General features: G+C 62.8%; 50 protein-coding genes (1 of these 50 running past the window's edge). 24 read left to right on the top strand and 26 right to left on the bottom strand.

Features of this window, described 5'->3' with window-relative positions; translation table 11 throughout:
- The 6 genes from G7Y31_RS09380 to G7Y31_RS09355 form a co-directional block, all read right to left on the bottom strand.
- Window positions 1–1,932, bottom strand: partial view of an NADP-dependent isocitrate dehydrogenase gene (locus G7Y31_RS09380; protein WP_165009828.1) — the 5' portion only. The gene continues 240 nt to the left of window position 1, outside the view; only the first 1,932 of its 2,172 coding nucleotides appear in the window; it begins with the start codon at window positions 1,930–1,932; its stop codon lies beyond the left edge, outside the window.
- Between the two features lie 107 nt (window positions 1,933–2,039).
- Window positions 2,040–2,996 (bottom strand): siderophore-interacting protein, encoded by a 957-nt coding sequence (locus G7Y31_RS09375; protein WP_165009826.1) that lies wholly within the window; start codon window positions 2,994–2,996, stop codon window positions 2,040–2,042.
- Window positions 2,997–3,057: 61 nt separating this feature from the next.
- Complete coding sequence (locus tag G7Y31_RS09370) at window positions 3,058–3,948, bottom strand: ABC transporter ATP-binding protein (protein ID WP_165009824.1); 891 nt, start codon at window positions 3,946–3,948, stop codon at window positions 3,058–3,060.
- Window positions 3,949–4,051: 103 nt separating this feature from the next.
- Window positions 4,052–5,122, bottom strand: coding sequence for a FecCD family ABC transporter permease (locus G7Y31_RS09365; protein ID WP_165009821.1), 1,071 nt, complete (start codon window positions 5,120–5,122; stop codon window positions 4,052–4,054).
- A complete protein-coding gene (locus G7Y31_RS09360; protein ID WP_165009819.1) occupies window positions 5,119–6,243 on the bottom strand; it encodes a FecCD family ABC transporter permease in 1,125 nt (374 codons plus the stop codon). The genes G7Y31_RS09365 and G7Y31_RS09360 overlap by 4 nt, the downstream gene beginning before the upstream one ends.
- Window positions 6,244–6,246: 3 nt before the next feature.
- A complete protein-coding gene (locus G7Y31_RS09355) occupies window positions 6,247–7,296 on the bottom strand; it encodes an iron-siderophore ABC transporter substrate-binding protein (RefSeq protein ID WP_244977474.1) in 1,050 nt (349 codons plus the stop codon).
- Window positions 7,297–7,873: 577 nt separating this feature from the next.
- Here G7Y31_RS09355 and G7Y31_RS09350 point away from each other — a divergent pair.
- The 8 genes from G7Y31_RS09350 (at window position 7,874) to G7Y31_RS09315 (ending at window position 16,243) form a co-directional block, all read left to right on the top strand.
- Window positions 7,874–9,043, top strand: coding sequence for an MFS transporter (locus G7Y31_RS09350; RefSeq protein WP_165009851.1), 1,170 nt, complete (start codon window positions 7,874–7,876; stop codon window positions 9,041–9,043).
- Window positions 9,044–9,068: 25 nt separating this feature from the next.
- The gene (locus G7Y31_RS09345; RefSeq protein WP_165009815.1) at window positions 9,069–9,977 is read left to right on the top strand and encodes an exodeoxyribonuclease III; all 909 of its coding nucleotides are present in this window, start codon (window positions 9,069–9,071) and stop codon (window positions 9,975–9,977) included.
- A gap of 94 nt (window positions 9,978–10,071) precedes the next feature.
- On the top strand, window positions 10,072–10,899 hold the full coding sequence (locus tag G7Y31_RS09340) for a trimeric intracellular cation channel family protein (protein ID WP_165009813.1): 828 nt from the start codon (window positions 10,072–10,074) through the stop codon (window positions 10,897–10,899).
- A gap of 71 nt (window positions 10,900–10,970) precedes the next feature.
- Window positions 10,971–11,162 (top strand): hypothetical protein, encoded by a 192-nt coding sequence (locus tag G7Y31_RS09335; RefSeq protein ID WP_165009811.1) that lies wholly within the window; start codon window positions 10,971–10,973, stop codon window positions 11,160–11,162.
- A 467-nt stretch (window positions 11,163–11,629) separates the two neighbouring features.
- Window positions 11,630–12,781, top strand: a complete 1,152-nt coding sequence (locus G7Y31_RS09330) for an HNH endonuclease signature motif containing protein (RefSeq protein ID WP_165009809.1) — start codon at window positions 11,630–11,632, stop codon at window positions 12,779–12,781.
- 200 nt (window positions 12,782–12,981) lie between these two features.
- Window positions 12,982–14,001: a tryptophan--tRNA ligase gene (gene trpS, locus G7Y31_RS09325; protein ID WP_165009807.1), complete on the top strand. Its 1,020-nt coding sequence runs from the start codon at window positions 12,982–12,984 to the stop codon at window positions 13,999–14,001.
- A 130-nt stretch (window positions 14,002–14,131) separates the two neighbouring features.
- Window positions 14,132–15,220, top strand: coding sequence for a YhjD/YihY/BrkB family envelope integrity protein (locus G7Y31_RS09320; protein WP_165009805.1), 1,089 nt, complete (start codon window positions 14,132–14,134; stop codon window positions 15,218–15,220).
- Between the two features lie 102 nt (window positions 15,221–15,322).
- A complete protein-coding gene (locus G7Y31_RS09315; protein ID WP_165009803.1) occupies window positions 15,323–16,243 on the top strand; it encodes an RDD family protein in 921 nt (306 codons plus the stop codon).
- A gap of 56 nt (window positions 16,244–16,299) precedes the next feature.
- On the opposite strand, the gene G7Y31_RS09310 is transcribed toward G7Y31_RS09315, so the two are convergent.
- Window positions 16,300–17,529, bottom strand: coding sequence for a D-alanyl-D-alanine carboxypeptidase family protein (locus G7Y31_RS09310; RefSeq protein ID WP_165009801.1), 1,230 nt, complete (start codon window positions 17,527–17,529; stop codon window positions 16,300–16,302).
- A gap of 39 nt (window positions 17,530–17,568) precedes the next feature.
- Here G7Y31_RS09310 and G7Y31_RS09305 point away from each other — a divergent pair, with 39 nt between their 5' ends.
- Entirely contained in the window at window positions 17,569–18,438 is an 870-nt protein-coding gene (locus G7Y31_RS09305; RefSeq protein WP_165009799.1) for an amidohydrolase family protein, read from the top strand.
- Between the two features lies 1 nt (window position 18,439).
- The gene (locus tag G7Y31_RS09300; RefSeq protein ID WP_165009797.1) at window positions 18,440–19,492 is read left to right on the top strand and encodes an alpha/beta hydrolase; all 1,053 of its coding nucleotides are present in this window, start codon (window positions 18,440–18,442) and stop codon (window positions 19,490–19,492) included.
- Here the strand turns inward: G7Y31_RS09300 and G7Y31_RS09295 are convergent.
- The 3 genes from G7Y31_RS09295 to G7Y31_RS09285 are packed head-to-tail and all read right to left on the bottom strand — an operon-like array spanning window position 19,489 to window position 21,939.
- On the bottom strand, window positions 19,489–20,727 hold the full coding sequence (locus tag G7Y31_RS09295) for a hypothetical protein (RefSeq protein WP_165009795.1): 1,239 nt from the start codon (window positions 20,725–20,727) through the stop codon (window positions 19,489–19,491). The two genes, G7Y31_RS09300 and G7Y31_RS09295, sit on opposite strands and share 4 nt — an antisense overlap.
- Window positions 20,728–20,759: 32 nt before the next feature.
- On the bottom strand, window positions 20,760–21,653 hold the full coding sequence (locus G7Y31_RS09290; RefSeq protein ID WP_165009793.1) for a C40 family peptidase: 894 nt from the start codon (window positions 21,651–21,653) through the stop codon (window positions 20,760–20,762).
- Between the two features lies 1 nt (window position 21,654).
- Entirely contained in the window at window positions 21,655–21,939 is a 285-nt protein-coding gene (locus tag G7Y31_RS09285) for a transducer protein Htr23 (RefSeq protein WP_165009791.1), read from the bottom strand.
- An 86-nt stretch (window positions 21,940–22,025) separates the two neighbouring features.
- Between G7Y31_RS09285 and upp the strand changes: the two genes are divergently transcribed.
- The 4 genes from upp (at window position 22,026) to G7Y31_RS09265 (ending at window position 26,154) form a co-directional block, all read left to right on the top strand.
- Window positions 22,026–22,661, top strand: a complete 636-nt coding sequence (upp, locus tag G7Y31_RS09280; RefSeq protein WP_165009789.1) for a uracil phosphoribosyltransferase — start codon at window positions 22,026–22,028, stop codon at window positions 22,659–22,661.
- Between the two features lie 124 nt (window positions 22,662–22,785).
- A complete protein-coding gene (locus G7Y31_RS09275) occupies window positions 22,786–23,232 on the top strand; it encodes a helix-turn-helix domain-containing protein (protein WP_165009787.1) in 447 nt (148 codons plus the stop codon).
- A 110-nt stretch (window positions 23,233–23,342) separates the two neighbouring features.
- Entirely contained in the window at window positions 23,343–24,563 is a 1,221-nt protein-coding gene (locus tag G7Y31_RS09270) for an amidohydrolase (protein WP_425321639.1), read from the top strand.
- A 142-nt stretch (window positions 24,564–24,705) separates the two neighbouring features.
- Window positions 24,706–26,154, top strand: a complete 1,449-nt coding sequence (locus tag G7Y31_RS09265; RefSeq protein ID WP_196823561.1) for an NAD(P)H-quinone dehydrogenase — start codon at window positions 24,706–24,708, stop codon at window positions 26,152–26,154.
- Between the two features lie 16 nt (window positions 26,155–26,170).
- Here G7Y31_RS09265 and G7Y31_RS09260 read toward each other — a convergent pair whose 3' ends face one another.
- Window positions 26,171–27,484 carry a short-chain fatty acyl-CoA regulator family protein gene (locus G7Y31_RS09260; RefSeq protein WP_165009785.1) on the bottom strand — a complete coding sequence of 438 codons (1,314 nt, stop codon included), beginning with the start codon at window positions 27,482–27,484 and terminating at the stop codon, window positions 26,171–26,173.
- A gap of 189 nt (window positions 27,485–27,673) precedes the next feature.
- Here G7Y31_RS09260 and prpD point away from each other — a divergent pair, with 189 nt between their 5' ends.
- The 4 genes from prpD to G7Y31_RS09240 all read left to right on the top strand — a co-directional run bounded on the left by prpD (window position 27,674) and on the right by G7Y31_RS09240 (window position 35,150).
- Window positions 27,674–29,197 (top strand): 2-methylcitrate dehydratase PrpD, encoded by a 1,524-nt coding sequence (prpD, locus tag G7Y31_RS09255; RefSeq protein ID WP_165009783.1) that lies wholly within the window; start codon window positions 27,674–27,676, stop codon window positions 29,195–29,197.
- Window positions 29,198–30,130, top strand: coding sequence for a methylisocitrate lyase (gene prpB, locus G7Y31_RS09250; RefSeq protein WP_165009781.1), 933 nt, complete (start codon window positions 29,198–29,200; stop codon window positions 30,128–30,130).
- A 139-nt stretch (window positions 30,131–30,269) separates the two neighbouring features.
- Window positions 30,270–31,421 (top strand): bifunctional 2-methylcitrate synthase/citrate synthase, encoded by a 1,152-nt coding sequence (locus G7Y31_RS09245; RefSeq protein ID WP_165009779.1) that lies wholly within the window; start codon window positions 30,270–30,272, stop codon window positions 31,419–31,421.
- Window positions 31,422–31,718: 297 nt separating this feature from the next.
- Complete coding sequence (locus G7Y31_RS09240; RefSeq protein ID WP_165009777.1) at window positions 31,719–35,150, top strand: pyruvate carboxylase; 3,432 nt, start codon at window positions 31,719–31,721, stop codon at window positions 35,148–35,150.
- Window positions 35,151–35,276: 126 nt separating this feature from the next.
- Here G7Y31_RS09240 and G7Y31_RS09235 read toward each other — a convergent pair whose 3' ends face one another.
- Both G7Y31_RS09235 and G7Y31_RS09230 read right to left on the bottom strand, forming a co-directional pair.
- Complete coding sequence (locus G7Y31_RS09235) at window positions 35,277–37,049, bottom strand: acetyl/propionyl/methylcrotonyl-CoA carboxylase subunit alpha (protein ID WP_165009774.1); 1,773 nt, start codon at window positions 37,047–37,049, stop codon at window positions 35,277–35,279.
- Window positions 37,050–37,278: 229 nt separating this feature from the next.
- Window positions 37,279–38,139: a sulfurtransferase gene (locus G7Y31_RS09230; protein WP_165009772.1), complete on the bottom strand. Its 861-nt coding sequence runs from the start codon at window positions 38,137–38,139 to the stop codon at window positions 37,279–37,281.
- Between the two features lie 281 nt (window positions 38,140–38,420).
- On the opposite strand from G7Y31_RS09230, the gene G7Y31_RS09225 reads away from it, so the two are divergent.
- Window positions 38,421–39,476, top strand: a complete 1,056-nt coding sequence (locus G7Y31_RS09225) for a Cj0069 family protein (RefSeq protein ID WP_165009770.1) — start codon at window positions 38,421–38,423, stop codon at window positions 39,474–39,476.
- A gap of 62 nt (window positions 39,477–39,538) precedes the next feature.
- Here the strand turns inward: G7Y31_RS09225 and G7Y31_RS09220 are convergent, their stop codons facing one another.
- From G7Y31_RS09220 to G7Y31_RS09165, 12 genes are all read right to left on the bottom strand, one after another.
- Window positions 39,539–39,961 (bottom strand): DUF3151 domain-containing protein, encoded by a 423-nt coding sequence (locus tag G7Y31_RS09220; RefSeq protein WP_165009768.1) that lies wholly within the window; start codon window positions 39,959–39,961, stop codon window positions 39,539–39,541.
- Between the two features lie 18 nt (window positions 39,962–39,979).
- On the bottom strand, window positions 39,980–40,573 hold the full coding sequence (locus G7Y31_RS09215) for a Maf family protein (protein WP_165009766.1): 594 nt from the start codon (window positions 40,571–40,573) through the stop codon (window positions 39,980–39,982).
- A gap of 12 nt (window positions 40,574–40,585) precedes the next feature.
- Entirely contained in the window at window positions 40,586–40,756 is a 171-nt protein-coding gene (locus tag G7Y31_RS09210; RefSeq protein ID WP_244977370.1) for an acyl-CoA carboxylase subunit epsilon, read from the bottom strand.
- 39 nt (window positions 40,757–40,795) lie between these two features.
- On the bottom strand, window positions 40,796–42,136 hold the full coding sequence (locus G7Y31_RS09205) for a carboxyl transferase domain-containing protein (protein WP_165009764.1): 1,341 nt from the start codon (window positions 42,134–42,136) through the stop codon (window positions 40,796–40,798).
- 669 nt (window positions 42,137–42,805) lie between these two features.
- Window positions 42,806–42,970, bottom strand: coding sequence for an acyl-CoA carboxylase subunit epsilon (locus tag G7Y31_RS09200; protein ID WP_165009762.1), 165 nt, complete (start codon window positions 42,968–42,970; stop codon window positions 42,806–42,808).
- Window positions 42,971–43,057: 87 nt separating this feature from the next.
- On the bottom strand, window positions 43,058–44,650 hold the full coding sequence (locus G7Y31_RS09195; RefSeq protein ID WP_165009760.1) for an acyl-CoA carboxylase subunit beta: 1,593 nt from the start codon (window positions 44,648–44,650) through the stop codon (window positions 43,058–43,060).
- Window positions 44,651–44,766: 116 nt separating this feature from the next.
- Window positions 44,767–46,302 carry a 6-phospho-beta-glucosidase gene (locus G7Y31_RS09190; protein ID WP_165009758.1) on the bottom strand — a complete coding sequence of 512 codons (1,536 nt, stop codon included), beginning with the start codon at window positions 46,300–46,302 and terminating at the stop codon, window positions 44,767–44,769.
- Window positions 46,303–46,305: 3 nt separating this feature from the next.
- Window positions 46,306–47,829: a maltose alpha-D-glucosyltransferase gene (gene treS, locus G7Y31_RS09185; protein WP_165009756.1), complete on the bottom strand. Its 1,524-nt coding sequence runs from the start codon at window positions 47,827–47,829 to the stop codon at window positions 46,306–46,308.
- Window positions 47,826–48,011, bottom strand: coding sequence for a hypothetical protein (locus G7Y31_RS09180; protein ID WP_165009754.1), 186 nt, complete (start codon window positions 48,009–48,011; stop codon window positions 47,826–47,828). The genes treS and G7Y31_RS09180 overlap by 4 nt, the downstream gene beginning before the upstream one ends.
- Window positions 48,012–48,017: 6 nt before the next feature.
- The gene (locus G7Y31_RS09175) at window positions 48,018–48,839 is read right to left on the bottom strand and encodes a carbohydrate ABC transporter permease (protein WP_165009752.1); all 822 of its coding nucleotides are present in this window, start codon (window positions 48,837–48,839) and stop codon (window positions 48,018–48,020) included.
- A gap of 2 nt (window positions 48,840–48,841) precedes the next feature.
- Window positions 48,842–49,837 carry a carbohydrate ABC transporter permease gene (locus G7Y31_RS09170; RefSeq protein WP_244977369.1) on the bottom strand — a complete coding sequence of 332 codons (996 nt, stop codon included), beginning with the start codon at window positions 49,835–49,837 and terminating at the stop codon, window positions 48,842–48,844.
- A 156-nt stretch (window positions 49,838–49,993) separates the two neighbouring features.
- Complete coding sequence (locus G7Y31_RS09165) at window positions 49,994–51,232, bottom strand: ABC transporter substrate-binding protein (protein WP_165009750.1); 1,239 nt, start codon at window positions 51,230–51,232, stop codon at window positions 49,994–49,996.
- A 130-nt stretch (window positions 51,233–51,362) separates the two neighbouring features.
- On the opposite strand from G7Y31_RS09165, the gene G7Y31_RS09160 reads away from it, so the two are divergent.
- From G7Y31_RS09160 to G7Y31_RS09140, 5 genes are all read left to right on the top strand, one after another.
- Window positions 51,363–52,226, top strand: a complete 864-nt coding sequence (locus tag G7Y31_RS09160) for a biotin--[acetyl-CoA-carboxylase] ligase (protein WP_165009748.1) — start codon at window positions 51,363–51,365, stop codon at window positions 52,224–52,226.
- 108 nt (window positions 52,227–52,334) lie between these two features.
- Complete coding sequence (locus G7Y31_RS09155) at window positions 52,335–52,784, top strand: hypothetical protein (protein WP_165009746.1); 450 nt, start codon at window positions 52,335–52,337, stop codon at window positions 52,782–52,784.
- Between the two features lie 42 nt (window positions 52,785–52,826).
- Window positions 52,827–53,987 (top strand): 5-(carboxyamino)imidazole ribonucleotide synthase, encoded by a 1,161-nt coding sequence (locus G7Y31_RS09150; RefSeq protein ID WP_165009841.1) that lies wholly within the window; start codon window positions 52,827–52,829, stop codon window positions 53,985–53,987.
- Between the two features lie 175 nt (window positions 53,988–54,162).
- The gene (purE, locus tag G7Y31_RS09145; RefSeq protein ID WP_165009744.1) at window positions 54,163–54,663 is read left to right on the top strand and encodes a 5-(carboxyamino)imidazole ribonucleotide mutase; all 501 of its coding nucleotides are present in this window, start codon (window positions 54,163–54,165) and stop codon (window positions 54,661–54,663) included.
- Window positions 54,664–54,669: 6 nt separating this feature from the next.
- Complete coding sequence (locus G7Y31_RS09140) at window positions 54,670–55,131, top strand: YdcF family protein (RefSeq protein WP_165009742.1); 462 nt, start codon at window positions 54,670–54,672, stop codon at window positions 55,129–55,131.
- Window positions 55,132–55,477: 346 nt separating this feature from the next.
- On the opposite strand, the gene G7Y31_RS09135 is transcribed toward G7Y31_RS09140, so the two are convergent.
- Complete coding sequence (locus G7Y31_RS09135; protein ID WP_165009740.1) at window positions 55,478–56,587, bottom strand: HNH endonuclease signature motif containing protein; 1,110 nt, start codon at window positions 56,585–56,587, stop codon at window positions 55,478–55,480.
- Window positions 56,588–57,016 lie beyond the last annotated feature (429 nt).

The raw sequence follows: 57,016 nt of genomic DNA, 5'->3' as shown, positions 1-57,016 counted from the left end.
CAAGAAGAAGTGGGAGCCGCGGTTGTCAATCTCTCCAACCTTGCGGGAGGGGGACTTGCCAGCGTCGAGGAGGGTTTCGGTGGCCTTATCCAGGGCATCGGCCAGCACGCCGGCCTTGGTGTTGCCATTGGAGTTGAGCTCGTGGCGGAAGGACTCGGCCAGGGCCAGGAACTCACCCAGGGAGTCCCAGCGCAGGTGGTTTTCTTCCTCCACCTGCTGGACGTGCTTAGGCGCGGAGCCGCCGGCGCCGGTCTCAAACAGGCCACCGCCAGCCATCAGCGGCACCACGGAGAGCATCTTGGCAGAAGTGCCCAGCTCCAGGATGGGGAAGAGGTCAGTGTTGTAATCGCGCAGCACGTTGCCAGTCACGGAGATGGTGTCCTCGCCGCGGCGGATGCGCTCCACGGAGATCTTGGTGGCCTCTACCGGGGAGGCGATGGAGATGTCCAGGCCTTCGGTGTCGTGGTCCTTGAGGTACTTCTCCACCAAGGTGATCAGGTTGGCGTCGTGGCCGCGCTCCGGGTCTAGCCAGAAGATGGTCTTCATGCCGGACAGGCGCGCGCGGTTGACGGCCAGCTTGACCCAGTCCTGGATGGGGGCGTCCTTGGTCTGGCAGGCGCGCCAGATGTCGCCGGCCTCCACGTCGTGCTCAATGAGCACCTCGCCAGCAGAGTTTTCCACGGTGACCTTGCCGGCCTCGGCGATCTTGAAGGTCTTGTTGTGGGAGCCGTACTCCTCGGCCTTCTGCGCCATCAGGCCCACGTTCGGCACGGTGCCCATGGTGGACGGGTCGAAGGCGCCGTTGGCCTTGCAGTCCTCGATCACGGCCTGGTATACACCGGCGTAGGAGGAGTCCGGAATGACGGCCAGGGTGTCCTGCTCCTGGTCGTCCTTGTTCCACATGTGGCCGGAGGTGCGGATCATGGCCGGCATGGAGGCGTCGATGATCACATCAGAGGGCACGTGCAGGTTGGTAATGCCCTTGGCGGAGTTCACCATGGCCAGGTCGGGGCCGTTTTCCAGGGCGGCTTCGAAGGCGGCCTTGATCTCGGCGCCGCCCTCCAGGGACTCCAGGCCGGTGTAGATAGCACCCAGGCCGTTTTCGCCGTTGAGGCCGGCAGCCAGTAGCTCCTCGCCGTACTTGTCGTAGACGTCTGCAAAGAAGGCGCGCACCACGTGGCCGAAGATGATGGGGTCAGAGACCTTCATCATGGTTGCCTTCAGGTGTGCAGAAAACAGCACGCCCTCTTCCTTGGCGCGGGCCACCTGGGCCTTGAGGAACTCGTCCAGCGCGGCGGCGGACAGGAAGGTGCCGTCAATGACTTCGCCCTCTTCGACCTTGAGGCCATCTAGCAGCACGGTGTCGTTGTTCTTGATGGTTAGGGTGTCTGCGGCGGGCATGATGACAGACTTCTCATTGTGGCGGAAGTCGTTGGCGTCCATGGTGGCCACGTTGGTCTTGGAGTCCGCGCTCCAGGCACCCATCTTGTGGGGGTACTTCTTGGCAAAGTTCTTCACGGCAATCGGCGCGCGGCGGTCCGAGTTGCCCTCACGCAGCACCGGGTTGACGGCAGAGCCGGTGACCACGGCGTAGGCGTCCACGGCATCCTCATAATCTGGGACGTCGTAGCCGGCTGCCTGCAGTTCAGCGATGGCCTTCTTTAGCTGCACCAGGGAGGCGGAAATGTTCGGCAGCTTGATGATGTTGGCCTCAGGGGTCTTAGCCAGCTCACCCAGCTGGGCCAGGGCGTCTTCAACCTTCTTGTCGCCCAGACGCTCCGGGAACTGGGCCAGGATACGCCCTGCCAGCGAGATGTCGCGGGTCTCGACCTCAATGCCAGCGGTGGAGGCAAATGCCTCTACCACAGGCTTGAAGGAGTAGGTGGCCAGCAAGGGGGCCTCATCGGTACGAGTCCAGATGATCTTAGACATGTTTCTCCTCTAGAATGTGAAAACGTTTCGAGGTTTCACCATACCCGCTTATCCCTAGAATCGTGGCCTCTTTTGCCCCCTTTTGTAGGGAGTCAGCGCCCCCGGGGTTAGTTCTCTGCTACTCCGCGCTTCCAATATCCCATGAAGGAGACCTGGGAGCGCGAAATTTCTGCCTCGCGCACTAGCAGGCGGCGCATAGCTTTGACTGCGGAGGCCTCGCCTGCAATCCACCAGTAGTCCGCGTGAGGGTCTTGCGTGCCTAGTTCCTCGCCGCTGGCAGAGTAGCTGGGCGTTTCCCACAGTACTTCCCGAGGCCCTGAGCTTGCCGATGCCCCCGCAGCCTCCCCGTCTGCCCCTGCCGGGCCTTCGGGGGTGGCACCAGCAAGTGGATTGGCAAATGGGCGGCCGAGTTGGGCAGTCAGGTGGGTGGCTAGGGCATCGGCAAGCAAAGCCCCGTGCGCCTGGTCTTGGCGCACGTGGTACGTCACGGTGAGGCCATCCACGGTGGGAAGCTCCTGCTGGTCGGCGGCGTCGGGGATTTCAATGTCCACGGTGCCGCGCAGGCCCTGGGGCCAATCGCAGACAATGCGGGCCAGGGCCGGCAGTGCGGTCTCATCCCCATAGAGGTGGGCCTGCGGGCAGCCGCCGGGGTTGAACTCGATGCCCAAGCCCTCTGGGTCCTGGGCCTGCGGGGCGATGACGTAGATCTGATCACCCGGCTGAGCGCCGATAGCCCACGTGGAGGCCGGGCCGCTAAGCCCCGGGGCGGTGTGCACCACGAAGTCGATGTCCAGCTCGCCGGCGTTGCGGTCAAACTCGCGTACCGAGTAGGTGCGAATGGCTCCCCGGGTGTTGTGGTCCAGGCTCTGCCAGACGGGGAACCACTCCGGGGTGCACGGGACCTCCGGCAGGCCGGCCTCTCCGGGGATGATGAGCTTGATGCGAATATCTAGCGCCGGGCCCTGCGGCCCCATGGCGTCTAGGCCGCTAAAGCGTACGCGCTGGAAGTTGGGGGAGATGCGCTCAGAGCTGACAACAGTGGCAAGGTGGGGTTGATAAGGCATGATGGTCCTTTCGTGTAGAGGTGGTCAAGGGGTGGTTAGCAACGCGCCAGGGGCGCTGGATTCAGATGGCGCCGATGGGCATCACGGCGGGCAGCCCAGAGACGGGGTCGTCGATAACGATGGAGTCGATGCCAAAGACATCGCGCACCGTCTGCGGAGTCAGCGTGTCTACCGGCGGGCCCTGGGCCACGATGTGGCCATCGGCCACCGCGATGAGCTCATCGGAGTAGCGCGCTGCCAGATTCAAGTCGTGGATCACCATGACAATGGTGGTGCTGCGCTCGCGATTGAGCGCGCGCAGCAGCTCTAAGACTTCTAACTGGTGGCGAATGTCGAGGTAGGTGGTGGGCTCATCGAGCAATAAGATGTCGGTGTCTTGAGCCAGCGCCATGGCGATCCAGACGCGCTGGCGTTGGCCGCCAGAAAGCTCATCTAAGCTTCGCTGGGCTAGCTGCGCCGTTCCGGTGGACTCCATGGCTTGGGCCACGATGTCGTAGTCACGCTGACTCCACCGGCCCAGTAGTCCTTGGTAGGGGGTGCGTCCGCGGCCGACGAGGTCGGCGACCACAATGCCATCGGGGGCTGCCGGGGACTGAGGTAGCAGGCCCAATTGTTGGGCCAGCGCCTTGGTGGGCAGGCGGGAAATATCTGCGCCATCGAGCACAATGCTGCCCGCCGTCGGGGCCAGTAGGCGCGATAATGATCGCAGCAGCGTGGATTTTCCACAGCCATTGGGTCCGATGATGGAGGTGACCTTGCCTGGGCGAATATCCACGCTCAAGCCCTCGATGATGGTGCGCTGCCCATAGGCCAGACTGACTTCCACGGCGCTGAGCTGGTGCGCGCCGACTTGCGTGCCAGCAGTCGCCGCAGTCGCCGCAGTCGTCGCGGCTGGCGCGCCGGGATTATCGCCGGCAGTCTCGCCGGGGAATGTGGGGCGGTGGTGGTCCATGTGCGAGGCGTTCTCCTTTCTAGTAGTTCTTCTTGCGGTAGTTGTTCATGCAGTAGTCGTTCGTGCAGTAGTCGTTCGTGCAGTAGTCGCTAGAGCGTTAGACCTAGCGCCGCGAGCGGATCAGCAGGTAGATAAGGAAGGGCGCGCCCAAGGCGCCAGTAATTACGCCCACTGGGTAGCGGGTGCCAAAAAGGTATTGGCCTGCCAAGTCGGCAACCAGCATCAATAGTGCGCCCACCAGGGCCGAAGGCAGCAATAATGCGGTGGTGTTGCTAAAGACTCGGCTGGCAATCGGCCCGGCCATAAACGCTACGAAGGACACCGGCCCGGCGGTAGCGGTAGCTACCGCCACCAGCACCACCGCACACCCGATCAGGTTGGCGCGCACTACAGTCAGGTGCAGGCCCAGGCCGATGGCCAGGGCATCGCCAAGCTGTAGCACTGCCAGGCGGTTATTGAGCGCCACCATCACTGGGGCCAGGACCACTATGCATACCAGCAGCGGTGCGCCGCGCTCCCAGCTCATGGTATTAAGCGAGCCAGTAAGCCAGCGCGTGGCTGCGTGCAAGTCCCACTGGGGGGCTTGGGAGATGACAAATTGCGTCCAGGCCTGCAACACAGCAGATAGTCCAATGCCAATGAGAATGAGCCGGGTGCCGGAGAAGCCAGATTTGAGCGAGAGCACATAAATGACCGCGGCCACCACCAAGGAGGCCACTAAGGACATTGCAGAAACCGCCACTTGGGAAAAGTGGAACAACACCAAGCCAGTAACTCCCGCAGCAGAGGCCGCCGCAGAAATGCCAATGATGTCCGGGGAGGCCAACTGGTTGCGCAGCATGGTTTGGAAGGTGTTGCCAGCTAGGCCAAAGGCCAGGCCCGCTGCCACGGCGATGGTGGCGCGCGGCAGGCGCAAATCCCCGATGGTAAACTCTGTGCCCGGGGCGGGGTTGCCCACGAGCACCGACCACACTTCGGCGGGGCTAAACCACGCCTGGCCAGCCATGAGGCTTAGCCACCAGATGGCTACCACCGCCACTAGCAGTGCGCCTAGGCGCCAGCGATAGGTCCGGGCGCGTACCCGGCGCTGTTGGCGCAGCTGGGTAGCTAGCGCCGGATGGGCTGCGGCAGGAGTGGAGGCCGCAGCCGAAGTAGTAGAAGTGTGGGTACTCATAGTTCACGCACCTTGCTGCGCCGGACAATCCAAATAAACAGTGGCGCACCAATGAGTGGGGTAATAATGCCCACGGCCACCTCCGTCGGTGGGGCGACCACGCGGCCCAGGGTGTCGGCAGCCACCAGCAACACCGCCCCGCCCAGCGCTGTGGCGGGCAGCAGTACGCGGTGGTCGGTGCCGAGCACCAGGCGCAACACATGGGGAACAATCAGGCCCACAAAACCAATGGGCCCAGCGATCGCGGTGGCAGTACCGCAAAGAATCACCGCCCCGCAGGTGGCCACCAGGCGCGTGCGGGTGACGTGGATGCCTAGGCCGGTGGCGGTGTCATCGCCTAGTGCCAGGGCGTTGAGCCCACCGGCGCTGAGCACAATGATTGCCACACCCAGCACAAATAGTGGGGCGGCGAGTCCCAGTAGGTCCCACTTGGCCCCGCCTACCGAACCAATTTGCCAGAAGCGGAATTGGTCCATGACATCGGTGCGCGGCAGCAAAATGGCGCTGACCAGGCTAGAACACGCCGCTGCGGTGGCGGCACCGGCTAGCGCCAGAGCCAGTGGCGTGGCTTTGCCTGTGCCCAGAGTGCCAATGAAGTAGACAAAGGCAGCCGCGGCAAAGGCGCCGGTAATGGCAATGAGCATCATTGGCACTGGCCGTGATACAGAGAAAAACGCAATGCCCACAACCACCGCCAGTGATGCGCCCGAGAGCACCCCGAAGATGCCCGGATCTGCCAGCGGATTGCGGGTTATCGCCTGGAAAGTCGTGCCCGATAGTGCGAGCGCGGCCCCGACGGCAATCGCTAGCACGGTGCGCGGAACCCGCAGGTAGGCCGCGGCCTGGCTGGCGGTATCGGTGGCTCCGCCTAGGGCTGCCCAGGCATCGGCCACGGTGATGTCACGCACGCCAAACATCACCGATGCCAAGGTGGCCGCCACCAGAGCTAGCGCCAGCCCGGCCAGCACTGCGGCTTTGATGCTCCTGTGCTTGCCGATGCCGCCAGTACCTGCGGGCCCGAAACCTGCCGAGCCGGAGCTTGCGGGGGCATCGGCAGTGTGGGTATCGGCAGTGTGGGCGTCGGCAGTGTAGGCGGAGACAGTGGGGTGCTTAGCAGACATGGACTAGGACTGCAGGCCTGCTTCGAGTGCGGCGAAGTACTTGTCCAAGCTCCACGGGATAGACAGCGGCGAGGGGTTGGCAGAAGCACCCAGCGGGCCGTTGTCGATGAAGGCGACGTTGCCGTTCTTAATAGCTGGAATCTTGGACTTGAGCGGATCCTTTTGCAGGTCAGCTAGCAGCTTAGCGTCGTCCTCAGACTTACCGGAAGAGTAGGCGATGATGAGCTCAACGTCCTCGAACTGCTCCGGGTTCTCCGCAGAGACCTCCACCCAGAACTTCTCCGCGTCGCGGGAGTTTTCTTCCACAATGGCCGGCACGCCAAAGCCGTGGTCAGCCAAGAAGCCCATGCGCGGATCAACGGTGGGGTAGAACCCCAGCTTGGAGGCATCCGTGGTGCCGCCAAAGGCGGTAAAGAGTACCTTGGTGCCCTTGAGCTTGGGGTGCTTGTCCAAGGCGGCAGCGACCTGGGAGTCCAAGTCCTTGACCAGCTGGGCGCCTTCTTCCTGCTTGCCCAGGGCGGTGGAGTTGAGGTCAATCATCTGTTCCAGGGAGGTGGACCAGGCTACATCCGGGTAGGCGACCACTGGGGCAATTTTGCTCAAGGTGTCGTAGTCTTCCTGGGTCAGGCCGGAGTAGGCAGCCAGGATGACGTCCGGCTTGGTGGCGGCGACCTGCTCGAAGGGGATGCCGTCGGTCTCGTCGAAGAGCTCTGGGGTCTCGGCGCCGAGCTCTGCGAGCTTTTCTTCCACCCACGGCAACAGGCCGTTGTTGTCATCATCGCCCCAGGTGGCCTTGGAAATGCCCACCGGGACAATGCCTAGTGCCAACGGGACCTCGTGGTTGGCCCAGCCCACGGTGGCCACGCGGGTGGGCGCCTTGTCGATGGTGGTGGTGCCGAAGTGGTGGGTAATGCTCACCGGGAAAGCGGCCTGGCTGTCTGCCTGGCTGGCCGATGCCGTGGCCGAGTCTGCGGCCGAACCAGCAGACGAGGCGCTGCCGGACTGGTTGGCATCTTGGTTGGAGCAAGCGGCCAGGGTCAGCGCCAGGGCGATGCCGCAGGCGGCAGCGGTGGCCTTGCGGGCGGGAGCCTTTCGGGCAGCGGCAGAGGGTGCGTTAAGCAAGGGGTTCTCCTTGTGAAGGTGGTACAAGCGTTTCGCAGGCAACGGGCCGGGACCGGGGCAGAAACCGGACCGGGGATCGGACCGAGGATCAGACCGGGGTTTGGGCGATGAGTGCGCGACCGTGTGGAAAGCGCACCACATCTGCCGGGTACCCGCGAAACGCAGTGCATATGCGAGATATGCGATGGATAAACGTCAGGGGAAGCCGATTGCAGGATTAGGTAAGGCTCGACTAACGGTACACCGGTTTGGCTGCGCAGGGCACATGCGGTGATCAGATTCACTAAACCAGTGTGGTTGTTGGCTTCGCCCGCTGGCTTACGAGCACCCCTCCCGCCGGACTAACGTGTGCCCAGTGATTGACCCGCAAACTAACTCCCGAACTGAGCCCACCCAGCCTATAACCGCGCGCGCTGCTGCGCGGCCCAGTACCGTCACTGGGGTGCGGTTTACCCGCCGGCCCTTGCCGCAGCAAGCCGACATCACCCCCGCGCGACGGCGCCTGGTGATGCTGGCCATGGCCCTGGGGGCATTTGCCATTGGTACCACGGAGTTTGTCTCCATGGGTTTGCTGCCGCTTATCGCGGGCGACTTTGGCATCACGGAAGACGCCGCCTCCACGGTGATCACCGTCTACGCACTGGGCGTGGTGGTAGGCGCGCCCGTTATTGCCGCACTTACTGGCAAGCTGCCGCGCCGGCGGCTGATTCTATTGCTGATCGCCTTTTTGTTGCTGGGCAATCTACTCACCGCACTGGCACCGAACTATGGGGTGCTGCTGGTGGCACGATTCATTGCCGGCCTGCCACATGGCGCGTACTTCTCCGTAGCCAACCTTTCGGCGGCATCCATGGCTCCAGCCGGCGAGCGCGGTAAGGCCATGGCCTTTGTGGGGATGGGCTTGGCGGTGGCCACGGTCATCGGCGTGCCCGCCGCCCAGGCGCTGGGCCAGGCACTGGGGTGGAACGCTGCCTACTACCTGGTCGTGGGGATTGCCGCAGCCACCATGGTGCTGCTCTACCTGCTCATGCCGCACATGACCCAGATGCAACAAACCGACATCTCCACCGAGTTCGGGGCCTTCCGCAACTCCCAAGTGTGGCTCACCGTCATCATGGGAACCGTGGGCTTTGGTGGCATGTTCGCCGTCTACACGTACATCACCTGGACCATGACAGAAGTCGCGGGAATGGAACCCCGGTGGACCTGGGCGGTGCTGATGGTCTACGGCATCGGCATGACAGCAGGCAACGCAGTGGGAGGGGTACTAGCAGACCGCAACCTGGAACTGGGCATCGTCGGGGCGCTAGGGGCCATGGTGGCCGTCTCGGTGGTTTTCTACTTTGCGGCGCACAGCGTCATCGCCGGGGCGCTCAGCTTTGGCCTGCTGGCATTCTTCGGTGCCACCCTGGTGCCGTCGCTGCAGCTGCGCCTGGTCGAAGTCGCCGGGGACGCCCAAACCCTGGCCGCCGCCCTGAACCAATCGGCGTTGAACATCGCTAATGCCGCCGGGGCCAGCATTGCCGGTGTCGTAGTCGGCGCGGGCTATAGCTATAACTCCACCGCCTTGGCCGGCGCGGGCCTGGCTGCCGCAGGTGTGCTGACCTGGATAATCACCATGTGGGACGCACGGCGCCGCGGCCAGCGCCCGCGCGTGAAGGTGGTCGCGCAGGGCTAGCCGGGCGCCGGGTAGGGTATGGCGCATGACTTTTACCATCGCTTCTGTCAACGTCAATGGCATTCGCGCCGCCTGCAAGCAGCGCAACGAGGACAACCCCGGCATGAACGCCTGGTTGGAGACCACTCCCGCTGACGTGGTGTTGCTGCAAGAAGTCCGCGCCACCCCGGCGCAGACCCGCAAGGCCCTCGCGCCCGCCCTGGAGGCCGGCTGGCACCTGGCGCAAGCAGACGCCCAGACCCCCGGGGCCAAGGGGCGCGCCGGGGTGGGCATCCTCTCGCGCACTGAGCTTGCCGATGTCTCCGTGGGCTTCGGTTCCTTCACCGACTCTGGGCGCTGGATTGAGGCCACCGTGGGGCAGGTGCGCGTGGCCTCGCTCTACCTGCCCAGCGGCGAGGCGGACTCGCCAAAGTTGGATGAGAAGTACACGTTCCTGGACCAGCTCGCGGCCGTGCTGCGTGACCGGGCGGCGCAGTACTCGCAGATGGTCATTGGTGGGGATTGGAACATTTGCCACCGCGCCCAGGACTTGAAGAATAACAAGGCTAATGAGAAGAAGGCTGGCCACCTGCCGGAAGAACGCGCCTTCATGGACCACGTCTTTGGGGCGTTTCCGGATCCCCAGCCGCAGGACAAGCCGGGCCTTGGCCAGTGGCGCGGGGTGGTGGACTACTCCCCGCACCAGCCTTGGGAGCCTGCCGATGCCCCCCAATGGTTCGACGTCGCCCGCCGCCTGGCCCCCGACGCCGAGGGCCCCTATACCTGGTGGACTTACCGCGGTCAGGCCTTTAACAACGATGCCGGGTGGCGCATCGACTACCAGGCGGCCACTGCGGCCATGCTGGAGCGCGCGCAGCGCAGCTGGGTAGAAAAGGCCCCCAGTGTCGAACAACGCTGGTCTGACCACTCTCCGCTGCTAGTGGAATACAGCTAGTACAAGCGGCAGTGCAAGCCCAGCTAGCCCCAAGTAGCACGGTACCGCGGGGCACATACTGCTAGAAAGAAAACAGGAAGCAAACGGGGACGGGATGTTTACGGCGCTGTATATCGTGGGGATTACCGCAGAGGCGATGACGGCTGCGCTGTCAGCCGGGCGGCAAAAGATGGACCTTTTTGGGGTAATGCTCATCGCGGCAATTACCGCCCTGGGTGGCGGCTCGGTGCGCGATATCGTGCTAGGGGACTACCCCTTGACCTGGGTCGAACACCCGCACTACCTGGTAATTGTCCTGGTTGCCGCAGTGGTCACGGTGTGGATGGCCTTCCTTATGCACTACTTCCGCCATCTCTTCTTAATCCTGGATGCCCTGGGCCTGGCCGTGTTCGCGGTCCTGGGCACCCAGGTAGCGTTACACCTGGGGCATGGTTTTGTCATCGCGGCGGTGTGCGCCATCATTACCGGCGTTTTTGGGGGAATCCTGCGCGATCTGCTTTGCGACAGAGTCCCGCTGGTGCTTTCCAATGAGCTTTATGCCTCAATCGCGGTCTTTGCCACGGCCGTGTACATGGCCCTGGTGCACTTTGAGGTCGCGGCTGAAGCTGCGGCGTTGACCACCGTGGTGGTGGCCCTGGTGGCGCGTCTGTGGGCTATCTATTCGCATACCAACCTGCCGGTGTTCGAGTATCGCGGGGCGGAGCAGCCGATCGATCCGCGCTTGCGTCTTTCGGCGCGCCTGGTGCGCGATGGGGCCCGGGCCGCCAAGCGCAAGACCGCCGCAGTGGCGCGTTTAGCTACCCCCGCGCACTTTCCGCTCAAACGACAATCGCCGCAGCGTTGGGACTATAACCAGGACCGGAACCAGGTGGATGGCTCTCGATTTGGTGATGGCGAGGCCAACAGGGATCCAAAAAAATAGGCCCCCGCGTGGCTGGGGTGTTAAGCTGACAGGCAGTTTAACCGTTCAACTGCAGATGTTTGGAGCAACGCATGGCACGCGCAGCAATTGAATTCGTCCTGGGCGCAGTGGTTTTGGCCCTGGCTATCTGGTGGTACACCCTGGTTGGCCCGTCCTTCGCCTTCCTGGGCCCGATTATCCTCATGGGCGTCGGTGGCGCCCTGATGGTCGTAGGCTTTTCTAACTTCCTCAACACCATAAGCCCCACCTCCCGCAAGCTCTAAGCCTGCCTACCATTTCTAGCCCGTCACCGTTGTGGCGGGCTTTTGTATGCCTAGCTTGCCGATGCCCCACGCGGCCAGGCACCAGCCCCTGCTCGCCTTGGCCATGGCCTGTCGCCAGCTCCCGGCCCGCTTCCAGGGCACGGGCGCCTACGCGTGGCCCGTGCCCGCGACCGGCCGCCGCCATCCTGGCTGCCATCGCTACCGCCTGCTGCCGACACCCCGACTGCCACCGCTACCGCCTGTCGTCTACGCGTGGCCCGACTCTACTCCCGGGCGCCGTCACCTCGACCGCCAACCCGCTTCTGCTCCGTGATCGGCCTACCCCCGCCTGGGTTGAGTCACCCCCGTGTGGGTGCCCCCATTACCATCGGTAAATCCTTCCAAAGTTTACCCTCATTGCACACTCGAGTGGACAATTTTCCGATAACCCTTGCGAACGTCCCGCGAGAGTGTTTATTCTCGGTGGCATGAACTTCGAGACACTACTTGCGGGCCAAGGCCCCGTCATCGACGCCCTGGCTGGTTTCGCCGGCCACAGCGTCGAAGACCTCACCGCAAACGGGCTATGCCCGTTTGTCGCACGCAAGTACGTCACGCTGTATAACACCTACTACGGACAGACCTCGTTTACCGGCTTGCAATACAAAGCCCTAACCGCCGCCCGCACCCAAGGACATTCTGCTGAAGCCTTAGACTTCATCGAGTCCAAAACCAACCGCGTGGCTGACAAGCTCGCCAAATGGAAACTACGCGTCAAACTCTGCAAGACGCCTGCCGCACAAATCGAGGCCGTTGCGCGAGAGCAGTTGAAGAAACTAGCTAAGCCGCGCGAGGTTAAAGAAGGCGTGAAACTCACCCACCACGCCAACGGGCTAGCCACGCTCAAAGCCACAGGCAAGTCGGTCGACATCATGGACGTCCACGCTGTGGTTGACCCTCAAGATCAAGTAGAAAGCTTCCTTGCAGCTTTCAGGGGCGGGGGTGCTGGCAAACAACGCTACATCCCGATCATCCCCATCTACATTGATCAGATCTGTGAGTTCGTCGACCGGATACACAACCCCGGCCGGTACCCCACCGATGCTGATATTCGCGTCCGCGCCTCCAACGGCGCCATCCTCACTGGCAAGGACCTGTTAGAGCGGTTGTGCCTGGACTACGGGTTTATCGCAGCCCTCTCCCGTGAGCACGGCCCTCTGGATTTGTACCGGTATTCGCGTACCGCTAACTCTAAGCAGCGCTTATTGCTACTCGCCGAGGGAGCAGAATGCTCCTGGATAGACTGTCACTTGCCGTTTGATAAGTGCCAAATCCACCACATCCAACCCTGGAACCAAGGTGGCCAGACCAACATGTCAAACCTTACCCCGCTGTGTCCGCACCATAACGGTGCTAATGAAGACCACCCGCCAGACGGTATCCCGATAACCCGGGGCCGGATGGTGCGCATGGGTACCGGGGTTGGGTGGCAAGCACCCGGTGGCGCACCACCAATACAAACCCGGCCCGAGCCCACACCACCATCAGCCACACCCACCACCTACCCACCGGAGGCTCACCACCAGGCACCACCACCACCGGAAGCCCACCACCAGGCACCACCACCACCGGAAAGCTAGCCGCCAGCAGACCAGCTATCGGCCTCACGTCCAGCAATCGGACCAGCCGGAAGGTATACAGCCTCTTGCCAGATGGCAGGCACCGGCGGACGGTAGGGAGCTGGCGGCATCGGAAAGCACACAGCCCCAACCGCGACGACAAAAAGCGCGCGGAAGGGGCCAGACGTGCGGGGGTCCGGGCGGCAGGTACTCTAGTGTGCATGGCACATACTGAAGTATCACGCGTTCTCTCCGGCATCCAACCCACCGCGGATTCGTACCACCTGGGCAATTACCTGGGGGCGCTGAAGCAGTGGATTGACCTGCAGGACGACTATGAGGCGTTTTACTTCATCCCGGATCTGCACGCCATTACCGTGCAGCAAAACCCGCAGGAGCTGCGCGAGCGGACCATTGCTGGAGCTGCCCAGCTCATTGCATTGGGGATCGACCCGGAAAAGTCCACCCTCTTTGTGCAATCTCACGTCCCCGCCCATGCGGAACTGACTTGGGTGCTGCAATGCCTGACCGGCTTTGGGGAGGCCTCGCGGATGACGCAGTTCAAGGATAAGTCCGCGAAGCAAGGATCTGACCGCACCTCCGTGGGCTTGTTTACCTACCCGATGCTGATGGCTGCTGATATTTTGCTGTACTCGCCGGACTTCGTTCCGGTGGGCGAGGATCAGCGCCAGCACCTAGAACTAACCCGCAACCTGGCTGAGCGCTTCAACGCCACATATGGGCAGACGTTTAGGGTGCCGGAGCCGCTGATTCCGGAAGGGGCGGCGAAGATATATGACCTGCAGGACCCGACATCGAAGATGTCGAAGTCCTCGTCGAACCCCAAGGGCATTATCAACCTGCTGGATGCGCCGAAGACGTCTGCTAAACGCATCAAGTCTGCCGTGACTGATGATCTGGGGGTGGTGGCTTTCGACCGGGAGAACCAGCCGGGGGTGTCGAACCTGTTGGTTATTCAGTCGGCGCTGACGGGAGAGTCCGTTGATTCGCTGGTGGACAAGTACGTCGGCCAGGGTTACGGGCACCTGAAGGTTGATACCGCCGAGGCCTTGGAGGCTTTTGTGACTCCGCTGAAAGCTCGCTTTGATGAGCTCATGGCTGACCGTGGCGAGCTGATCTCTATCCTGGCCCGGGGCGCAGAGCGCGCTAATGAAGTGGCTCAGCCGCTGGTAGATGATGTCTACGAGAAGGTCGGGTTCCTGAAGACACCGCGCGCCTGAACGTCGATTTCTTGTCGCGCCAGGACTGGGGCCGCTGTAAGTTAGCGGCCTCAATTGCGCTTCTTAGCAAGAAAATAGCTAGGGTAGGGCTGGTAACTATGTACCTTTAAGGAGAGGAAACCCGCCGCCCATGGCAGCTGCGACTACTAAAGCTGATACGGCCAACACGGACATGTACGGTATCGAGCGCGCCCGGAAAGACGAGCCGGGCGCGGTGGACAAAGTCCGCGAACGCTCCCCACTAGTCGATCACCTGATGCGCATGCAGGACCGCTACATGTCTGAAGGCGGTAACCAATTCGCAGCTGGTATCACGTATTACTCGGTGCTGGCCATTTTCCCGCTGTTCATGCTGCTGGTGGCCAGCCTGGCCACGGTACTGGCCAACCGTCCGGACCTCTTCCAGCAAGTGCAGGACCACATCACCAACGCTGTCGAGGGCGATTTGGGGGATACCCTTAACCAGGTCCTGGAGACCGCCATCAGCCAGAGGGCTGCCATGTTCGGTATCGGTGGTTTGACTACCTTGTGGTCGGGCTTGAGCTGGATGAACCACCTGCGTATCGGTATCTCTTCCATGTGGAAGATGGATCCCACCGATGGCGGCAACTTTATCAAGAAGAAGTTCAGTGATCTGCTGGGCCTGCTGGGTTTGCTTATTGCGCTTGTTGTGGCCTTCGGCGTTACCGCTGCTGGTACGTCAGGGCTTACCCAGAAGGTCTTCGAGCTGGTGGGTATCGAGTCGTTCCCTGGCATGGATAAGGTGCTCTTCTTTGCGGGTCTAGCCATTGGTATGGTGGCCAACTTCCTGGTGTTCTGGTGGCTGATCGTGGTTCTGCCGCGCACCAAGGTCCCCAAGAAGTCTGGTTTTATTGGCGCGCTCATTGGGGCGGTGGCCTTCGAGGTAATCAAGCAGCTGTCCACCATGATCATGTCCTCGGCCACCGGCAGCCCGGCCGGTGCGGTCTTTGGCCCGGTCATCGTCTTGATGGTGGTCATGTACCTCATCTGGCGCGTGGTGCTCTATGTTTCTGCGTGGACGGCCACTACGGAGGAGTCCCTGCTCCACGTTGAGGACGTCGATGTCCCCGCCCCGGCCATCATTCGCGTGCGTAACGAGGTCAAGACCGGACCCTCCCCGGCACTGACGCTTGGCGCCGGTGCAGCCATTGGCGCTGCCGGGGCCGGCATTGCGGCTCTGCTGCGTCGCAAAAAGTAAGTTCTAGGGGGACGCGTTGCGCTAACGGCGTTTGGGGGATTAATTGGCCGGGCGCACCGGTGGGATTCAGGCATGTCCAGGGCGGGGGCTAGAATGGCTGGCATGTCTGCCCCTGATCTCTACGCGTTTTTCCGCTTGGACCCTAAGGATAACTGCACCGCCCTGGGTGTACAGCTGTCCGCGCGCGATGCCCGCTTGGCCGGTGATGGTTTTAGTACCAGCAGCCAAGAGCGCAAACTAGTCAGCATCGGCTATGCCGTCCTGGCTAATGATGCCAACCGGCAGGCCTACGATGAGGCCCTCCAAGCCAGGCGCACTCCTACCTGGCAGGAGTTGCAATACCTAGGGGATTTTGGCACCTGGCCCCCGGAGTACGCCGGTTGGACCGAACCAGATCCGGAGCATCGATCACACAATCCCTACGCAGACACTGCCTTTCCAGGAGTCGGCCGTAGTGACCCGAATCCCGGCCCCACCTCCGCGAGCCCTTTCCCCAACCCTGCGAATCCATATGTGCAGCAGCCCCAAGGCGGCCAGGTCTCGCCTGCGAATCCGATTTGGGGGCAGCCCACCGGTGCGGTGAACTATGCAGACTTGCAACAGCGTGCGAGTAACGGAACGCGTGCCCTTTTGGGACTGGCGGACCTTTTTATCGCTACTTCTGCAGCCGGTGTGGTGGCCGTGCCGCTCACCCTGGATGGGAGTTCTCTTTTAGCGCCCATCGTATACGTGGCCGTCATGCTCGCTGTGGTGCTTGTTCCGGAGCACTACTGGGGCGGCAGCCCCGCCAAGCTGCTGTTTGGCTACCGGGTGCGCGACGTAGATACCAAAGAGCAGTTGAGTCTCGGCCGCACGCTACAGCGCAACTGGTTCCGCTTAGCCATCGCTGTGCCGGCGGTGGGGCCGCTGGTGAGTAGCTTGGCCGCCATTCATGCGTACTTTTCTATTAGTGCCGACAACGATTTGCGGGCCCCGCATGACCGGCTAGCCGGGGCGGAAGTAGTAAAGAAGACCCGCCGCTAACAGCCCGTCCCAAGACCACCCGGGAGATCAACGAACAGATAAGGTGGCAAGGATGTTCAACGGCGTGGGCCGCCGCGGTGCACATTGTTGCGGGGACGCAGCGTAAAGGCCGCAACACCCAGCGCTAGCGCCCCCACCAGGCCCACTGCTAGCCAACCAATCCACTCCGGCTGCGAAGGCCGGGCCTGCTCCGCCTTGCCAATGTGTAGCGACGGGGTGGGCGGCGCAGGGATGGGCTCGGCGGTGGGGGAGGGGGTATCGGCAAGCTCGGACAGCGAAGCCACGGCGGTACCAGGCGGCAGACGGTAAGCCTCATGCAACAGCAGCTGGGCCTGCTGCCACGCGCGGGGGCCGTGGTCGATGGTGGTATCCAGCAGCACGGCCATCAGGCGGCGGCCGTCGCGGTTGAGGGCGCCGACGAAGGTGTGGTGGGCATCGTCGGTATAGCCAGTCTTGCCGCCAATGCCGTCCTCGTCATTCATAAACAGCCCGTTGTCATTCCACACCTCGTATTCCGGCAGGTCATCGTAGCCGGGGAACTTCACGGACTCGGTGGCAGCAATCCGCGCGAACGTTGGGTTGGCAAACGCCGCCCGGTACATCACGGACATGTCCGCCGCGGACGTGGACATGCCGGGGGCATCCAGGCCGGAATAGCTGGCCGCGACGGTGCCAGTGGTGCCCAGCTCGCGAGCCTTGGCATTGACCAGCTCCAGGGCAGCGGCGTCCCCGCCCAGGCGCTGGGCCAGAGCATGGGCGGCATCATTGCCGGAGGCCATAATCAGCCCCTGCAGCAGTTGCTCCACCGTGTAATGCCCGCCGGCGCCTAGGCCCACCGCGGAGCCCTCCTGGTCCGCAGATTCGGCGCTGACAGTGAGCTCTTCGCCCAGGTCCAGCCGCTCAATGGCTACCAATGCCAGCAAGACTTTGATAATCGAGGCCGGCCGGTAGCGCCCATGCGGGTCCTTCATGGCCAGCACCTCCCCGGTGTCTAGGTCGCTGACCATCCACGCGGCGGCGTAAACCTCGGGGTCCACCCGAAACCCCGCCGGGGCAAGGACTCCGCAGAAGGTCTCCGGCGCAGGCGGCAGCGGGGTGGGGCTGAGCTGGCCGGGGGCAAGCCGTTCGGAGGTTGTGGTGGGTTCCGGGGGTTGCAGCAGCTGGGGGCAGTCGTCGGTGTTGGGGGCGGCGTGGCGGGTGGTGGGCTCGGCGGCATCGGCAAGCTGTGCACCCGCGGGGCCCAGGCACATGACGGCGGCCAGGCAAGCAGCGGTGGGTTTCTTCATAACATGACACATCTTAGGTGGGCCCCTACGATGGTCCCCATGCATGACGCACCGATGATCAGCCCCGAAAACAAGGATTCCGACGCCTTCGCCTTCGCGCGCCTGCCCAAAGTGAGCCTGTATGTGCCGCTTCCCACAGCGGCCACCCCAGCAGAGCTTGCCGATGCCACCGTCGCCCTCCTCGCCGACCTGCGTGCCGACACCGTGGTCTATGCCGAGCTCCACCTGGAGCCGGGCGCCTACGCTTTCCCGGCGGCACAGGCTGTGGAGGCGGTGCTGGGCGTGTTGGATGCAGAGGCGGACGTGGACGCGCGTGTGGTGTTGTGCGGCAGTGCCGAGGTCGTGGACTGCGCAGATTCGCCGCGCGTGGTGGGCGCGCTGGTGCCAGGCGACCAGGTTGCTCAGGTGCGCCGGGCGTGGCTGCCGGCGGGTGTCGACGCGGCGGAATCCTTGTCGGTGGTCGAAGCGGCTGCGCAGACGGGCGTCCAGCGGCTGCTGCGGGCGACGTGCGTGACGGATGACCTGCGTGCGGACCTGGACGGAATTGTGCCCGGGCCGGTGGCGGGGTGGGTGCGCGACCGTGCGATAACGCTGGTGGTTTCGCCGCTGGCAGACCAGGCAGCGGGGGTGGTCGATGCGCTGGCGGACCACCCGCTGCCTTTGCTACAGCAACTGGGGTTTACTTGCGCGGTTGCCGCTGCGGACTTGGGGCCGGGTGCGTTGACGCGTGAGTTCGTGGCGTTGAATGAGACCTTCGGCTACGGGTTGGAGGAGTTCTTTGACCTGACGGTCACGGCGATGGAGTCGGCCTTCGCACCGGAGCCGGTACGCCGCGAGGTGCTGCGCAGCACCATTTTGCCAGCGTATGAGGCGCTAGGGGAAACGGTCTTTGCGGAGGAGGAGGCCTAAGATGCCGCGTGTGTGGCCCCTGATGGCTGCTGCGGGCGTGGGCGCGTATGTGTGCTCACGGCGCCGGCACATTCGCGCAGTGGATCCGCAGCTGCGCCACCCGCTGTTGTACCTGCCCATGCATGTGCTTCCCGATGCCGCCTTTGTCACCGCCTCCCAGGTGGTTGCGCGCCGCCGTTTTGCGCGCCGGGCTGGTGATGGGGTCGAGGTCCAGGAAGTGGTGCAGCGCAGTCCGGAGGGGGTGGAGTTTGAGGCGCGGGTGTTGCGCCCGGCTGGGGTGGCTGAGGATGCCCCGGTGGTGGTCTTTACTCACGGCGGCGGGCATTTGATTGGCTCGGCGGGCTACTATGATCCGCTGAACTCGCGGATTGCCCAGGAGCTGGGGGTCATTGTGGTGGCCCCGGAGTATCCCAAGGCTACGGTGGCGCCTTTCCCCGCCGACCACGAGGCGTGTTATGCGGCGTTGCGCTGGGCGCAGGAGCGCAGCGCAGGGCCGGTGGCGGTGTGCGGGGATAGTGCCGGTGGGGGCTTGGCGGCGGGGATTGTTCACCGCGCCCTTGACGAGGGCCACCCTGTGGACTTTTTGGCGCTGATTTATCCGATGCTGGACCATCGCACGGGAACCTCCGCAGTTGCCGATGGGGGCGCGGTGTCGGCCTCGGTCGCTGGCCCGCACGCGGTGTCTACCCCGGTTCCGGGGCGCGGGCAATTCGTGTGGACCGCCAATACCAACCGGGGTGCGTGGGCGACGTACCTTGGCGCTGGACCGGCGCAGGTCAATGATTACGCTTCGCCGGCCGTGCGGGCCGACTTCGCGGGGTTGCCGCCGGTTTGGGTGGGAATAGGCGAGCTGGACTTGTTCTTCGATGAGGCCCAGGCCTACGCCCGGGCCGTCAACGCCGCAGGCGGCCATGCGGAATTTGTGACCTACCCGCGGGCCTACCATGGTTTTGATCAGCTGCGTCCCCAGGCTTCGGTTTCACAGCGGCTGGTTGCTGACCTCATCGCGGCGATACGCCCGCACGTCGAGGGAGGCCGTGGCCGTTGTGGTTAGAACTTGGAGAAGCGCTTGCTCAACATCTCTTCCAGGCCGGCCCAGGCGGTGGCGTGGTCGCTATAGGGCTTGGAGGGGACATAGCCAGCGTGCTCGGTGGAGCCGAGCATGTAGCCCAAGTAGTCCTGGAAGCGGGGGTTGGCCAGCATATAGGAGTTCACGGAGTCGTCGCCGGCCCAGTCGGCGGCATCGGCACACACCTCGTAGGCGCGGGCCATCTGCTGGGTATCGACTTCCTCCGGCCCCTTTTCAATATCGCGCACTAGGCCGTTGAAGGTGTAGAGGTTGTCCGCGTGGACGCTAAGCTCCAAGTCGCCGGCGTTCGCAGCGGTGGTGATGTCTTCCCACGTGCTAACACGGGCCAGGTCATGATCATCATTTTCCATGATCCAGCGAGTGAGCTGCTTGGGCGTGGCGAAGGTGAAAATCTCTCCCCACTTGCCCAGGAAGAGGGGGCTGCCGTCGAGGTAGGTGCGCAGGGTGTACACGCTCTTGTTATTGATGGTGATTTTGATGGGGTCGATGCCCGCTGCTGCCCATACAGATTGGTCATAAGGATCGGCGGCAGCAGCTTCTGCCTTGCGGGCTTCTTCTGCGGCGGCGCGAGCCTGGGCGGCTTCCTCAGCGGAGGCCAGGATCCGTGATTCCGCGTCCTCCACCACGGCGGAATCAAACTCGGCCGGGTCCACCACGCGCACGTGGCTATCAAGTTCTTCAATCACGGTGGCCCAGTTGCTCAGCACCACGTGGCCCACACCGGACCACTCGCGCAGGCCTTCCTCCCCGGAGTAGTGCTCATAGCCCCGGGCGGTGGAGCGCAAGATGGAGTGAGTGGCAAAGAAAATGGTGGTGCGCTCCGCGCCGGTTACGGCCGCCAAGGCTTCAGCAACTTCAAAGTTGCGGGCCACGGTGGACACGGCCTCATGGCCGGGGCGCTGTGCCAACACTGCGGGCACGCCCACGAGGTCGTAGACGTCGCGCTCCGCAGGCTGCACGCGGTGGGCGGGCCGGGAGTTGAACTCCTCCCACGAAGGATGATCGCTTAAATCGTGGCGCGTGCCGGATTCCAAGAAGGCCAGGAGTTGGGCCTCGGTGTGGAAGAGGAGGACGGATTCATCATCGCCCAAAAAAGCCTGCCACTGCGTGCCGTTTTGGCGCCAGGGCGTGGCCCATAGGGTATAGAAATCGCCCTCCGTGAGGCTGAGTTTAACCGGTACGATCGCGCGCGTATTCATGGCCATCAACTCTACCTAATAGCCCCGCCTGATTAGCCGGTGGGGCGCCAAAACCCCTTAAAGGCCATGCCCATGTTTGTGGTGCGCAGTGGATTGGTCTGCACCGGATCGCCCGCCTCTACCATCTGCCCGTTGCCGGAATACATGGCCACGTGCCCGTCCCAGACCACCAGATCCCCTGGCTGGAGTTGATCAGCTGGTACTTGCACCCCCACGGTCTGTTCCTGGGCCAGGCGCGGCAGCTCGATTCCGGCTTGGCGGTAGGCCCACTGGGTAAGCCCAGAGCAGTCGAAGCCCCCGGATCCAGTTCCGCCCCACGTGTACGGGGTGCCAACCTGGCTCAATGCCGCTTGGGCTGCGGCTTGGCCAGCCGATGAACCGGCAGCTGGACCGGACGAAGAACCCACCGCGCAAGACCCCGGAACCCCTTGGCCAAGGGAGTGTGCCGCTGCGCGCCCGGAGTCACTACATGCCGACTGTACTGCGGTCTGCGCGATGTCTAGCAGAGGCCGCGCCACCGCCGCTAGCTCGCCCATCAAGTGGCTGAGGCGAGCCATTGCTTGGGCGATGCCCCGCGCCGCCAACGCCTCTAGCCCCGCCCGGGACGCGGCCTGCACGGCCGGGTTGGGCACCACAAGCCCCAAGGCTAGGGGAATGGCTTGGCGGAGCAGCTCACTGCCGATGCCCAGCAAGTCCACCAGGCACTGCCGGGCCAAGGTCGCTGCGCGATCGCGGACCTGGTGCACGGTGTGTTTATCGGCCTCCAAGCTGCGGTGGGCGCGGTGGAGCGCTGCTGGGCTGCCGCCGGTGATGCGCGCCAACTCATCCACCGAACCCAAAGAAGGACCCTGTGGCAAGGCAATGGCAGGAAGCTCCTGAGGACTTAACCGTGAAATCTGGGCGATTGCCTGCATGATAACCAGCATCCTAGGAACCCCCTAACAGGGAGGCACAGGCGGTAGCAGAGGTGGCATCGGCAGATTCGGCGGCATTGCTGGTAGCCACAGCGGTATCGGCAAGATAGGCAAAATCTGCCCGCAGTTGGTTATCGCGGGCGGTGAGGTTATGGAAAGCCGCAGCAAGCGCCGAGCAGAAATCCCCCAGGGGCCCGCCCGGCAGAACCGGCAGGTGGTGGGGCTGTGGCTGGGCTTGGGCATCCAAATCGCGGGCCAAGGCGCGGGTGTAGTCGGTGTCAATCTCAAAAGTTCTCATAGCTCATTGGACTGCTCCAGCGGGCAAAAGGTTCCCAGCAAATTTTTACTTCTTTTCCCGTGCGCCACGGCGCTACAGTGGTGGGCATGGAGATCCACGTAGTAGACCACCCCCTCGCCGCCTCGCGTTTGACCATCATGCGTGATGCCCGCAGTGACAACGCCGCATTCCGCGCCGCCCTCAAAGACCTGGGCGCAATGCTGGTGTACGAAGCCGCCCGCGACCTGCCCGTTGAGCACTTCGATTGCGTGACCCCGGTGGCCACGGCGCAGGGCACGCGCCTGCAAGACCCGCCGATTATCGTGCCCATCATTCGCGCTGGTCTGGGCATGATTGACCCGGCGCTGGCGATGATCCCGGACGCCCAAGTGGGCTTTATTGGCATGGCCCGCAACGAAGAAACCCACCAGCCGGTGCCCTACCTGGAGGCGCTGCCGGAGGATCTGACCGGGCGTACCGTATTTGTGGTGGACCCAATGCTGGCCACTGGCGGCTCCCTGCTGCACTCCCTCAAACTGCTGGCGGACCGCGGTGCCACGGACATCACGGCCATCTGTATGGTCTCCGCGCAACCGGGAGTCGACGCTCTGGCCCAGTCGGGGCTGCCGGTACGCCTGGTCACTGCCGTGATTGACCCGAGCCTTAACCCCGAGGCCTACATTGTGCCGGGCTTGGGTGATGCCGGCGATAGGCTCTACGGCCCGCGCAACATCGACGTCTAGGAGGGGGCAAAAAGGGGGTAGTGCGCCGGGCGCAGTGTGGCTATGATGTGAGGTTACCGCGGCAGTCATGGGGGTCCGCGGTAGCTCACAACATTACGAGGGGAACAACCTAGGGGGTTGAGAAATGACGTATAGCGTACCCAGCCAGGCAAGTCTATTGGCGTGGATAACCTACGGGGAAAGTTTTGCGGGGATTTTGCGCCAGGTGCGCGTGCGCAGGCAAATTAGCCAGCAAATTTTAGCGGAGCTATCCGGGGTGTCGCGCAGCCAAATCTCCAATCTCGAGCGCACTGACAGATTTGTGGATCCCACACTATCCACCGTGTACAAACTGGCACAGGCGTTGGAGGTGCCCCCGGCAGTGTTGTTACCGGGGGTGGGGGAATTGGTCACTCCACTGTGCGCGGGGATGGCTCAGGAGGGTGGGCGGGAAGAAGCCGCGGTGCTCCACCCCGAGCACGTGGCGCCGTTCCCAGCCAGCTATGTGGAACAGCGGCGGCGCGACCAAAGGCTTGCCTCGCAGTGGCAGCAACGCCGCGAGTGGAAGCGGCCGGTGCAACGACAGGTCTAGTTCAGTAGTGATTTTCTGAACCGCTTGGTCTAGTCTAGACTCGGACAAAGACTTCTTGGCCCCGGGTACGCAGGCAAACGGGGTACATGACCTTGCGGAGGAGGACGCGCATGAACCAGCCCACCACCGGTAATCCGGCTGTGGATCCCCTGGTGTCTGCCTTCGTGAACGAGTGGTGCGATGCCCACCGCAGCGAGGTCATAGGCTGGCGGCGGCACATTCACCGCCACCCGGAAACCTCCAATAAGGAGGTGCACACCACGGAGTTTGTGGCGCAGATTCTGCGCGAGCATGGCCTGGAGCCGCGGCTGTTTCCAGAAACCGGGCTGCTGGTAGACCTTGGCCCGGACACGGAACAGGGCCGGGTGGCTTTCCGTGCGGACATCGATGCTTTGCCCATTCAGGAAGTCACCGGCTTGGAGTATTCCTCCGAGGTCCCCGGGGTTTCCCACGCCTGCGGGCATGACGTGCACACCACCATTGTGCTGGGCCTGGCCTGCGCACTGGCTGCCTACGACCAACAGCACGGGCTGAGCGTGGGCGTGCGGCTTATTTTCCAGCCCGCAGAAGAAGTGTGGGTGGGCGGGGCCACCGACGTGATTTCCTGGGGCGCGTTGGAGGGCGTGCACTCCATCTACGCTGTGCACGTGGAGCCGAAGCTGCGGGTGGGGCGCATTGGGGTGCGCACCGGGGCAATTACTTCTGCCACGGATGTGCTCGAGCTCGAGGTCAGCGGTCCCGGCGGGCATACCTCCCGGCCGCACTTGTCTGCCGATGTCATCTATGCCCTGGCCAAGGTGGCCACGGACCTGCCGGGTTTGCTCTCGCGCCGGGTGGACCCGCGCACGGGCACCGTGGCAGTCTTTGGGCATATCAATTCCGGATTTGCCCCCAACGCCATGCCGGAGACCGGAACGTTGTCTGGCACCGTGCGTACTGCGGACATCGGCGTGTGGCGCAACATGCAGCAGTTGTGCAGCGAGTTGGTGGAGCACATTCTGGCCCCCACGGGGGTGGAGTACCGGCTTAAGTACCACCGTGGGGTGCCGCCGGTGCTTAACGATGACGTGGCCACCGCACTGTTGTCTGCTGCCGCTACTGCCATTGACCCGCAATCCGTGGTGCAGGCACCGCAGTCTTCCGGAGGGGAGGACTTTTCGTGGTACCTCGAGCACGTGCCGGGGTCCATGGCCCGGCTGGGTGCGTGGTCCGGGGAGGGCGAGCAGTATGACATCCACATGGGGGACTTGGTGGTGGATGAGCGTGCGATTGGTGTGGGCATCAAGCTCTTTGGTTCTGTGGTAGCCCAGTGCGCTCACGTGGAGGATTAAGCTCGAAGCGATTAGACTATTCGGGAAACCATTATTGAGTCGGCCCGCGAGCTCTCCTGGAGGGGACGCTCGCGGTACTGCTGCGCACTGCCGACTTCGGTGAATCGATGCCGTTGTATTGCTGATTAAGGAGCACACGCAAGTGACGAAGGAACAGCTGGACCCCTCTGTAGAACACGCCCCCCGCATTGTCATCATTGGTGGTGGACCGGCTGGCTACGAAGCAGCCACCGCCGGTGCCAAGTATGGCGCGGAGATCACCTTGGTAGAAGACCAGGGCCCGGGTGGTTCCTCCGTGCTGTTGGACTGTGTGCCCTCCAAGTCCTTCATCGCTGGTGCCAACATCCGCACCGATTTCCGCCGTGCCGATGCCATGGGGCTCAATGATCAGCTCAGTTCCCTAACGCTTAACCTGCAGGCGCTCAATGAGCGCGTGCAAGCGCTGGCGGCTAACCAGTCCACCGATATTCGCGAGGGGCTGGAGAAGCTCGGCGTGCGCGTCATTGATGGCCGTGCCCGCTTCGCGCAGGACCAAGACGGCGTCAAGGGCACCGCGCACAAGGTGCAGGTGACCACTGCGGCTGGGGAGGAAGAGACCCTGGAGGCCGACCTGGTGCTGGTGGCCACCGGTGCGACCCCGCGGATCTTGCCGGGTGCGCGCCCGGATGGGGAGCGGATCTTGACTTGGCAGCAGGTCTACAGCCTCAAGGAAGAACCGGAGCACCTGATCGTGGTGGGTTCGGGTGTCACGGGCGCGGAGTTTGTGTCCGCGTTTGCAGAGATGGGCGTCAAGGTGACCATGGTGGCTTCCCGGGACCGTATCTTGCCGCATGATGATGCCGATGCCGCCGATGTGCTCGAGACCGTCCTGGCTGAGCGCGGTGTGGAATTGGAGAAGAACTGCCGCGTGGAATCTGTCTCGCGCACGCAGGACGGCAACGTGGTGGTCAAGACCCAAGATGGCCGTGAGATCCACGGCTCGCATGTGATCATGTCCATCGGTTCCATCCCGAATACCAAGGACCTGGGCCTGGAGCACGTGGGGGTAAAGACCACGGATTCTGGACACATTAAGGTCGATCGCGTCTCGCGTACCAACGTGGCTGGCATTTATGCGGCCGGCGATTGCTCGGACTTGTTCCCGTTGGCTTCTGTGGCGGCCATGCAGGGCCGAATCGCCATGTACCACTCTCTGGGCGAGGGCGTTTCTCCGCTGCGGCTTAAGACCGTGGCCACCGCCGTCTTTACTCGCCCGGAGATCGCCGCCGTGGGCTACACCCAAGCAGAAATCGAAAACGGTGACGTGACCGCGCGGACTATTACCATGCCGCTGAATACCAACCCGCGCGCGAAAATGCGTTCGCTGCAGCACGGCTTTGTCAAGCTGTTTTGCCGCGGCACCACCGGGCGGGTTATCGGCGGCGTCATCGTGGCGCCGACTGCCTCTGAGCTGATTTTGCCCATCGCGGTGGCGGTGACCAACCAGCTCACTGTGGACCAGCTGGCGGACTCTTTTGCGGTGTACCCGTCGCTCTCCGGCACCATCACGGAGGCCGCGCGCCGCCTGGTCGCTCACGACGACTTGGAGTAGCGGGCGTAACCAGCCGCTACTGGGTGCCGTAGGTCGTTTCTGGGGAGCGGTTGAGGTCTAGGCGCACCGGGCGCCCCGCCTGCGGCAAAGAACGCTGGGGGCAGCGCTCCCGCGGACAGGCAGTGCAACCGGGGCCGATAGGGCTGGCGGCATCGGCATCGAGGTTAAGGGCATCGGCATAGACCAGGCGGTCCGCCTGCTCCAGGTCGCAACCCAAGCCAACCACAAACTCGCGGTGGGGCACGCCCCAACTCTTGGCCTGGCCCTGGACAAAGCGGGCAATCCACAAATGCGCGTGCCCATCGGGCATGGAGGCCACCTGGCGAGTGATGCGATTCGGCGTCTCAAAAGCACGGTGGACCACCCACAGGGGGCAGGAACCGCCAGTGCGGGCGAAGTGGAACGACGTCGAGGACTGGCGTTTGGAAATGTTGCCCGCGCGGTCGGTGCGGATGAAAGAAAAGGGCACGCCCTGGTTTCCGGGGCGCTGGAGGGTGGCCAGACGCTGAGCGGTGGTCTCAAAGCCGGTACCGAAGGTTGATCCGATGACGTCAATGTCGTAGCGGGTGGCTTCCGCAACCTCCAGCATGTGGGTATAGGGCATGGTGGTAGCAGCCGCGAAGTATTGCGCCAGGCCCAAAATGCCAATGTGCTGCGCGTCCCCGGCGGGCAGCTCGGAGACCAAGTTGCGGCATACATCGTGGTAGGCCAGTAGGCAGTACTGCAGGGACATCTCGAAGACCAGTTGGGATTCGCTCAAGCCGCGGCGCAGGGACAGCTCCCGGGTGGAACTATCAAAACTGCGCCGTGGGCCGGAGCGGCCAAAGCGGGTAGTCACCCCCAGCTCGTCTTCTAAGCGGGCGGCTAACCGGCCGCGGCGCAGCACGCCATCGCCTAAGCGTCCGGCTAGTTCCTCCGCTAATACGTCCAATTCGTGGATGTAGTTGTGGGCATCGTAGAAGAAGTCGCGGACGGCGGCGAAGGGGTCATCGGCAAGCTCAGGGGAGCGGTGGGCAGCGGCCACCAGTCGGGGCATGAGCTCTGGAAACCTGGAAGCTAGGTCTGCCAGGGTTTCCTCGGGGGCATCGGGAAGCAAAGTCCGCAGCTCGGAGATGGTGCGCAGGTCGCGGTCGCCAGAGAAGTAGGAGGCATCGATGTTGAAGCGCTGGCTCAGTTGCATCAGCACCGTCACGGTGAGCGGGCGCTGGTCGTTTTCCAGCTGATTGAGGTAGCTGGTGGACAGCCCCAAACGCTTGGCCATCTCCACCTGGGTGAGGCCTCGCTGCTTTCGCAGCGCGTGAATTCGTGCCCCCGCGTAGTGCTTACTCATAGCCCTGAGCTTCCCAGAAATGGCGTTTAACTGCAAGTTTTGCAGGTATTGCAGATTTAGCACTTCTATTCCACAGAAATACACACAGTATGCTTGTGGCCTTGCGCACGGGTAAAGAAGTACTGTGATTGCTATCGCTTGCATATCGAGTATGCATAGACGAGTTTGCATAGAAGGGAAGCACCACACGTGATTGAACACGAAGTACGCACTCGCAAGTCCGCAGAGGACTTTCCCATCGAGGAGCACCTGGCCTACAAGATTGCCAAGGTAGCTGCAGACCCGGTGGAGGTTCCTGCCGAGACCACCGAGATGATCATCAACCGCATTATCGACAACGCCTCCGTGGCAGTAGCCTCCGTCGGCCGTCGCCCGGTGACCTCCGCCCGCGTCATTGCCCAGGCACACCCGCACGCCGCAGAGTCCGAGGGCAACGGCGCCAACATTTTCGGCGTGGACGGCACCTACTCCGCAGAGTGGGCCGCCCTGGCCAACGGCACCGCCGTGCGTGAGCTGGACTACCACGACACCTTCCTGGCCGCAGAGTACTCCCACCCGGGCGATAACATTCCGCCCATCCTCGCAGTGGCACAACACAAGGGCCTCGACGGCAAGGCGCTCATCCGCGGCATTGCCACCGGCTACGAAATCCAGGTCAACCTGGTCAAGGGCATCTGCCTGCATGAGCACAAGATCGACCACGTGGCCCACCTGGGCCCGTCCGTGGCGGCAGGCATTGGCACCATGCTGGAGCTGGACGTAGACACCATCTACCAGGCAATTGGCCAGGCGCTGCACACCACCACCGCCACCCGCCAGTCCCGCAAGGGCCTGATTTCCTCCTGGAAGGCTTACGCTCCTTCCTTTGCCGGCAAGATGGCCATTGAGGCCGTGGACCGCGCCATGCGCGGCGAGGGCGCCCCAGCCCCCATCTGGGAAGGCGAGGACGGCTTCATCGCCTGGATGCTGCACTCCCCAGAGCGCACCTACACCGTGCCGCTGCCCGCTGACGGCGAGCCCAAGCGCGCCATCTTGGACACCTACACCAAGGAGCACTCCGCGGAGTACCAGTCCCAGGCGCCCATCGACCTTGCACGCCGCATGAAGGCCACCCTGGAAGAAGCGGGCCGCGAGACCAAGGACATCGAGTCCATCGTCCTGCATACCTCCCACCACACCCACTACGTGATTGGCACCGGCGCCAACGACCCGCAGAAGATGGACCCCAACGCCTCCCGCGAGACGCTGGACCACTCCATCATGTACATCTTCGCCGTCGCCCTGGAAGACGGCGGCTGGCACCACGTGGACTCCTACGCCCCGGAGCGCGCTAACCGCCCGGAGACCGTGGAACTGTGGCACAAGATTTCCACTGTCGAAGATCCGGAGTGGACCCGCCGCTACCACTCGGAGGACCCGAACGAGAAGGCCTTCGGCGCCAAGGCCGTGATCACCTTCACCGATGGCACCGTCATCGAAGATGAGATGGCCGTGGCTGACGCTCACCCGCTGGGTGCTCGCCCGTTCGCCCGTGAGCAGTACATCAACAAGTTCCGCATTCTGGCTAAGGGCATTGTCTCCGAGGAGGAGCAGGAGCGCTTCCTTAACGCTGTGCAGAACCTGGAGAACCTCACTGACTTGAGCGAGCTCAACGTCCGCGTCACCGAGGAGCACCTGGCTTCCATCCCCGCTACCCCGAAGGGTGTGTTCTAAATGGCTGGCCTCTTTGGCTCCACGCTGACTAATGCGCAAAAGCGGCAGCAGTTCCGCGCTGCTTTGGAAGGTGAGGGACTGACCACCCTTCCTGGCGCCTTCAATCCGCTGACCGCGCGGCTTATCCAGGACATCGGCGCCTTTGGTGGTGTCTACATCTCCGGTGCCGTGCTGGCTAATGACCTGGGCCTGCCGGACATCGGCCTGACCACCTTGACCGAAGTAGCTACCCGCGCTGGCCAGATTGCCCGGGCTACGGATCTGCCTGTGCTTGTCGATGCCGACACTGGCTTCGGTGAGCCCATGTCTGCAGCGCGCACCGTTGCCGCCCTTGAGGATGCCGGCCTGGCTGGCTGCCACCTGGAGGACCAGGTTAACCCCAAGCGTTGCGGCCACCTTGACGGCAAGGAAGTGGTTCCCACCGATTTGATGGTGCGCCGTATTTCGGCCGCCGTCAATGAGCGCCGTGATGAGAACTTCATCATCTGCGCCCGCACCGACGCCGCTGGCATCCACGGCATTGATGAGGCCATCGAGCGGGCCAAGGCTTATGCCGACGCTGGCGCGGACCTCATCTTCACCGAGGCCCTGTACTCCGTGGAAGACTTTGAGAAGTTCCGCAAGGCCGTGGATACCCCGCTGTTGGCGAACATGACGGAGTTTGGCAAGACCGAGCTGCTGTCTGCCCGCCAGATTGAGGACCTGGGCTACAACGCAGTCATCTGGCCAGTGTCCACCTTCCGGGTGGCCATGGGCGCGACCGAGGAATTCCTCCGCGATATGGCCGCTGAAGGCCTGCAGTCGCCGGAGTGGCTCGAGCGCATGCAGCACCGTTCTCGTTTGTACGAGCTGGTTCGCTACAACGAGTACAACGCCTTCGACCAGGCTGTCTTCACCTACTCGAAGGAAGCCTACAAGCCCACCTTCGACTAGGTCTGGGGCCGTGCACGGCGCACCGTGCACGCTCAACGTGCGCAGTCGTGCGCTGCGCACCCCAGCACAACCCTCGGGCCGGACAACCGGCCCCCAAGTAAAAGCACATCTACTTTTCCAAGATAAGAGGAGAAACAACATGTCTGAGAACACCCCAGAAATCCGCAAGGGCCTGTATGGCGTCGTGGTCGATGAGACCGCTGTGTCCAAGGTGGTCCCGGAGACCAACTCCCTGACCTACCGCGGCTACCCCGTCCAGGAACTGGCCCGCTACTGCTCCTTCGAGGAAGTGGCCTACCTGCTGTGGAACGGCGAACTGCCCAGCCAGGAGGAGCTCATCCGCTTCTCCGCCCGCGAGAAGGCTCTGCGCCATCTGGACCGTCACCTCATCGACCTCATCACCTCCATGCCCAAGTCCTGCCACCCGATGGACGTGCTGCGCACCGCTGTGTCCTTCATTGGCTCCCAGGACCCGGACGCCTACACCAAGGACTCCGAGCACATCCGCCGCACCGCACTGGAACTGATGGCCAAGCTGCCCACCGTGGTGGCCTTGGACATCCGCCGCCGCCGCGGCGAGGGCTACATCGAGCCCTCCCGCAAGAAGGGTTTCGCGGAGAACTTCCTGTGGATGGTCTTCGGCGACGAGGAAGGCTCCCCGGCCAACTCCCGCTCCGACATCGAGGCTTTTGATAAGTCCCTGATTCTCTACGCGGAGCACTCCTTCAACGCCTCCACCTTCGCAGCTCGCGTGATCACCTCCACCATGTCGGACACCTACTCCGCAGTCGTCGGTGCTATCGGTGCGCTGAAGGGCCCGCTCCACGGTGGCGCCAACGAGGCTGTGATGCACAACTTCATCGAAGTTGGAGACCCTGCCAAGGCAGAAGAGTGGACCCTGAACAAGCTCAAGAACAAGGAATTGGTCATGGGCTTTGGTCACCGCGTCTACAAGAACGGCGACTCCCGCGTTCCCACCATGGAAGCTGCGTTCCGCGAGTTGGCTAAGGACCACGGCCAGGAGCAGTGGGTGGAGATGTACGAAGTCATGGCGAAGACCATGTACGAAAACACCTCCATCAAGATCCAGCCGAACCTGGACTTCCCAGCTGGCCCGGCTTACCACATCCTTGGCTTCGACATCGAGTTCTTCACCCCGATCTTCGTGATGGCTCGTATCACCGGCTGGACCGCGCACATTGTGGAGCAAAACGAGTCCAACTCGCTAATCCGCCCGCTGTCTGCGTACAACGGTGTGCCGCAGCGTTCCGTACCGCCCAAGCAGTTCTAAGCCATGGGGTTAAGCCATCTGCTCCCTCACCCGGCCCACGCCGGCGCGGACGCTGAAGCCGTCCTCGACGCTGACGTCGTTGTCGCCGAGGGAGCGATGGTACACACCACAGCCACCACAAGCCGGTGCCTAGCTGACGTTGGGCACCGGCTTGGGGGCGTTTTCTATGTGTTCGCATAGAGACTCGGTCCGCATTACTCTGAGATGTGGACATCCCATATTCGGCTAGGTCCTTCGGCTAGGTCACTCGCCTAAGTCCTTCGCCTAAGCTACTTCGTCCGAAAGGAAACAACAGCAGTGTCTGCTACAGCGCTTCCGTCATTCAACAAGGTGCTTGTCGCCAACCGCGGGGAGATCGCGGTGCGTGCTTTCCGCGCCGCCTTCGAAACCGGCGCCAAGACCGTGGCCATCTATCCCCGCGAAGACCGCAACTCCTTCCACCGCGCATTTGCGGATGAAGCCGTGCGTATCGGCACCGAGGGTGCCCCTGTGAAGGCGTACTTGGATATTGATGAGGTCATTCGCGCCGCCAAAAAGTCCGGGGCTGACGCCATCTACCCGGGCTACGGGTTCCTCTCCGAGCGCGCAGACCTTGCCCGTGCCTGTGCGGACAACGGCATCACCTTCATTGGTCCCTCCCCAGAGACCCTGGATCTGACCGGTGACAAGGCTGCGGCAGTCACCGCCGCCCGGGAGGCCGGCCTGCCCACGCTGCAGGACTCTGAGCCGTCCACGGATCCGGAGCAGCTGGCGGAGTACGCCAAGGACTTCCAATTCCCGGTCTTTGTCAAAGCCGTTGCCGGTGGTGGCGGGCGCGGCATGCGTTTTATCGAAAATGAAGCAGAGTTGAAGGCTAAGTGTGCGGAGGCCTCCCGTGAGGCCGAGGCCGCCTTCGGCGACGCCCACGTCTACCTGGAGACTGCGGTGATCAAGCCGCAGCACATCGAGGTGCAGATTCTCGGCGATGGCCAGGGCAACGTCATTCACCTCTTTGAGCGTGACTGCTCCGTGCAGCGCCGCCACCAGAAGGTCGTGGAGATCGCCCCGGCGCCTAGCCTGGATCCGCAGCTACGCGACCAGATCTGTGCAGATGCGGTGAAGTTCTGCCAGCACATCAACTACTCCGGCGCGGGCACTGTGGAGTTCCTGGTGGATGAGCGCGGCAACCACGTCTTTATTGAGATGAACCCCCGCGTGCAGGTGGAACACACCGTCACTGAGGAAATCACCGGCGTGGATATTGTGAAATCCCAGATTGACATCGCAGCCGGTGCCACCCTGGAGCAGCTGGGATTGCGTCAGGAGGACATCACCATCACGGGTGCTGCCTTGCAGTGCCGCATCACTACCGAAGACCCGAACAACGGCTTCCGCCCGGATACCGGCACGCTGACCGCTTACCGTTCGCCGGGTGGCGCTGGCGTGCGTTTGGACGGTGCGACCTCTGTGGGTGCGGAGATCTCCCCGAACTTTGACTCGCTGTTGGTGAAGATGACCTGCCGTGGCGTGAACTTTGAGCAAGCAGTGGCCCGTGCCCAGCGCGCGCTCAATGAGTTCACCGTCTCCGGCGTGGCCACCAACATTGGCTTCCTGCGCGCGCTGCTGCGAGAGCCGGACTTCACCTCTACCCGCGTGGACACCGGTTTTATCGCCGACCACCCGGACCTGCTCAAGGCCCCGCCAGCGGTGGATGAGTCCGGCCGGATCATCCAGTACATCGCTGATGTCACGGTGAATAAGCCCAACGGCACCCGCCCGACCACGCTGCGCCCGTTTGATAAGCTGCCCGAGTTCGACCGCAATTCCGAGGTTCCGCGCGGTTCCCGTGATGACCTGCGCGAGCTGGGCCCGAAGGCTTGGGCGGAGAAGATCCGCAACCAGTCCGCACTTGCGGTCACGGACACCACCTTCCGTGATGCCCACCAGTCCTTGCTGGCCACCCGCGTGCGCGGTACGGCTTTGGTCTCTGCTGCCGAGGCCGTGGCCCGCCTGACCCCGCAGTTGTTCTCCGTGGAGGCGTGGGGTGGGGCTACCTACGATGTCGCCATGCGCTTCCTCAAGGAGGATCCGTGGGTACGCCTGGACCTGCTGCGTGAGGCGATGCCGAACCAGAACATCCAGATGTTGCTGCGTGGGCGTAACACCGTGGGTTACACGCCTTACCCGGACTCGGTGTGCCATGCCTTTGTCCAGGAGGCTGCGAAGTCGGGCGTGGACATCTTCCGCATCTTCGATGCCCTTAATGATGTCAGCCAAATGCGTCCCGCTATCGATGCCGTCCTTGAGACCGGTAACACCGTGGCTGAGGTGGCCATGGCGTATTCCGGCGACATGTGCTCGCCGGGGGAGAAGCTCTACACGCTGGACTACTACCTCAAGCTCGCTGAGGAGATCGTGGGCACCGGCGCGCACATCCTGGCTATCAAGGATATGGCCGGCCTGCTGCGCCCGGAGTCTGCCTCCAAGCTGGTGATGGCCCTGCGCAAGGAATTTGACCTGCCGGTTCACGTCCACACCCACGACACCGCAGGTGGCCAGCTGGCTACCTACTATGCCGCCGCACTGTCCGGGGCAGACATTGTCGATGGCGCCTCCGCCCCACTGGCAGGCACCACCTCCCAGCCTTCCCTGTCGGCGATCATTTCCGCGTTCTCTAATTCCTCGCGGGATACCGGAATTGACCTGCAGGCAGTCTCCGATCTGGAGCCCTACTGGGAGGCCGTGCGTCAGCTCTACCGTCCGTTTGAAAACGGCATCCCAGGCCCCACGGGCCGCGTGTACAAGCACGAGATTCCGGGCGGGCAGCTGTCCAACCTGCGCGCACAGGCCAGTGCTTTGGGCCTGGCGGACCGCTTCGAGGTTATCGAGGACAACTACGCAGCCGTCAATGAGATGCTGGGCCGGCCTACCAAGGTCACGCCCTCGTCGAAGGTGGTCGGTGATTTGGCCCTGCACCTGGTGGGCGCAGGGGTAGACCCCGCCGACTTCGAGGCCAACCCCACCAAGTACGACATCCCGGATTCCGTCATCGCCTTCCTGCGTGGCGAGCTGGGTACGCCTCCGGGTGGGTGGCCGCCGCTGCGTGATCGCGTGCTGGAAGGCCGCGCCCCGGGTGATGTCACTGTTAAGGAAGTCCCCGCCGAAGAGCAGGCGCACTTGACTTCCGAGAACTCGGAGGAGCGCCGCGACGCCTTGAACCGCCTGCTGTTCCCGAAGCAGTTCGAGGAGTTCAACGAGTTCCGTCGTCAGTTCGGCAACACCGAGGCACTCACGGACACTGTCTTCCTTTACGGCCTGGAAGAGGGCAATGAGTACATTGTCCACTACTTCCCAGAGGGCTCTAATGACCGCGCCCAACTCAAGCCGATTACCCTGCGCCTGGACGCATTGGGTGAGCCGGATGAAAAGGGCATGCGCAACGTGGTGCTCAACGTCAATGGCCAGATTCGCCCGATGAAGGTCCGCGACACCAACGTTGAGTCCACCGTTGCCACCGTGGAGAAGGCCGACCCGTCTAATGAGGGCCACGTGGCCGCCCCGTTTGCCGGCGTGGTTAATGCCACCGTGGAACCGGGCGCTGCGGTCAAGGCAGGCGACCAGGTGGCCGTTATCGAGGCGATGAAGATGGAAGCCTCCATCTCTGCCACCAAGGACGGCGTGGTGGAGCGCGTGGCCATCGGCCAGGCCACCAAGGTCGAAGGCGGGGACTTGATCGTCGTCATCAAGTAACTCCGTCGGCGTTTAGGTGCCTTCCGGGCGCTTTCGGTAGCCCGGAGGGCACCCCAGGCCGCTCTCTAGACGCACATGACCCGTTCCCGGCGCATCGCAGCGGGAACGGGTCAGTTTTGTCTCGGGCTACTTGATCTCCAAGATGGGCTCGCCCTTGTTGATCTGGGCCCCGGCCTCGACCTTTAATCCGGTGACTTTGCCGGACTTGTGGGCCTTAACAGGGTTCTCCATCTTCATGGCCTCCAGGATTACCACTACGTCGCCCTCGGCGACTTCCTGGTCCTCGGAGACATTGACCTTGATGACGGTGCCCTGCATGGGGGCCACGATGGCATCGCCAGACACCGCCGCCTTAGTCCCGCCGCCACGGCGCTTCTTGGCACGCTTGCGTACGGCGTTAACTCCACCCATGAGCAGGTTGGAGGGCAGCGCAACCTCCACGCGACGCCCACCGATTTCCACCACAAACTTCTGTGCCGGGTCAGCGGCCTCAGCTTCGGCTTCGTCCGGGTCCACGTAGGGCGGCAAGCCGTTGGCCCAGGCCTCCTCAATCCACTTGGTATAGACCGCGAAGGATTCCCCGGTGCCGGTAAAGGCCGGGTCTTCCACCATCGCCTGGTGGAAGGGGATAACCGTGGGCAGGCCCGTGACCTTGTACTCGGCCAAGGCGCGGCGGGCACGCGCCAGCGCCTGGTCGCGGTCTTCGCCCCACACGATGAGCTTGGCCAGCATGGAGTCAAACTGCCCGCCAATAACGGTGCCTTCGCGCACGCCGGAGTCCACGCGCACGCCCGGGCCCGCCGGTTCCGCATAGGTGACAATGGTGCCCGGGGCAGGGATAAACCCAGCGGCGGCGTCCTCACCGTTGATGCGGAATTCGATGGCGTGACCACGCGGGGTTGGGTCTTCGGTAATGGACAGCGGGTGGCCCTCAGCAATCAGGAACTGTTGGCGTACCAGGTCCACCCCGGTGGTTTCCTCTGTAACGGGGTGTTCCACCTGCAGGCGGGTATTGACCTCCAGGAAGGAAATCAGCCCATCGGAGCCCACCAGGTATTCCACGGTACCTGCGCCGTGGTAGCCAGCCTCCTGGCAAATTCGCTTTGCGGAAGAGTGAATGGTCTCCCGCTGCTCCTCGGTCAAAAATGGCGCCGGGGCTTCTTCCACCAGCTTCTGGAAGCGACGCTGCAGAGAGCAGTCACGCGTGCCCATGACCACCACGTTGCCGTGCTGGTCCGCCAGTACCTGCGCCTCCACGTGGCGGGCCTTGTCCAGGTAGCGCTCCACAAAGCACTCGCCACGACCAAAGGCCGCGATTGCCTCACGGGTAGCGGACTCAAAGAGCTCCGCCACCTCCGAGCGCTCGTAAGCGACCTTCATGCCACGGCCACCGCCGCCAAAGGCGGCCTTGATGGCGATGGGCAAACCGTGGGTATCGGCAAACACCTCCACTTCAGCGGCATCGGCAACCGGGTCCTTGGTGCCTGGGGCCATGGGGGCATCGGCACGCTCTGCAATGTGGCGGGCGGTGACCTTGTCACCCAGTTGGGCAATAGCCTCCGGGGAGGGGCCAATCCAGATCAGGCCAGCGTCGATGACAGCCTGAGCGAAATCAGCGTTCTCAGACAAGAAACCGTAACCGGGGTGGATGGCGTTGGCGCCGGACTTCGCGGCGGCATCCAGGATTTTGGCGGTGTCCAAGTAAGACTCCGCGGAGGTCTGGCCGCCCAAGGCAAAGGCCTCGTCCGCCAGGGAGACGAAGGGGGCGTCGGCATCGGGCTCCGCATAGACGGCAACGGAGGCAATGCCGGCGTCGCGGGCTGCGCGAATAACGCGAACGGCAATCTCGCCGCGGTTGGCGATGAGCACCTTGGTGATCTTCTTGATGTCTACAGTCACGGTCAGTTGAAACCTTCCTTGTATGGGTTTGCTCCGACTATTGTCGCACAGAAAAACGTGAGGAATCCGTCAGGTTAGCAAAGAGTCTAACAGAAACGCCCCCACCTGCGAAGATGGGGGCGACGCGCGGGCGCCGGAGGGAGAGCTGCTCGCAAGCCACGTACCAGCAGGGCGTAAACCTCGGGCTAGCCGCGCACTAGCCTCCTGCTAGTCGCGCACTAGCCTCTTACTAGCCTCTCTCGATGGGCATGCGGACCATGTTGCCCCACTCCGCCCAGGAGCCGTCATAATTGGCCACCCGCTCAAAGCCGAGCAGGAATTTCAGCACAAACCATGTGTGGGCCGCTTGCGCCCCCAGGTGGGAGTACAAAACGGTGGGCGCGGTGGGGTCTAGCTGCGTGTACGCGGCGTCCAGGTCCGCCCGCGCGCGGAAAGTGCTATTGGGGAAGACGGCGACCGACCAAGGGATATTGACCGCGCCCGGAATATGCCCGTGGCGGATGGTGGTGCCGTAGTCAGAATCGCCGGCGGCAGACGTGGAGGTGGGCTCGCCCCGGTATTCCTCCGGGGAGCGGGTATCTACCAGGGTGTGGCCATCAAGGCCGTCGACAAAGACACGCAGACCGGACTCTTCTCGCGGGCACAGGGGATAGTCGCTGTGCGGGTACTCCGGCACGGAATAGGACGTATCACGCTCTTCGGACATCCAGGCGTCGCGCCCACCGTCTAACAGGCGTACATCCGGGTGGCCGTAGAGTTCAAAAACCCACAGCGCGTAGGCGGCCCACCAGTTGTTTTTATCGCCATAGAGCACCACGGTATCGTCCCGATTAATGCCCTTGGAGCGCATGAGCTGCGCAAAATCCTCCGGGCCCACCACATCACGCGTGCGTTGGTCTAGCAGCTCCGTGTGGAAGTTGATTCGGGTGGCGGTGGGGATGTGGCCAATATCGTAGAGTAGGGCGTCTTCATCGACCTCAATCACGCGCAGTCCATTAACGCCCAGGCGGGCAGAAAGCCAGGGCGCGGAGACTATGCGTTGCGGGTGGGCATACTCTTGGAAGCTGGGGTGTGGGTCAGCAATAATCATCGGCTTGTCAGGGGCCTTTCTAGAAAATATCAGTAGTACTTTTGGCTAAAATTTGCGTGCCTTTCACCTTACCGCGCTCCCCGTTTAGGGGTGGGATTATGTGGCATTCGATACACCATCCGACCCTGGTTATAACAAGTGTGCAGGCAGGGGGCATGCGCGCAGCTAATGGCGTCTAACTCACCCCCCGCGGGCACGGGTTTTCAGCTATTTTTTAAGTGGCACACAGTCCATATAACCAACACATGACCACTACGTCACATAGAAAGGCTTTCGAGCTTATGCACAAAGCAATTGTTGTCTTCGAAGTTGAGGGCGGTTCCGACAAGGGGGCTGACGGCCACCGTAAGGACACCATGCCGATTGTCAACGCCATCAAGGATGCTGGCTGGCATTCCGAGGTCATCTACTACCATCCGGATAACGCCGCAGACATCTTCACCAAGGTCTCGGAGAACTTCGACGCCTACATCTCCCGTGTTAACCCCGGCAACATTCCGGGCGGGGAGAAGGGCTACTTTGAACTGTTGACCAAGCTGGCCGATTCTGGTCTGGTGGGCATGTCCACTCCGGCTGACATGATGGCCTATGGCGCCAAGGACGCCCTGGTCAAGCTCAATGACACGGACCTGGTTCCGGAAGACACCGCCGCCTACTATGAGGTCGAGGACTTCCACAACACCTTCCCCACCACCTTGTCTTATGGTGAGCGCGTGCTGAAGCAAAACCGTGGCTCCACGGGCGAGGGCATTTGGCGCGTACGGCTTGCCGATGCCGCCCTGGCAAGCTCCGTAACCCCCGGCACCGCCCTGCCCCTTGATACCGCGCTGAAGTGCACCGAGGCCGTGGATAACCAGACCCATGATTACACCCTGGGTGAGTTCATGGACTTCTGCGACCAGTACATCATCGGTGATAACGGCATGCTGGTGGATATGCGCTTCATGCCGCGCATCGTCGAGGGCGAAATCCGCATCCTGCTCGTGGGCGACGAGCCGGTGTTTATCGTCCACAAGAAGCCTGCTGCGGGCGGGGATAACTTCTCCGCCACCTTGTTCTCCGGTGCGAAGTACACCTATGACAAGCCGGAAGCCTGGCCGGAGCTGCTGGAGATGTTCGCAGCTGCTCGTCCGGTGATCGCCGAAAAGTTGGGCGATACCGACAACGTGCCGCTGATCTGGACCGCTGACTTCATGCTGGCAGACGGCGACAACGGTGAGGACACCTACGTCCTGGGCGAGATTAACTGCTCGTGCGTGGGCTTTACCTCCGAGCTGGACATGGGCATCCAGGAGAAGGTCGCGGCAGAGGCCATCCGCCGCGTCGAGGCCCGCTAAGTTCGGCCCAGTCAACCAGCTCAGCTGGGCTCGGCTCCCTCGGCTCAGCCCGGCTTAGGGCGCTAGTCCAGAAGTGCGGCCACGGATTCGGGGTCTGCGTCAGAGAGCATCTGGCGCAGGCGGTCGTATTCCTCCTGCTCTCCAATGGCCTGCGCGGCATGTGCCAGCGCCGCCCAGGAACGCAGCACTCCCTGGTTGGCGGGGTGGCTAAAGGGCACCGGGCCCCACCCCTTCCAGCCGTTGGCGCGCAGCCGGTCTAAACTGCGGTGATAGCCGGTGCGTGCGTAGGCATAGGCGGTGATATAGGCGGTGGGCAGGGCCTCATCGGCACGCACCCGCGCTAATTCGGCTTCGGCCAGGCGGGCCCAGGCGGCAGGAGAGCTGGGGGCGGCCACGGCATCGGCAAGCTCATCGCTGCTGGCAGCACCCGCAGGGTCCTCAGGCAGCAAAATGGGGGCGGGGGCAAGCATGTCTTTCATTTCCATGCCGCCAGAGTTTACCTGCTAGGCCCAGAAGCTGCTGACGTCCAAGCCGAAGGAATACAGCGCCCGGCGCACCACAGGCAGGGACAGCCCGATGACGGAGGAGGGGTCTCCCTCGATGGAGTCAATAAACCACCCGCCCAGGGCTTCCAGGGTAAACGCGCCCGCGCACTCCAGCGGTTCGCCCGTGGCGGCGTAGACAGCAATGTCGCTTGCCGATGCCGCCGCAAAGCGCACCGTGGTTGCCGAGGTCTCTTCCCACCGCTGCCCATGAGGCCCTATAATGCAATGCCCGGTCAGCAGCACCGCTTCTTTGCCGGCTTGCTCACACCAACGCTCGATGGTGCGCTCCGGGGTGTGTGGTTTGCCCTGCAGCTTACCGCCAAGCAGCAGCATGGAATCTGCGCCAATCACTACATCCTGCGGGTAGTTCCCGGCCACGGCCTGGGCTTTCGCCTCCGCGAGCGCAGCCACCACCTCTGCCGCAGGCTGTCCGGCCAGGAGCTTTTCGATACCCCTTTCGTCCACATCCGCCGGATGCAGCACCGGTTCCACGCCCGCGGCGCGCAGAATGCCCGCGCGAGACGGTGAGGCTGAGGCAAGCACAAGGCGCATGCGAGACCTGTCTTAGTAGTAGCGCACGTTCAAGTGCGCCGAGGGGTTGTACTGGTCGTCTTCAGTGCCCCAGCGATCGCGGGGGACATGAACCTGCGCGGCGTCCTCACGAGCCCGCGCATCCAATTCGTTGAGCAACGCGGTGAGCGCAGCAATTTCCTCCGGGGTGGGATTGCCGCTCAAAATCGTGATGTCATCCTGTGAAATAATGGCTTATCCCTCCTACAGGATGATGTTGCTGAGCTTCTTCGGCGGGGTGGGGACGTACTTGCGCTCCAGCAGACGCAGGCCCTCAATGAGGTAGCCGCGGGTGGTGGCAGGCTCAATGACGGCATCGACCAAGCCGCGCTCTGCCGCCTGGTAGGGGGTGAGGAACTCCGAGGCGTCGTCCACGCCCAGTGTCTGCGCCAACGCCGTTGCATCCGCCACCGCGATTTCGGCAGTAGGCCAGGCATAGGCCAGGTCTGCGCCCAAATCTTTTGAGCCCGCCACCACGTAGCCGCTGCCGAGCGCACGACGCACCACCACGGTCAGCTTGCCCACGGTAGCCGCCGCATAGGCGTGGGCTACCTGCGCCAGCTGTGCGGGGGAGTGGGGTAGCTCCGGGGCGTCCACAAAGGTCACCAGCGGGATATTGAAGGCATCGCACAGGCGGATAAACCGGGCAGTGGCCGGGTCTAGTTTCTCTTGAACACTAATGAGCCCCACGGAGCGGCCCTCGATCCGGCCCAGCGCGGTGCCGGGGCTCAAGCGCAGCGTCGACTCCGCCACCGTGGTGATGATCTGTTCCACGTCGCATTCGCCGCCGTCTACCAGGCTGTTGAGCACGCCGTCTTCCTCGCGGATGTTATCGGCAATGGCACCGGCCATAATCGGGGCCGCAGCACGTGGGGCTTCGGCGCGGTTATTCGACGGCAGCAAACCCAGCACCTGCTTCGCGCACGCGATGGGGTCTGCGGCGGTGAGGGTGCCGGGGGTATCGGCAGACTGGGCATCGGCAGACTCAGCGGCGTGGGGCGCACCATCGGCCTGGGCCACAATGGTTAGGTCGCCCAAGGCCTGCGGCAGGAACTCCACCGTGCCAAAAGACACCGTAATCTGGGGCACCAAACCCGACGCCTGCGTGGCGCGCTGCATGATGCGGCCAAGGAACGCCAGGGAAACAATGCCCTCCTGCGCGCGCGGCGCACCAGCTTCGACGATGCCCACCAGCGGCACACCCGTCTTGATGGCCAAGTCATAGACCTTGACTATCTTCTCGCCTGTGACCTCACCCAGAGTGCCATCAAAAATGGTGGCATCCAGTGAATATACGCAGACTTTGCGGCCATCCACGGTGCCGTAACCAGTGATCACGCCGTCTGTGTACGGGCGGTCATGCTCGCGCCCGAAGTCCTTCGAACGGTGACGCGCCAGCGCATCCGTTTCCACAAACGAGTCCGCATCCAACAAGCTCAGTACTCGTTGCCGCGCCGCGGTCTGCGTCCCCTGCGGGGCGCGGGCCTGCGCGAGCTTCGAGTGCAGATCCTCGATCTTGCCCGCAGTGGTCTTCAGATCAGTCATAGCCTTATACCTTACTATCTGGCGGTGCCGCTCTGCGAACGTCTTGCACGGCGGCTAGAATCCCCTCCCAATCGTGCCGACTAGCGAAGGTGCTCCAGGTGTACGAATCGGCTCCCGGCGTGAAAAAGCCCTGGCCTCCCCATCTTAGGGAAGGGGTGGCCAGGACTTCGTCTTTGCTTTGGGCTTAGTTCTTTGGCTCAGTTTTAGCTGTTCGGTTGTGCGTAATGGCGGCAACCAAGGCGCCGATGAAAAGCAGTCCGGCTACTATAAAAAGCGAACTAGGCAGCCAAACAAGTGAACTGGATAGTCGATCGGCGGCTGCGGTACTGAGAAGTATGGTGGAAATCAGAGAACACGCGATGCCAATGTATAGGCATATATGGCAGATATTGCGGGGTGTCATGATGGGTTACCTCCAATTTTTGGTAGGCGGAAGCGTGCCATTGCTCCGTGGGGATGGGCCGGTTGTATGCGGTTAGGGAAAATGAAGTATTGCTCAGTGAGTCTACCCGATGGTTTGGATTATGTCAATGTTGAGCCTCGGCAAGTGCCCTTTCAGATGTCCTGGGGCTGTGGAGCTGCGCCGTGTCCACGTGGCGCAATGTCTGCCATAAGCAAAGCCCGGACCGCGTGGTGTGGTCCGGGCTGGATTCGGGGTGGGGTGCAGCCTTAATAGAACTGCACGTGGCGCAGGGGCGCGCGCTCGGCGCGGCGTTCCTTGGAGGTGGTCTCACGCTCGGTGGCGGTGCGCAGCTGCAGCAAGACGGCGCTGAGCGCCGCGACGTCTTCTTCGGCGGGGTTGCCGTTGGTGATGGAAAACAGTGGCTGGTTCATGGTTACTCCTTAAGTAGGTGCTGTTCCGTGTCTGGGAATGTGGGCTAACTGGGTTAGAGGTGGGGTGTGCGGGACGGGCGGAGGACTTTAGAGCGGGATGTTGCCGTGCTTGCGGCCCGGGCGCGCCACAGTCTTATCGGCGTAGAGACGCAGATTCTGAGCGATGGCAGTGCGGGTCTCCGAGGGAAGAATGACGGCATCAATAAGCCCACGCTCGGCGGCCTTGTAGGGGTTGAGCATGTGGTCCTCATATTCGCGCTCGAAAGCCTTGGCCAGGGCTTGGACGTCCTCACCGGCGGCCTCTGCGGCCTTGAGCTCCTTGCGGTAGATAAAGCCCACCGCGCCAGCGGCACCCATGACTGCAATCTGGGCAGTAGGCCACGCCAGATTGACGTCAGCGCCCAAGCCTTTGGACCCCATCACGCAGTACGCGCCGCCATAAGCCTTGCGCATGGTAACTGTAATCTTGGGAACGGTGGCCTCGCCGTAGGCGTAGAGCAACTTGGCACCGCGGCGCAAAATACCGTTGTGCTCCTGGTCAGCGCCGGGTAGGAAGCCGGGGACATCGACAAGCAACACAATCGGGATATTGAAGCTATCGCAGGTGCGGATAAAGCGCGCGGCCTTTTCGGAGGAGTTGATGTCCAAGCAGCCTGCAAAGACCATGGGCTGGTTGGCCACAAAGCCCACCGTTTGGCCCTCAATACGCCCGTAGGCAATGACCACGTTATCGGCATAATCGGCCTGGATTTCCAGGTACTCTCCATCGTCTGCCAGGGCCTCAATAACCTCGCGGACGTCGTAGGGCTGGGTGGGAGAGTCGGGAATGAGCGAATCTAGGGCCAAGTCGGCATCGGAAAGCTCAGTGGCAGGCTCGTGCTCCTCAAAGGGGGCGTGCTCGCGGTTGTTTGCGGGCAGGTAGCTGAGCAGATCGTGGACCCAGTCCAGGGCGTCCTCATCGGAGTGCGCGGTGTAGTGGGTGTTGCCCGCAGACTTCATGTGGACACTGGCGCCACCGAGTTCTTCCTGGGTGATGGCCTCACCGGTAACGGTCTTAATCACGTCTGGGCCGGTGACGAACATCTTGGACTTTTCTTCCACCATGACCACAAAGTCCGTCAGGGCGGGGGAGTACGCGTTACCGCCAGCACATGCGCCCATGATGACGGAAATCTGCGGGACCACGCCGGAGGCCTTGATGTTCTGGTAGAAGGTGGCGGCAATCCAGTCCAGGGAGACCGCGCCGTCTTGGATGCGCGCGCCGGCGCCTTCGTAGAGGCCGATGAGGGGGCGACCGGTGGTGACGGCGAGTTCTTGGATCTTGACCATCTTCTCGCCGTAGACCTCGCCCAAAGCACCGCCGAAGACGGTGCCATCCTGGCTAAAGATGCAGACCTCGCGGCCGTCGATAGTGCCCCAGCCGGTGACAATGCCATCGGTTACGGGGTGCTTGGCGTCCATCCCAAAGTCGGTGGTGCGGTGGATAGCCAGCATGTCTGTCTCCACAAAGGAGCCTTCGTCTAGCAGATAATCCAAGCGCTCGCGGGCGGTTAGGCGGCCCTTGGCGTGGACTTTCTCGTGTGCCTGCGGCCCCAGGGGGGCGTAGGCCTCGGCACGGCGCCGCTTGAGCTCCGCGATTTTATCCGCGGTGGTCTCCGGCAAAGATGAGGAAATGGTCATGTTCTGCAATCATAGGGGTGCAAAGGGAAAATTTCCATCTGGCTGGCGCTTTATTTTCTCCGCGCCAGCCACGCCCAGGTCAGGGGCGTAAAACGCCGGGGAACCCCGGCGCGTCGCTAGAGGTGCGTGCCCCGGGAGGCGATGACTTGGCGGTACCACTCGAAGGAAGCCTTCTTGCTGCGGGCGAGGCTTCCCCGGCCGGAATTATCGCGGTCCACGTAGATCATCCCATAGCGCTTCTTCATCTCCCCGGTAGTAAAAGAGACCAGGTCAATGATGCCCCAGGGGGTATATCCCAGCACGTCCACGCCGTCTTCATTAACGGCCTGTTGCAGCGCAATGATGTGGCTGCGCAGGTAGTCAATGCGGGCGGAGTCTTCAATCGAGCCGTCAGCGGCGGGCTCATCAACAGCCCCAAAACCGTTTTCGACGATAAACAGCGGGACCTGGTAGCGGTTATACAGCGCATTGAGGCTGTAGCGCAGTCCCTGGGGGTCGATGGGCCAGCCCCAGTCGGACGCCTCAAGGTGCGGGTTGGGCACGGAATTGCTCAGGCTGCCATAGGAGACCTCCTGGGGATCCACATGGGCGTCGTGGCGCACCGTGTTGGACATGTAATAGGAAAATCCCAGGTAGTCCACGGTTCCTTGGCGCAAGACTTCTGCGTCGCCTTCCTCCATACCCAGATCACGGGTCAGGTCGATGCCCTCGCGGGCAAAGTGCTTCAGTGCATAAACCGGGTAGGCCCCGCGGATTTGGACATCAGGGAAGAAGTAGCGCTCGCGGTTGGCAATCTCTGCCGCCATCACATCGTCAGGGTGGCAGCTGAAGGGATAGACCGGGATCATCGCCACCATGGCCCCAATGCGCAGCTGCGGATTAATCGCGCGCCCGGCAATTACCGCCCGAGCCGAAGCCAGCAAGCAGTGGTGTGCGGTACGGTAGAGCACCTGCTGCGGGTTATCCTCCGGGTGCAAACTCACTCCGGAGTTGGTCCACAAAAACAGCGGGTCGGTAACGTTCATTTGGTTGTTGATCTCATTGAACGTCATCCAATAGGTGACCTTGTGGCCAAAGCGCTCAAAGCACACTCGGGCGAAGCGCTCAAAGAACTCCACCACCTTGCGGTTGCGAAAGCCCCCGTACTCGCGGGCCAGGTGTAGGGGCATTTCAAAGTGGCTCAGAGTAATCACGGGTTCGATGCCGTGGGCCAATAGTTCGTCGAAGACCTCATCATAAAAACGCAGGCCTTCTTCGTTAGGCTCGCTTTCATCGCCCCGCGGGAAGATCCGCGACCACGCAATCGAGGTGCGGAAACACTTCAGGCCTAACTCGGCGAAAAGTGCAATGTCTTCCCGGAAACGGTGGTAGAAATCAATGGCCTGGTGGTTGGGGTAAAACTCCCCGGGTTCAATGCTTTGCGTAATACGCCGCGGCACGCCGTGCGCCCCAGCGGTGAGCACATCAACCACCGAGGGGCCCTTACCGCCCTCATCCCAGCCGCCCTCAAATTGGTGGGCCGCTACCGCCCCGCCCCAGAGGAAACCTTCCGGTAAACCAAGGGCCACCGTCTCCTCCGGCCCGTCCAGTGCGGCATTGTGGCCTTGTCCACCGCGACCATGTTCGTCGCGCACGTCATGTACTTCATTCATGTCTTACTCCACAGGAATCCATGCCCAACCAAACGGGCCCAACTCTACTGGGCCCAAATCTACCGCTTCCGCACCAAAGTTGTGTACGCACAACAAGCTGCCGCGCTGGAACGCAAAGACGGCATCCACTCCAGTTTCCACCGGCTCATACGGTGCAAGCGCTAGCTCGGGGTGGGCCTTGCGCTGCGCAATCAGTCCGCGCACAAAGTGCAGCAGCGAGTCTTCCTCGGCGCGCTGTGCGGCCACCGACGTCCCACCCACAATCGGCCACTGCGGGGCAGCAGTACTAAACCCCGCGCCGGGGCCTTCCTCCCACTGCATCGGGGTGCGCACCGCATGGCGGTCGGGTAGCGTGATGTCCTCTCCCATGCCAATCTCATCCCCGTAGTAGATAAACGGCGCGCCGGGAAGGCTAAAGAGCAGGGAGAACATTAGCTCCAGCTTCCGACAGTCCCCACCCACCAGCGGGGCTAAGCGCCGGGCAATGCCGTCGTTGGCCTTGGCCCGCGGGTCTGGCATGTACGCCGCGTACATTACCTCGCGTACCTCGGGCGGGACCATCTCTAGCGTGAGCTCGTCGTGGTTGCGCAGAAACGTCCCCCACTGGCAGCCCGCGGGAAGCTCCGGCAGCTTATCCAACACGTCGTAAACCCCGGCCGCGCTGCCGGTAGCCAGCGCCGCAAACAAAGCTGGCATGACTGGGAAGTTGAACACCATGTGCACCCGGTTGCCCGCGCCAAAGAACTCCATAGTCTGCGCGGGAGGTTGATTGGCCTCGGCGATAATCAGGGCATCGGGAAACTCAGCATCCACCAGGGCACGCACCTGCTCGATGAAGTGCAGGGTCTCCGGGAGGGACTCTCCGCCCACGCCATCGCGCTCATAAAGGTACGGGATGGCATCCAAACGGAAACCGTCTATACCCTTGCGCATCCAAAAACGGATGATCTTGAAGACCTCTCGGTGCACCGACGGGCAGTCATAGTTCAAATCCGGCTGGTGGGAATAGAAGCGGTGGAAGTAGTACTGCTGGCGCACCGGATCCCAGGCCCAATTGGACTCCTCCGTGTCATTGAAAATGACCCGAATCTCTGGATAGCGCTGCGGATCATCGCCCCATACGTAGTAATCCCCATAGGGGCCCGACGGGTCGCGGCGCGAGGCCTGAAACCACGCGTGCTGGTCGGAAGTGTGGTTCAGCGCCAGGTCAGTGACCACCCGAATCCCGCGCGCATGGGCGGCGGCGATGAGCTCCTCCATGTCCGCCATGGTTCCATAGCGCGGATCCACGGCGTAGTAGTCCGCAATATCGTAGCCATCATCGCGCATGGGGGAGAGATAAAACGGCGGCAGCCATAGACAGTCGATGCCCAGCCACGCCAGGTAGTCTAGCCGGGAGATCAGCCCGCGCAGATCCCCAATACCGTCGGCGTTGGAGTCCTGAAAAGCGTGCACCAGGGCCTGATAAAACACCGCGGTGGCGTACCACTTGGGAGTCTGCGACCGCTTGGGCGTCGATGTGCTCACGAAAGGTCCTTTCTTTTGGCCAGCCACAGGCCAAATTCAGCGGCGCATAGCGCCCCGGCCAGTAGGCCAGGCCACAGGGCAGGGGAGGGGCTAAAGAGATTGAGCACGGCCTGGAGCAGGGCTAAAAAGGCGAAGAAGCCTACAAACCCCAGCGCGGTGTCCCACAACAGCGCGCGGCGCATGGCCCGCTACCCCTTCACGCCGCCGGCGGTTAGCCCGGCCACAATCCGCTGCTGGAAAATCAGCACCATGATGATCAGCGGGATGGTAACCAACGCGCCCGCTGCCATGGTGGCCGCGTAGGGATATTCAAAGGCCGACGGCCCGCTAAAGCGCGCAATGGCCACCGTGACTGGCTCCGTGGCAGTGGTGGATAGCTGCCGGGCCAGCATGAACTCGTTCCAGGTGGTGATAAACGCGATAATCGCCGTGGTAAACAGTGCCGGCGCGGCCAGGGGAAGCAGAATTTTGCGGAAGGCCTGCCCCTTGGTGGCGCCGTCGACCAGCGCGGCTTCTTCGAGCTCCCAGGGCAGTTGGCGGAAGAAGCTCAGCAGCGTATAGACCGTCAGCGGCAGGGCGAAGGAGATATTCGGAATAATCATCGCCCGGTAGGTGCCAATCCACCCCAGGTCCCCAAACATCTGAAACAGCGGGGTTACCAGCGCAATGCCGGGGAACATTGAGGCCGCCAGGATAATGCCGGTGACCACGCCTTTGCCGCGGAAATCCATGCGCGCGAGGGCATAAGCGGTAAACACGCCGACGGCTACAGCAATGGCGGTGGTCGCCGCAGAAATCAGCAGCGAGTTGACCATCGCGCCCAGGAAATCGTTGCCCTTGGTGGTAGAGAGGGCGTCGCGGAAATTATCCAGCGTCACGTGCGTGGGCCAGGGCGTGGTGTCAAACGTGTGCGCTTTATCGCGCAGCGCGGTGACCACCATCCAATAAAACGGCGCCAGCCCCCAAAACATTATGAAAATGACGCCCAGCAGGTGTCCGAATCGCTTCATGCTTAGCTCCTCTGTCCAGCAGGTTGTGCCTTGCTTGCCGATGCCCCCGCTTCCCTCCGGGCCCGCTTTGCTTCCGCGGTTCCGGTGATGTCGGCACCTAGGAAGCGCACCAGGATGAAGGCCACTGCGAAGATGAGGAGGAAAATGAGGGTGGACAAGGCAGAGGCAGAATTGAAGTTGCCTTGGCGCATGTCCTCCACCACCAATTGGGAGATGGTGGCGGTGGGGGAGTTGGAGGAGCCGGAAATCATGATCACCGGCAGGTCATACATGCGCAGGGCATCGAGGGTGCGGAAGAGCACAGCCACCATCAGTGCCGGGCGCACTAGCGGCAGGGTAATGCGGGTGAAGGTTTGCCAGCGGGTGGCGCCGTCGACGCGGGCGGCTTCGTAGACTTCCTTGGGGATCATTTGCAGTCCCGCGAGGATGAGCAGGGCCATAAAGGGGGCGGTCTTCCACACATCGGCGATGATGACGGCCAGCCGGGCAAAAGTGGGGTCCGTGGTCCAGGAAATGTGGGTGCCCAGCAGGGAGTTGACTATGCCCTGCGGGGCGAACATGAATTGCCACAGCTTGGCTGTTACCGCAGTGGGGATGGCCCAGGGGATGAGCACGGCGGCGCGCACCAGGCCGCGGCCGCGGTAGTTACCATTCATGATCAGCGCCATGATGATGCCCAGGATGGTTTCAAGGGCCACCGTCACCACGGTGAAGAACAAGGTGATGCGCACTGCTGGCCAAAAGTCCGTGGCAATGACCCCGGGTGGGCAGGCGCTTACCTCTCCCGATGCCGCCATGCACCGGTTAGTAATCCAATACAGGTAGTTATCCAGGCCGGCGAATTTGCCTTCGACGAACACGCCGGTTGCCGGGTCCAGGTGGCGATTGCCCTGGAAGGACAGCATGACGGCGCGAATGATGGGATAGCCGATGACTACCGCGAGGACCGTTAGCGCCGGGGCCACTAAAGCCAGGGCGGGGGCCGTTGATTTACGCACGGGTGGACCTGCCTTTCTGCACAGTGGATAAGTATAAAAGGCTCGCTACCGAAGTACGGTAGCGAGCCTGCATAGGCGAAGGTCCTTCACGCGGGTGGGTTCCTTCGCCCGGTGGCGCCTTTGTGCCAGGGGTCCTTGCGTGAAGGTGAGGTCCTCTTAGCCGCGGGAGGCAGCCTCGATGGCGGCCTTCATATCCTTGGTGGCGTCAGCGACAGACTTGCCGCCGCCCAGAGCAGCGTAGGCGTTGTCCTGGATGGCCTTGGAGATCGCGGAGTAGAACGGAGACACCGGGCGCGGGGCTGCGTTTTCCAGGGACTCCTTCAGTGCCGGCAGGTAGGGGAATTCCTCGATCAGGGCGGCGTCATCGTAGATGGAGGCCAGCACCGGCGGGAAGGAAGCCTGCGCGAAGGACTTCTGGTTGTCTTCGTTGATGACGAACTTGATAAAGTCCAGCGCGGTCTGCTTGTGCTCCGAGTTGATGTTGATGCCGTTGTTGTAGCCACCCAGGGTGGACACACCGACGCCATCCTTGCCCACCAGCGGGGAGACCTCGACCTTGATGCCGGCATCGACAGCATTGGTGTACATGTACGGCCAATTGATGGCAAAGGCAGACTTGCCTTCGGTAAAGACCTGGTTGGTTTCCTCTTCCGTGGTGGCCAGGGAGTCCTTGGAGATGATGCCATCCTTGTAGGCATCCACCATGGCCTGCAGGCCAGCCTGGGACGCGGCGGAGTCCACGGTGGGGGTGCCGTCCGCGCCCAGCACGGAACCGCCCCAGCCTTCCATGAAGCCGGCGGTGTTCACAGTCAGGCCTTCGTACTGCTTGAGCTGGGTGGTCAGGCAGGCAGTGTCCTTCTTCAAGGCCTCGCAGGCGCTGGTGAAGTCATCGAACTTGGACACTGCGGTGGGGGCCAGTTCCGCGTTGCGGAACAGTAGCTGCCCGTTGGTGTTTTGGGGCAGCGCATAGAGGGTGCCGTTGTAGGTGGCGGAATCCACGGTGGCCTGGAGCAGATCGGAGGTGTCTACGGCCAGGTCATCGGTCAGCGGGGCCAGCCACTGGTTCGCCGCGAAGTCTGCGGTCCAGACCACGTCGAGTGCCATGACGTCATAGTCAGCGTTGCCGGCCTGGAGGGACTGCACCAGGGTTTCGCGCTGGGCATCGGCCTCGCCAGCAAGCTCGGAGAGAGTGACCTTTTCATCCGGGTGCTCGGCATTCCAGGCCTCAATGATGGGGATAATCTTGTCGGTATCATTCTTGCCCATCGCGAAGGTGATGGGGCCGCGGCCTTCTGCTCCCTGATCAGAAGACGGTGCGGCGGCGTCATCGGAAGAGGAGCAGCCGCTGAGGGCTAGCGCAAGGGCAGTGGAGGTGACTAGAAGAGACTTCTTCATCGTTTCGCCTTTCGGAAAACCGGGTGTTTCCCCTTGAACTTTAGGGCACTAGCAGACTCAGCGGGGATAAATGCAGCAAAATACCTGTGAAAAGGGGGTGAAAAGCTACCCCCGAACTATGCTGGCAGTCATGTTAGACATCAGCCGCATTCGCGCCGCCACTGACTGGGCGGAGATCCGCTACGTCGAAGAAGTCGAGTCCACCAACACCGCCCTCATGCAAGGCGAAATCTCCCACGGCACTGTGCTGCTGACTAATTCCCAAACTGCGGGCAAGGGGCGCTTGGGCCGTGCCTGGACCGCCCCCGCAGGCACCCAATTGACGTTCTCGGTTGCGCTGCTCCCGGAATCTCTTGCGACGGTCGGCACCCTTCCGCTGGCTGCGGGCCTGGCGGTGACGGATTCTGTTCCCGGATCCGTGCTCAAGTGGCCCAATGATGTCCTGCTGGATGGCAAGAAGCTCTGCGGCATCCTCGCCGAGGCTGGCCCCGTCGGCTCCTTCAAGGCCGCGCCATTCAAATCCGCCGAGTTCAAGTCCAGTGAGTTTAAGTCCGGCGAGTTCAAGTCCAACGAATTCAAGTCCAACGAGTTCAAGTCCAGCGAGTTCAAATCTGCCGAGTTCAAGGCCGGCGACCAGGACCTCGCGCCCGCAGCCCGCGTGGTGCTCGGCGTGGGCATCAATGTCACCGCCGCGCCGCTGGACACCGCCACCTGCTTGGCCGATGCCGCCCTCCCCACCGACCGCACCGACCTAGCCATCTCCGTTCTGAGCAACCTGCACCGCCGCATCCGCCAGTGGCACGACGACGACCCTGCCCTGCTGGAGGATTACCGTGCGGTATGCTCCTCCATCGGCCAAGACGTCCGCCTGGAGGCCCCCACTGGCGTGGTCACCGGCACGGTGCGCGGGGTGGCAGATGATGGGCGCATCAACGTCGACGGCGACTATTACTCCGCCGGTGATGTCATCCACCTACGCCCAGCCAAGTCTTAACCTCGCCCCAACACCAGCACCGCAATCCCCGGTGAGGGAAGCGATGAGTGAGGAAGGGGGTGCATCGGCAAGCTCGGCGTAAACAGGCGTGGGCTAGGATGGGGCGCTATGAATCTGCTGACCATGCGCCCCGGCGAGCATCCCGTAGTCAACGTCACTGCGCCGTTTCGGAGCCTGGTGTTCCCGGCGCTGGAGCTGATGCTGATAACCGGGCTGTGCTGGATGGCCATTGGGTGGCTGGACGCACAATGGGGCGAGGTCCAGGTACGCAACGCGGTAGTGGTGCTATGGGCGGGCCTGGGACTGTGGCGCGGAGTGCTGCCGGTGTTTCGCGCCCGGCGGCGGCGGTTTATGGTGACCAACACCCGGGTGATTGCCCGCAACGGCAAGCAAGTGGATTCCATCCCGCTGCACGATATTGCGGGCGTGCGGCGCCGGCGCGGCGGTATTTCCCTGGCCATTCGCGGCTATGAGCGGCCCCTGTACTACCCGGAAGTGCCCAAGGCGAAGAAGATCGAGCGCACTATTGAACAGCTGCGCCAGCCGGTGTGGCACTAGTAGTTCAGCAGGTTGAGCCGATATGGCACTATTGGTGCTGTGATAAAGACGATCTGCGTTATTGGAGACGGCCAACTAGCACGCATGATGGCGCCAGCGGCGGCGGAATTAGGCATCCAGCTGCGGCTGCTTGCCGGGGCGAAGGACTCTTCTGCAGCCCAGGTAATTCCTGCGGTGACGGTGGGGGACTACCGGCAGGCTGCTGACTGCCTGGCCGCCGCGGAGGGCGCGGATGCGGTCACCTTTGACCATGAGCACGTGCCCGGCCCGGCGCTTCAGGAGCTTGTCGATGCCGGCCATAGCGTCCAACCCCGCCCCGAAGCACTGATTAACGCCCAGGACAAGCTGGTGCAGCGCCGTCGCTTGCGTGAGCTGGGCGCACCGGTGCCGGCTTTTGCGGCCATTGAGTCAGTAGCAGACGTGCGTGCCTTCCACGCCGAGGTCGACGGCGCGGTGTGCCTCAAGGCCTGCCGGGGTGGATACGACGGCAAGGGCGTGTGGTTTCCCGCAGACCTGGCGGAGTGCGAGGACCTGACCCGCGAGCTGCTGGACGCCGGCACCGCGTTGATGGCCGAGCGCAAAGTGGACTTGACGCGCGAGCTGTCTATCCTGGTGGCCCGGCGCCCCTCGGGGGAGGTGCGCGTGTGGCCAATAACCATGTCGGTGCAAGAAAACGGCGTGTGCGCGGAAGCCATCGCGCCTGCGCCGGATCTGGATGCAGACCTGGCGGCGCGTGCAGAGCAGTTGGGGCGCGACATCGCCACGCAACTGGGCGTGACTGGCGTGCTGGCCGTGGAGCTGTTCGCCTTTGCCGGGGCCGATGGCCGCGAAGACATTGCCGTTAACGAGCTAGCCATGCGTCCGCACAATACCGGCCACTGGACCCAAGACGGATCCTGCACCTCCCAGTTTGAACAGCACCTGCGCGCGGTCGTGGATCTGCCCCTGGGGGACCCGCGGCCCACCGCCCCGGTGACGGTTATGGCCAATATCCTGGGCGCCGCGCAGGATCCGGAGCTGCCCATGGCGCAGCGCGTGGCCGAAGTCGCCGCCCGTTTTCCGGAGGTCAAGATTCACCTCTACGGCAAGGACCACCGTCCCGGGCGCAAGATTGGCCACGTGAATCTGTCCGGCACCGACGTCGAGGCCACCCGCCGCGATGCCCGCGCAGCCGCGAAGTTCCTGGTCACCGGAAGCTGGTAGGCCGCGGCTTGCTCGGCTAACCCGCTGCACGCTTCAACCTGGTCGCGTCCTGTGGTCTGACAGCGCCGCTTACCTGGCTGCGCCCGCCAACCTAGCTGCGCTGTCTAACCAAGCTGCGCTGTCTAACCTGACTGCCTTATAGATCCTGCAGCACTTTAAACTCGAAGGAGAAACTATGAACCCCGTTGTTGGCCTGATTATGGGCTCTGATTCTGATTGGCCCACCGTCCAACCCGCCGCAGAAGTCCTGGCGGATTTCGGAGTGCCCTTCGAGGTGGGCGTGGTCTCTGCCCACCGCACTCCGGAGAAAATGCTGGCCTATGCCAAAGAAGCCCACACCCGCGGGCTGAAGGTCATTATCGCGTGCGCGGGCGGGGCGGCTCACCTGCCGGGGATGGTCGCGGCGGCCACTCCGCTGCCGGTCATCGGCATTCCCCGGGCACTGAAGGACCTTGACGGGATGGACTCGCTGCTGTCCATTGTGCAGATGCCGGCCGGCGTTCCGGTGGCCACGGTGTCTATCGGTGGGGCGAAGAATGCTGGGTTGCTGGCGGTGCGCACACTCGCGGCAGGCGATGAGGCCTTGCTGGCCAAGATGGTTGACTACCAAACCAACCTGGCCGCCGAAGTCGAGCGCAAAGATGCAAATCTACGCGCCAAGCTGCTGGGGGACTAGCAGGGCGTGGCAGCTGTGGACCCCATCGTGGTGCTGGGCTCACGAGTAAGTGGCGACCAACCGGGCGCGCTACTGGAGCAGCGTTTGCTCACTGCTTTGGCGCTTGCGCGCCCCGGGCAGCCCTTTGTTGTCACCGGCGCGGGGGAATCTGGGGTCATGCGCGCCTTTTTGGAAGCCCGCGGTGGTGTGGTGGTGGCAGAGGACCCGCACGCGACGTCGACCAATGAAAACCTCGAAAACGTGCGTGCTTTGCTGCCCGAGGTAACCCGGCTGCAGATAGTCACCAGCAATTTCCACGCTCTGCGCACCCGCCTGTGGGCGTGGCACTTAGGGATCCCGGTCCGCGTTATCCCCGCGCCGACGCCGCTGCGCCTGCGCCCGCGCAATTACCTGCGGGAGGTCCTGGCTACCCCGCATTCTGCCGTGCGGATCCTTTGGCGCCGGCTCAAAGCAGCCTGGCTGGGGTAGCGTGCAGTGTTAGCCCCCGGCCGCTACCGTGCGGCAGCTTCCTAGTCTGCCGATGCCCCCTCTCCCCACAGCCCTACCCCGCACCTCCGGGTGCCGCGCTGCAGGATTGCTGGGTGGCGCTGCTCTGCGCAATGCGACTGACGGGGACCGGCGGCCGCTGCGTTTGCGCCGCCTGGTCACCCTGCCCGCACGTCTAGCCCCTCCGGCTGCCTGTTTTCGGCCGCCGTGGGGCTGGGGTGCTGCGCTGCGTCGGACTTGAGCACTGCGCTGCGTGCTGCGCTACTCGTTGTGCGGCGCAGCCTGCCGCGTCGCGCTTGCTGCGCTGCCTGCGCTGCGGGCGTGGGGGTTAGTTGGTGGGGCTAGTCGGCACCGGGACACCACCACCAGGTGACTGCCAGACAACCTGCCCGCCGAGCCTTGTCATCCGGCCCCGCCGAACGGGTATTCCTCCAGGCGGGTGGTCTTCATTGGCACCATTATGGTGCGGGCATAACACCGTCAGATTCCTGATGTTGGTTTCCCCACCATCAGCCCACGACGTGATGTGGTGGATTTGGCACTTATCAAACGGCACTTGACAGTCCAACCATGCGCATTCTGGGCTTTCCGCGGCTAAGAGGAGGCGCTGTTTGTCGGTGGCAAAGCGTTCCATGCGGTAGACATCCACCGGACCATGCACCCGGCTTAGGATTGCGACGAACCCGTGCTTGACCAAGATGCGCTCAGCTAGTTCTTTACCGGTCATCCGCGCCCCATTGTTCGCCCGAACAATAATGTCCGAATCGGCTCCTGCAGGGTCTGCACCGGCGGGGTTGGCTGCGTTGGTACCGGTAGGTTGTTCACCGGTACCGGTGTGGTTGCAGTCGGAGACGGCGAGCAGTTTGGCGAAGGTATCGAGCTGCAGGGTAATCATGGGGATGTAGTTCAACCGCCCGGCACCACCTTCACCACGTACTAGGTTAAGGAAGCTTTCTGCCGGGGCATCCTGGTCGATGGCATCGTAGACATCGGTAAGGTCGACATCGCGTGCGGTAATCGACATGGTGGCTGTGCCGTTGGCGTAGCGGCGTATAGAGACTTTTTCTACCGGGGTGTCATCCTTCGGGTTCCATTCCCGGCGTAGTTTACGCGCCACAGTGGTGAATTGGCCTGCGGGTGTGGCGCAAAGGTGTTGGCGCATTCTCCATTGTTGGGTGGTTTTGGTTTTGGTGACTTCGCGTTCTATTTCTTGCATGGCTATCAGCCCATGTCCGTGGCGCTGTGCGCCTTTAATAGCGCTCCTTTGCCTGCGGCTAGGCTGGCCGGGCCCGCAGTACAGCCGGTGGAGGCGTACCAGGAACTCTGCGGTATCTGGTGCAACGCCTAAGCCCACCAGGTCTGTGGTGGTGGCATGCTCTAGCTGTGGCAGTGCGTCGATGACGCTGCCTAGCAGGGCGGCGATGTTGATCTCGTTCATGGTTTTGACGCTAAGGCGATTGCGCAACCCTGCGCAAGGGGAATTTTGGAAAAACCCGAAATCTGTGGATAACTCTGCGAAAATGTGCACTCTATTAGACAATTGTCGAAGAATTCCACAGGGAGAATGCCACAAACGTGACATAATCTAACCCCGCACGAGCAAACGGGGTGCTGACGCAGCCCGGCCCGGCAATAAGACAGCGGCGCGCGCACGCGAGGACGGGTCAGTAGTGCGGCGGTGCAGGATTAGTGATTGTGTCGCGCGCACGCGGGAGGGACACGAACTGCGTTGCGTGGCAAGCGGGCGGAGTACGGGACGCGAGAAAGATGGGAGCCACTGGCTCGGTCTGGTCCGGCGGTGGGCGGCGGGTGAGGGGAGGGAGGCATCGGCAAGCTAAGCAGACAGAATGCCTCAGGTCAGAGGCGC

It is taken from the genome of Corynebacterium lizhenjunii (assembly GCF_011038655.2).
Lineage (GTDB): Bacteria > Actinomycetota > Actinomycetes > Mycobacteriales > Mycobacteriaceae > Corynebacterium > Corynebacterium lizhenjunii.
The sequence above is the reverse complement of the archived record's forward strand: the minus strand, read 5'-3'. Positions and strand labels throughout refer to the sequence as shown.

Excerpts from the sequence above, each read along its gene's own strand:
- G7Y31_RS09155 (WP_165009746.1), top strand. The coding sequence starts at position 52,335 with ATGAATCTGCTGACCATGCGCCCCGGCGAGCATCCCGTAGTCAACGTC.
- G7Y31_RS09165 (WP_165009750.1), bottom strand. The coding sequence starts at position 51,232 with ATGAAGAAGTCTCTTCTAGTCACCTCCACTGCCCTTGCGCTAGCCCTC.
- G7Y31_RS09270 (WP_425321639.1), top strand. The coding sequence starts at position 23,343 with ATGAACCAGCCCACCACCGGTAATCCGGCTGTGGATCCCCTGGTGTCT.
- G7Y31_RS09305 (WP_165009799.1), top strand. The coding sequence starts at position 17,569 with ATGCATGACGCACCGATGATCAGCCCCGAAAACAAGGATTCCGACGCC.
- G7Y31_RS09230 (WP_165009772.1), bottom strand. The coding sequence starts at position 38,139 with ATGATTATTGCTGACCCACACCCCAGCTTCCAAGAGTATGCCCACCCG.
- prpB (WP_165009781.1), top strand. The coding sequence starts at position 29,198 with ATGGCTGGCCTCTTTGGCTCCACGCTGACTAATGCGCAAAAGCGGCAG.
- G7Y31_RS09370 (WP_165009824.1), bottom strand. The coding sequence starts at position 3,948 with ATGGACCACCACCGCCCCACATTCCCCGGCGAGACTGCCGGCGATAAT.
- G7Y31_RS09205 (WP_165009764.1), bottom strand. The coding sequence starts at position 42,136 with ATGACTGATCTGAAGACCACTGCGGGCAAGATCGAGGATCTGCACTCG.
- G7Y31_RS09160 (WP_165009748.1), top strand. The coding sequence starts at position 51,363 with ATGTTAGACATCAGCCGCATTCGCGCCGCCACTGACTGGGCGGAGATC.
- purE (WP_165009744.1), top strand. The coding sequence starts at position 54,163 with ATGAACCCCGTTGTTGGCCTGATTATGGGCTCTGATTCTGATTGGCCC.
- G7Y31_RS09335 (WP_165009811.1), top strand. The coding sequence starts at position 10,971 with ATGGCACGCGCAGCAATTGAATTCGTCCTGGGCGCAGTGGTTTTGGCC.
- G7Y31_RS09350 (WP_165009851.1), top strand. The coding sequence starts at position 7,874 with ATGCTGGCCATGGCCCTGGGGGCATTTGCCATTGGTACCACGGAGTTT.
- G7Y31_RS09315 (WP_165009803.1), top strand. The coding sequence starts at position 15,323 with ATGTCTGCCCCTGATCTCTACGCGTTTTTCCGCTTGGACCCTAAGGAT.
- G7Y31_RS09175 (WP_165009752.1), bottom strand. The coding sequence starts at position 48,839 with ATGAAGCGATTCGGACACCTGCTGGGCGTCATTTTCATAATGTTTTGG.
- G7Y31_RS09215 (WP_165009766.1), bottom strand. The coding sequence starts at position 40,573 with ATGCGCCTTGTGCTTGCCTCAGCCTCACCGTCTCGCGCGGGCATTCTG.
- G7Y31_RS09345 (WP_165009815.1), top strand. The coding sequence starts at position 9,069 with ATGACTTTTACCATCGCTTCTGTCAACGTCAATGGCATTCGCGCCGCC.
- G7Y31_RS09275 (WP_165009787.1), top strand. The coding sequence starts at position 22,786 with ATGACGTATAGCGTACCCAGCCAGGCAAGTCTATTGGCGTGGATAACC.
- upp (WP_165009789.1), top strand. The coding sequence starts at position 22,026 with ATGGAGATCCACGTAGTAGACCACCCCCTCGCCGCCTCGCGTTTGACC.
- G7Y31_RS09360 (WP_165009819.1), bottom strand. The coding sequence starts at position 6,243 with ATGTCTGCTAAGCACCCCACTGTCTCCGCCTACACTGCCGACGCCCAC.
- G7Y31_RS09135 (WP_165009740.1), bottom strand. The coding sequence starts at position 56,587 with ATGAACGAGATCAACATCGCCGCCCTGCTAGGCAGCGTCATCGACGCA.
- G7Y31_RS09285 (WP_165009791.1), bottom strand. The coding sequence starts at position 21,939 with ATGAGAACTTTTGAGATTGACACCGACTACACCCGCGCCTTGGCCCGC.
- G7Y31_RS09290 (WP_165009793.1), bottom strand. The coding sequence starts at position 21,653 with ATGCTGGTTATCATGCAGGCAATCGCCCAGATTTCACGGTTAAGTCCT.
- G7Y31_RS09330 (WP_165009809.1), top strand. The coding sequence starts at position 11,630 with ATGAACTTCGAGACACTACTTGCGGGCCAAGGCCCCGTCATCGACGCC.
- G7Y31_RS09300 (WP_165009797.1), top strand. The coding sequence starts at position 18,440 with ATGCCGCGTGTGTGGCCCCTGATGGCTGCTGCGGGCGTGGGCGCGTAT.
- G7Y31_RS09320 (WP_165009805.1), top strand. The coding sequence starts at position 14,132 with ATGGCAGCTGCGACTACTAAAGCTGATACGGCCAACACGGACATGTAC.
- G7Y31_RS09220 (WP_165009768.1), bottom strand. The coding sequence starts at position 39,961 with ATGGAAATGAAAGACATGCTTGCCCCCGCCCCCATTTTGCTGCCTGAG.
- G7Y31_RS09260 (WP_165009785.1), bottom strand. The coding sequence starts at position 27,484 with ATGAGTAAGCACTACGCGGGGGCACGAATTCACGCGCTGCGAAAGCAG.
- G7Y31_RS09375 (WP_165009826.1), bottom strand. The coding sequence starts at position 2,996 with ATGCCTTATCAACCCCACCTTGCCACTGTTGTCAGCTCTGAGCGCATC.
- G7Y31_RS09180 (WP_165009754.1), bottom strand. The coding sequence starts at position 48,011 with ATGCGCCGCGCGCTGTTGTGGGACACCGCGCTGGGGTTTGTAGGCTTC.
- G7Y31_RS09245 (WP_165009779.1), top strand. The coding sequence starts at position 30,270 with ATGTCTGAGAACACCCCAGAAATCCGCAAGGGCCTGTATGGCGTCGTG.
- G7Y31_RS09295 (WP_165009795.1), bottom strand. The coding sequence starts at position 20,727 with ATGAATACGCGCGCGATCGTACCGGTTAAACTCAGCCTCACGGAGGGC.
- G7Y31_RS09190 (WP_165009758.1), bottom strand. The coding sequence starts at position 46,302 with ATGAATGAAGTACATGACGTGCGCGACGAACATGGTCGCGGTGGACAA.
- G7Y31_RS09310 (WP_165009801.1), bottom strand. The coding sequence starts at position 17,529 with ATGAAGAAACCCACCGCTGCTTGCCTGGCCGCCGTCATGTGCCTGGGC.
- G7Y31_RS09225 (WP_165009770.1), top strand. The coding sequence starts at position 38,421 with ATGCACAAAGCAATTGTTGTCTTCGAAGTTGAGGGCGGTTCCGACAAG.
- G7Y31_RS09200 (WP_165009762.1), bottom strand. The coding sequence starts at position 42,970 with ATGAACCAGCCACTGTTTTCCATCACCAACGGCAACCCCGCCGAAGAA.
- G7Y31_RS09195 (WP_165009760.1), bottom strand. The coding sequence starts at position 44,650 with ATGACCATTTCCTCATCTTTGCCGGAGACCACCGCGGATAAAATCGCG.
- trpS (WP_165009807.1), top strand. The coding sequence starts at position 12,982 with ATGGCACATACTGAAGTATCACGCGTTCTCTCCGGCATCCAACCCACC.
- G7Y31_RS09365 (WP_165009821.1), bottom strand. The coding sequence starts at position 5,122 with ATGAGTACCCACACTTCTACTACTTCGGCTGCGGCCTCCACTCCTGCC.
- G7Y31_RS09340 (WP_165009813.1), top strand. The coding sequence starts at position 10,072 with ATGTTTACGGCGCTGTATATCGTGGGGATTACCGCAGAGGCGATGACG.